The sequence below is a fragment of the Ancylobacter vacuolatus genome (assembly GCF_030813595.1).
In the GTDB taxonomy this organism is placed as follows: domain Bacteria; phylum Pseudomonadota; class Alphaproteobacteria; order Rhizobiales; family Xanthobacteraceae; genus Ancylobacter; species Ancylobacter vacuolatus.
This window is the reverse complement of the sequence record NZ_JAUSUH010000007.1, coordinates 1-53,796: the sequence shown is the minus strand read 5'-3', so window position 1 is coordinate 53,796 and position 53,796 is coordinate 1. Positions and strand designations below refer to the sequence as shown.

The following is a 53,796-nucleotide window of genomic DNA, read 5'->3' as shown; positions in this document are numbered from 1 at the left end:
CGCCAGCACGATCATCGCCCCCAGCCAGACCATGACGGCCACCGGCACTCCGGCCACCCGGTCGCGGCCGAGCCAGACCACGGCCGAATGGGCCGACCCCGGCGGGTTGCCACTGGAGAGGTAGAGGACCATCCCGGTCAGGATCGTGCCCATGGCCAGCGTCACCACCACGGATGATGCCCGCTGGATCGCGATGAAGAAGCCGTTCACCGCACCGATCAGCATCCCGGCCAGAAGCGGCACCGCCACGACCAGCACCGGATTCATCTGCGACAGCAGCGAGCTGGTCGTCAGGTAGTTGGTCAGCAGGAAGACGCCGCCGAGCGACAGATCGATGCTGTTGCAGCGCATCAGCAGCAACTGGGCGCAAATGGCAAAGCCAAGGGGCGCCGCCTGTCGCAGGATCACCCATTGGAAGCCCGGCGAGAGCAGAGTGGGGGCCAGCGCCAGCGACACCGCGACGAGGCCGGCGATCAGCCAGATGGACGGCGGGCAGAGCTGCACGAGGCCAGCTATGCGAAGATGCCGATGCCGCACGCAGGGGGCCGTTTCTGTCATGGCCATCACCGTCTCCGTCACAGGCCGAACTGCCGACGGCGGGTGAAGCTGATCGCGATCAGCAGGAGCACGCCGTTGAGGATGGATTGCAGGAAGGGCGAGACGTTCATCAGGTTCATCCCGTTGGCCAGCATGGCCAGGAGCAGGCTGCCCGTCAGAGTGCCAAGGACACCGCCGATTCCGCCCGTCAGCTGCGTGCCGCCGAGTGCCACCGCCGCAAGCGAACTGACGGTGAGCGGGAGCCCGGCCATCGCATCGCCCGAGGAAATGCGGCCCGCCAGCAGCAGCCCGCCCGCCGCCGCGAAGACGGCGCAGAGCACATAGGCCGCGATCAGCCGCCGCTGGACCGCAATGCCGTTCAGCCGCGCATTCGGCGTCGACCCGCCCAGAGACAGGATGTGGAGCCCGAGACGCGTGCGCGACAGAATCCACCACGCCAGGGCGAGCCCACCCGCGCTCCACACCACCGCCAGCGGCAGCCCCAGAATCCGCTCATTTGCGCTGGCGATCAGGAAGTCCGGCACATTTCCGCCCGGGGTGGGACGCAGGGTCAGGGCGATCCCTGTGACGATGGACGCCGTTGACAGGGTGGCGACGATGGGATGAAGGCGCAAAGGCCCGGCGAGAACGCCGTTCACGGCGCCGACCGCCGCCGCGGCCAGCAGCGCCAGCGGCACGGCGATTTCGGGCGGCAGGGCACTCGCGACGATGGCCGTGGCAAGCCCGACCACCGCCCCGACCGAGACATCGAGCCCGCCGGCCAGCACCACCACCGTCTGACCCAGCGCCACAAGCAGCAGCGGCGCCATCTGGATCAGCAGGTTCGACAGGTTGGCGACGCTGGTGAAGCGTTCGCTGACCACCGAAAGAAACAGGGCAACGATCACCAGAAGCAGGAATGCCAGCCCCTGCGCGCCCCGGCGTGAGCGTGCTTGCCCCCGAAGGGCTCCCTTCAGAACCGAGACGATGGCCACTACGACGCCCTCCGTTCCGGTTCACGGGGCGCGTCGGCGATGGCGGCGTGCAGGATGCTCTCCTCGCTCGCCTCGCGAGCGGCAAAGCCGGCCACGATCCGGCCGTCGCGGATCACCAGGATGCGGTCGCAGAGTCCGATCAGCTCGTTCATCTCGCGCGACATGACGAGGATGGCGCCGCCGTCCTGGGCTACGAATTGGCGCAGGATGGCGTAAATCTCGGCCTTGGCTCCCACATCGACGCCCCGCGTCGGCTCCTCGATCAGCAGAACGCGGGCGTCCGAGATGAGCCAGCGGCCCAACATCACCTTCTGCTGGTTGCCACCCGAGAGCTTTCCCACCGGCTGAGCCGCCGAGGTCGCCTTGATGCGCAGCATCCGCATCATCTCGGTCACGCGTGCGCCATGGCTGCGCGCCACTGCACCAAGGCCCCGCTGCTGGTACAGGCCAAGGGCCATGTTCTCGTCGACGGCGAGCGAGAGGTAGAGCCCCTCCTTCTTGCGATCCTCGGGAATGAAGACGATGCCGTCGGCGACCTGGGCAGCCACCCCGCGCGCAGGATCGTGGCGGCGCACGCCGCCGTCGGCAGCGAAGGTTTCCATCGTCACACCGGCGCAGGGCTCGGCGCCGGCGAGGGCGCGCAGGATCTCGCGCTGGCCCTGGCCCTCCAGGCCCGCGAGGCCGACAATCTCTCCCTTGTTGACCGCCAGCGAGACGGGGGAGGAACAGTTGCGCCGGTGCAGGTCGGTCACCCGCAATGCTGGCTGGGAGGTGGCGGTCCCGGCACCCGGAAAGTAGTCCTCCAGATTGCGGCCCACCATCATCGCCACGAGACGGTCGTGATCGAGACCGGCAACCGGACGGGTGTCGACCAGCCGGCCATCCTTCAACACCGTCACCGTGTCGCAGAGATCGAAGATCTCATCGAGCCGGTGCGAAATGTAGAAGATCAGCCGCCCGGCCGCCTGCAAATCGCGGATCAGGCGCGTCAACTTCACCACGTCTTCCGCCCCGAGAGCGGCTGTCGGCTCGTCGAAGACGAAGACATCGGCATTGGCCGAAACGCCGCGGGCGATCTCAACCATCTGCTGTTCGGCCACGGTCAGCGATGCGATGAAGCGGCGGGGATCAAGATCGAGACCCACCTCGTCAAGCACGCGCCGCGCCGCGCGCAGCATCCGCCCACGGTCCAGCGCCCCGTACCAAGTCGACGGTTCGTGCCCCAGGAACAGGCTTTCGGCGACGGTCAGATTCTCGATCAGCGAGAATTCCTGGAACACGGTCGACACGCCGCCCCTCAGCGCATCCAGCGGCGAGGCAAAGTGAACCTCGGCACCGCGCAGACGGATGCTCCCCTTGTCGGGCCGCACGACACCGCCGATGATCTTCATCAGCGTGGATTTGCCCGCGCCATTCTCCCCCGTCACGGCATGGACCGAGCCCGCCCGACCCCGCAGCGAAACATCGTCGAGGCACATCACCCCGGCATAGGCCTTGGCGAGGCCTGTCACCTCAAGCAGATCCATCATCCCCTCCCCGGTCGGCCATCCGGCACAGGCGGCTGAGACCGCCTGCGCCCGGCGCATCATTTCTTGAAGATTTCCTGCAGCTTCGCTTCGGGCAGGCCGGTGGGGAACCAGAGGTTGTCGTTCAGGTCCGGGCGGTAGAAGCTGTCCCGTCGATCCTGCAGGATCGGGGCAGGACGCCCGACATAGCGGTGGTGGAGCGGCCTGCCCTCCAGCAGCGCCACTGCGGCCCGCACGGCCGCCGCACCCTGTTCGGGCGGGAAGACCGCCGCCATCGAGGTCGCGTTCGCGGCCTTCCAGACGCCGAAGAAGCCGTTATTGCCCTCGCCGGTTATCGGCGGCAGCGGCAGGCCGAGGTCCTGGAACACCTCGATGCAGGCATGGCTCATGGCCGCGCCGGAGGACCAGATGCCATCGGGGGTCGGATCGCTGAGGGCCAGCGCTTCGCAGACCTGCTTGCCCTTGTCATAGGACCAGTCGCCGTGCTGCTCTGACGAGATGGTGATGTCGGTGCCCTTGAGCGCCTCGACCAGGCCGTCATAGCGCAGCTGATCCTCAGACACGCCGGCCTGGCCGCGCAGCACCCAAATTCGGCCCTTGCCGTTCAGTTGCTGAACGAGGAAATCACCCATCACCTTGCCGAAATGAATGGGGTCACCCTGAAGCTCGACCGTGTACTTGTCGGTGTCCACGGCGGTCGAGTGGATGACGACGGGGATGCCGGCCGCGGTCACCTTCTCGATCGCCGGCGAGACGGCGGTGAGGCTGACCGGCGCTATCACCAGCGCATCGATACCCTGGGCGACCAGATCCTCGATATCGGCGATCTGCTTGGTCGGGTTGGAATCGGCGTTGGTGACGAGGAATTTCTGGATCTTGGGGTTCTGGGAAGCGGCGAACTCCGCCTCTTGGGCCATCTGGATCATCCAGGTGTTGCCGAACCCCCAGATGCTGAAGCCAATCTTCCAGGGGGCGGGCTTGGCGTAGGTGCCGGCCGCGACCACCGGGTTCACACCCTCACGCGGCGACATGCCGTCCATCAAGCTAACATCCTGCGCCAGCACAGGCGCAGTTGCGCACAGGGTCGCCAGCACGGCGGCCCGGACAGTTCTGAACATGATTTCCTCCCTTTGGGCGCACGGGCGTCTCCGCGCCCTCTTGCAGAATCAAACTGCCATCTGGTGCACCAGTTGTCAATTCAGACGTTCCCTTGGAAGTGGCTTGTTGATCCGTGTGACGGGATGGAAGGACTGCGATCGAATTGACATCTGGTGCACCAAATATCACTAGATGAGCCTCAAAGGAGGCGTCATGGCCGAACTGGAACGCCCGCCATCGCTGACCGCGCTGGTCACCGAACATGTCCGCAACATGATCGTGCGAGGTCAGGTGCCGCTGGGCGCCTCGATTTCGGAGCGCAGCATTTCGGCGGAACTGAAGGTCTCGAAGACCCCGGTGCGCGAGGCGCTGGCCCAGCTGCGCAATGAAGGGCTGGTGACGATCGTGCCGCAGTCGGGCGTGCGGGTCTTCACCTTGAGTTCACGCGAGGTGCGGGCCATCTGCGCCTTTCGCAGGGTCACCGAGACGGCGGCGCTGCACTTCGCCATGGCCGAGAATGCCGGAGAACTGCTCGCCGATCTGGAGCGGATCGAGCGCGAGATGTTGCGGGCCCTGGGTGACGGCGATGTGCGACGCTATCTCGACCTGGACACCGCCTTTCACCTGGCCTTCTTCGCCCATTGCGGCAATCCCTATCTCCAGAACGCCTACGGTCTTTACGTGGGCAAGATCGCGGCTTTGCGCACCCATCTGGCGGCACGGCCGCAGCACACCGCGCTCTCGCTGGCCGAACATACCCAGATCGTGGCAGCGGTGCGCGATCGCGACATGGCGCGGCTGTCGGCGATTTTGGACGCACATCTGGCACGCACCCAGGAAACCTATGAGATCGGGGTGGAGGACATCTCCAAGAACTGAAGGCCAGGCATGGCGGCTGCCGCGCCAGCGCCCTCACCGGCGTTCCAGCACCTGGTTGAGCAGCAGCGCACCCACGATCAATCCACCGCGCACCACGTATTGCCAGTAGTCCGACACGTTCATCAGTGTCATCCCGTTGCCGATGAAGCCAAGGAACAGCACGCCGATCAGCGTGCCGGTGATGCGCCCGCGCCCGCCGAACAGATCGGTACCGCCGATGATCACCGCCGCGATGACGTCGAGTTCCAGCCCGGCCGCGGTCGACCCCGTACCCGACCCGATCTGCGAGGCGATGAGCAGCCCCGAGATGGCCGTCAGCGCGCCGGTAATGACAAAGGTCATGGTCTTGACCCCGCCCACCCAGATGCCCGACAGACGCGCCGCCTCGGCATTGCCGCCCACCGCATAGACCGCGCGGCCAAATGCCGTGTGCGACATCAGGAAATGCATCCCCGCAAACACCGCCACGAAGACGAAGACCGGAAAGGGAATCCCGTAGACGCTGCCATTGCCGAAGAAGCCGAACCAGCCGGGAAAGCTGGCCAGAGGGAAGCCGTCGGTCAGCAGGTTGGCCGCGCCGCGCAGAGCGGTGAACAGCCCCAGCGTCGTGATGAAGCTCGGGACATTGAACTGCGCCCGCAGCGTACCGGTGAAGAGCCCGCAGGCCATACCGATCGCCACCGCGCCCAGGGCTCCCAGCAACACGGCGGCGACATCGCCCGTCACCGGCGTCAGAAGCTCCACCGCCCAGGCCGCGAAGCAGCCCGCCAGCGCCACACCCGACCCGACCGACAGATCGATCTCGCCGCTGATGATCACCGCCGTCATGCCGAAGGCGATGATGCCCAGCATGGACACGCTGCGGAACACGTTCAGCAGGTTGGCCGAACTGCCGAAGCCCGGTGCCAGCAGGAACAGGGCCAGGATCAGCGCGATCAGGCAGACTTCCATGATGTAGAAACGCAAGGACCAGCCGCGCCGCGCGCGGGCCTGCCCGTGGAAGGTTGCCGCCTCAGACATTGAGGGTTCCTTTCATGCAATAGCTGTACAGGTCGCTGAGGCTGATGTGGCGGGGATCGATGTCGCCCACGATCCGCCCGTGGTGCAGCACGAGGATGCGGTGCGCGATGCTGTGGACTTCTTCCAGCTCGCTGGAGACGAAGACCGAGGCCACGCCGGCCGCCGACTGCGCCGCGACGATGTCGAAGATCTGCTGCTTGGCGGCAAGGTCGATGCCGCGCGTGGGTTCATCGAAGAAGATCACCCGCGGTCCGGTGTTCAGCCAGTTGCCGACCACCACCTTCTGCTGGTTACCGCCTGAAAGAGAGGAGACCGGCAGGCCCGGATCGGCCGCCTTGATCTGCAGATTCGCGATCTGGCGCTCGACCAGACCCTGCTGCAGGCGGGGCCGCAGGATCCCGCCGGGCGCGATGCGCGACAGGTTGGCCATGACGAGATTGTCGGAAATCGACGCGGTCTGCACCAGCGATTGATGCTTGCGATCCTCGGGCGTGTAGGCCAGCCCCAGATCACGCATCCGCCGCGGCGTGGGGTTGCGCACCTCTTGGCCACGCAGCACGATCCGTCCGCGATCGGGACGATCCGCGCCGAAGATCGCCCGCAGCACCTCGGTCCGACCCGACCCGAGCATTCCGGCGAAACCGAGCACCTCGCCGGGGTAGAGCGCGAAGGAGATGTCCGAAAAGACCCCGCCGCGCGCCAATCCCTCCACCGACAGGACGGGCGTCGTCCGCACCAGATCGGACCGGTTGATGCGATGGGTGGCCCGCTCCCCGAACATCATCGAGACGATCTCGGCGGGATTGGACTGAGCCAGTTCGACCGACCCCACGAGCATGCCGTCACGCAACACGGTGCAGGTGTCGCAGATCTCGAACAGTTCGTTCATGCGGTGCGAGATGTAGATGATCGTGACGCCCCGGTCGCGCAGGCGCCGGATCAGCGCGAAGAGCTGACCCACCTCGTGACCGGCAAGTGCCGACGTCGGCTCGTCCAGAAGCAGGATCTTGGGATTGCTCGCCGCCGCCTTGACGATTTCGACCGCCTGCTGCTGGCCGACGGTCAGGCAATCGACGCGCTGATCCGCGTCAAGATCGACCTCCATGTCGGCGAGAAGGACGGCCGCCTCGCGGCGGATGCGCCTCCAATCAACCGCCGTCACGCCAAACCGCCGGCGCCGGGGAAGACGGCCGAGAAAGATGTTCTCGGCGATGGTCAAGGACGGCACCAGCGACAGTTCCTGATGCACCGTCGCGATCCCGGCAGCCAGGGCGTCGCCGGGGCCCATCAGGACCACCTGTCTCCCGCCGACCCACACTTCTCCAAGCGTGGGCGCGATGGATCCGGCGAGGATCTCGATCAGGGTCGATTTGCCCGACCCGTTCTTGCCCATCAGGGCATGAACGCGCCCGGGGGCGAAGCAGAGCGAAACATTGCGCAGTGCAATATTCTCGCCATACGCCTTCGTCACCCCGCGCAACTCTATGGAATTTGCCTCTGTCATGGGCGCCTCGGGCCATCAGTGTCGGGCAGCGGCATCAGTTGGTCTTGGCCAAGGTCGCCGCATAGGCCGCAATGGCTTCGGGGTTGCTGCGCGACAGGGGAACGACCGGCACTTCGATATGGCGCTCGACCGGTTCGCCCTTGACGGCGGCGATGGCGACCTTGGCGGCCTCTGCCCCGATCAGCTTGGGCTGGGCAGCGGTGGTGGCGTAGAGCGCGCCCTTCTCATCCCGCAGGAACCGGACGATCTGCTCTGAACCATCGGTGCCGAAGACGTAGACCTGGCCTTGACGGCCCGCGCGCATCACGGCCTGCACCGCGCCCACTGTCCCGCCTTCGTTGGCGGCATAGACGATCTGGATGTCGGGATTTGCGGTCAGCATGTCCGTCACCACCCGCACGGCCTGTTCGGCGAGCCAGGCGTCTTGCCGGGACACGATGTCCAGTTCTCCGCCTGCCTTGGCCGCATTGAGGAACCCGTCCGTCCGCTCATCGCTGAGCGAGGCAAGCTGCGCGCGGAAGCCGATCAGCGCGACCTTGGCCTTGCCGCCCAGATGATTCTTGATATAGGCCGCGGCCGCCTCGCCCGTGCCCTTGCCCATATTCGTACCGGACGAGCCGACGGTCGCGACCGGCAGATCGGACTTCACGCCCGTGGTCCAGGTCACGACCTTGATGCCGGCATTGACGGCGCGCTGCAGCGCCGGAATCGACGCTTCTTCGCCGAGCGGCGCGATCATGATCGCCTTGATGCCCCGGGCGATATAGGTGTCGATCAGCGCGGCCTCTTTCTCCAGCTTGTTGTCGGAATTAGCGGTCAGAATCTCGACGCCGGCCTGTTTGGCGCCCGCCTTCATGCCGAGCTCGACGCTGCGCATGAACATGTCCTGCTGGAAGATCACGCCCGCGATCGATATCTCGTCGGCCCGCGCAGCGCCGGTCGACAAGGCCAGCGCGACGGCGGCGTATTTCAGAAGCTTCATGGTTTCCTCCTTTTTTGGCTTTGTTCGGGAAGCCATGCGCAGCAAGGGTGCGCGGCCTCCTCCCCTCGCTCACGCCCGGAACAAAATCCGGTACCGCAGCGATCTGCCCTTGCATATCTGACATGTTACCTTTTACATTGCAAGCCAGATGATGGAGCAGATCGGTCATGCGTTCAGGTTGCGCCGTAGCGATAGGGACACCGGCCGGTTATGTTCGGTCGCATACGATCCACGCCGAGCCGGGACACGGGGGACCTTCCGCAATGAGCTTTTCGCGCAAGATCGAGCGCCCCCGGCAGATCAACGAGGTTGTTCTCGAGCGCCTGCGCGATGACATCGTGAACGGCGTCCTGCAGCTGGGGGAGAAGATTTCCGAACAGCAACTCGCCGAGACCTACGAGGTCACCAAGGCGCCGATCCGCGCCGCCTATGGCCGCCTGCAATCGGAGGGCCTCGTCGAGATACGCCCCCAGTCCGGCACCTATGTTTTCCGTCCCACGCATGAAGCGCTGCGCTCCCTGTGCGAATTGCGCATCGCCCTGGAGCTGGAAGCGGCGCGGTTGTCGATGCAACGCGCCCCGCTCCGCCTGCGGCAACTGGTGACGGAAAATTACGCGCAGATGCTGGTCGCGCTCAGCCGGGAGGAGCACAACACCTACCAGCAACTGGACACCGCGCTGCATCTGATCTTCTTCGAACTCGCCGACTCTCCCTTCCTGCACGACACCTACCGCGCACGGGTTTCCTCTGCCTTCGCCGCGCTACGCAACCGGTTCGCCCAGGCCCGGCCGCACAACGAATTCTCGATCCGCGAGCATCAGGAAATCCGCGACCGCGTGGCCGCCGCGGACCTACCCGGCCTGCAGGCGATCCTGCGCCGGCACGTCGAACACACCGAAGCCTATTACGACGCCTTCCTCGCCGGCGTCTGATGCCCGCCACCGGCGGGCCTAACGCTTCTGATACTGACCTGTTACCTATCACATGGCGCAGACAATGACCCTTCAGCACCAAGCCTACGATGCCCGCACCCCCTACCAGCTGCCCTTTCCCAAGGACGCGCTGCAGGAAATCGTCCTGCCTGACGCGGCCAATTGCGACGAGCGGCTCTGGGTGCCGCAGGCGGAAAACGTCTGGTTCCGCCCACTCTGCCTCAACCGTTCGCAGGGCTATTGGATGAACCTGCTCAAGGTGCGCCGGGCGGGTGTCCTGTCGCGCCACCGCCATCCTCAGCCGGTCCATGGCTGGGTGCTGAAAGGGCGCTGGCACTATCTGGAACACGACTGGGTCGCCGAAGAAGGCGGCTATGTCTACGAGCCGCCCGGTGAAACCCATACCCTTGTCGTCCCCGACGACGTCGAGGAGATGATCACCTATTTCCAGGTCAACGGCGTGATGTGCTACGTCGACCCGTGGGGAAAGGTAACTGGATACGAAGACGTCTTCACCAAGATCGACCTGTGCCGGAAGCATTTCGACGAGGTGGGCCTCGGCTCCGACTATGTCGAACGGTTCATCCGTTGAGCCCCGCCAGCGAGAGGTGAACCCATGGCAATCTGGCCGAACGACTGTTTTCGCGACAAGGTTCTGGTCGTGACGGGAGCGACGTCGGGCATCGGCGCCGCCATCGCACAGGGCTTCCTGGGCGAAGGCGCGCGAGTCATCGTCACCGGCGCGACCGAGGCGGAGGTCGCCCGCGCCCGCGACGAGATGCCGGGCCTCGATGCGCGCGTTCTCGATGTGCGCGACGGCGCGGCGGTGCGTGCTCTGTTCGCTGGCCTGCCGCGCCTTGACCACCTGGTGAACTGCGCGGGCATCATCCGGCGGGGCGACGAATGCGAGCCCGAGGTTTTTGCCGATGTCGTCGACATCAACCTGACCGGAACCATGCGCAGCTGCGCCGCGGCCCGCCCGCTGCTGGCGAAGAGCGGCGGCACCATCGTCAACACAGCCTCGATGCTGAGCTTTTTCGGCGGCGGACTGGTGCCGGGCTATTCCGCCTCGAAAGGCGGCGTGGTGCAGCTGACGAAATCGCTGGCCATCGCCTACGCGAAAGAGGGCATCCGCGTGAACGCCATTGCGCCCGGCTGGATCGCCACACCGCTGACCCGCGCACTTCAACAGGACGAAAGCCGCGCGCGCACCATCCTGTCGCGCACGCCGCTGGAGCGCTGGGGCAAGCCCGAGGATCTCACAGGCGGCGTGGCCTATCTCTCCTCCCCGCTTGCCAGCTTCGTCACCGGTGCCGTGCTGGTGATCGACGGCGGCTACCTGATCACCTGACATGCGACGCTACTACCCTGGCCGCGACGTGGAGCGTGCCCGCAGCATCGAGGAACTGCGCCGCATGGCCGTGCGGCGTATCCCCAATTTCTGCCGGGAATATCTGGAAGGCGGCGCCGAGGATGAAATCACCCTGCGGCGCAACCTCGGCGCCTTTGACCGCTGGGCCTTCCTGCCGCGCACCCTGGTTGACGTGACCCGGCGGTCGCAGTCGATCGACCTGTTCGGTCAGGCCATCGCCGCGCCCTTCCTGATCGGTCCGACCGGGTTCAATGGCATGTTGACGAGACAAGGCGATCTGGCGCTGGCCCGTGCCGCCGCCGCCGCCGGGGTGCCCTTCACGCTGTCGAACGTGTCGAACACGCCGCTTGAGGACATTGCGGAGCAGGCCGGCGGACGGCTCTGGATGCAAGTCTATCTCTACCGATCGCGCCGGTTTGTGCACGCCATCGCCGAACGCGCCCGGCACGCGGGCTTCGAGGCACTGATCGTGACCACCGACGTCCCGGTGTATGGCAATCGGGAATGGGATGCGCGCAACTTCCGCGCGGAGGCACGGCTGACTCTGCGCAACCTCTTCGACACCGCCTGTCATCCGCGCTGGTTGTGCGACGTCTTCCTGCCCGACGGAATGCCGCGCTTCCGCAATCTCGGCGAGTTGCTGCCGCCCGGCAAGGATCACGCGGCCGGCGCCTCGGCCGTGTTGGCGCAGGAACTCGACCCCTCGCTGAACTGGCAGGACATTGCCTGGCTGCGCGATCTTTGGCCCGGCAAGCTGATCGTGAAAGGCATTCTCGATCCGCGCGATGCCGAACAGGCCAGGCGTATCGGCGCCGATGGCGTGATCCTCAGCAATCATGGCGGGCGGCAGCTGGACGGAGCGGTCTCACCGCTGGGCGTTCTGCCCGAGGTCGCCGCCCTTTTGAAAGGCCACCTGACCATCCTGATTGACGGCGGCTTCCGCCGCGGCAGCGACATCGTCAAGGCGCGGGCCCTTGGGGCGGACGCCATCCTGCTCGGGCGCGCAACGCTTTACGGCCTGGCCGCTGGCGGCGAGAGGGGCGCGGCACGCGCCATCCGCCTGCTGGCGCTGGAGGTGGACCGCATCCTTGCCCTCCTCGGCTGTACCGACATCCGCAACCTCGGGCCCGACATACTTCGCCCCGTCTCCACCTCGCCAGCCGGAGGGCAGGCATGACCCACGTCCACAAGATGCCCCGCCATGTTCTGATCACGGGGGCGGGCGGCAATCTCGGAGCCAAGTCGGTCGAGATCCTGTCGCGCCTTCCCTGGTGTCACCGGATCACCGCCCTCCACTCGCCGCGCCGGCCTGCTCCACCGCCTTCGGGCAAGGTGACATCTCATGGCGCCGATCTGGCCGATGCCGCAGGCGACTGGCGGCGTCATCTGGAAGGCGTCGATGCGGTGCTGCATTTGGCTGCCGTCAATCCTGTGCCCGAAAGCGATTGGGCCGATGCCATGGCCTCGGCCGACATGACGTTCAACCTTGGCCTCGTCGCCCTGGCGACCGGCGTGAGACGCTTCGTCAATTGCTCGTCCAACCACGCGATCGGCGGCTACAAGGACCCGCCGCTGGCCGCCACCGTTTCGGGCGGCCGAATGAGCGAGGACCTGCCGCCCGCCCCCGGCACGCGCTGGAACAATGGCCGTATCGACATCGACTCGACGCCCTATGGCGCCTCGAAAGCCTTTGCCGAGCGCTTTCTCGTGATGCTGGCCGCGCAGTCGGGCGGGCGCATGACCACGCTGTCGCTACGGATCGGCTGGGCGCTGCCTGGCGCGAACGACCCGCGCGACATCAGCGTGTCGGGCTCTCCCACTGGACAGGGAGCGACGGAAGCCGCCGCCCCTGACGAGGCGCGGGCCTTGCGCTGGTTCCGCAACATGTGGATTTCCAACGGCGATTTCGAACGGCTGGCGATCGCGGCGCTGACGGCCGATGCCACGGGCTGGCCCGCGCCGGGACTGATCATCAATGGTGTCTCCGACAATGCCGGCACCGACTGGAGCCTGGCCGCCGCGCGGCGCTATCTCGGCTATGCGCCACAGGATGACATCTATCGTCACCTCGCCAAGGGACCTGCCTGACCATGACGCAGACTCTTCGCCTCATCATCGGTTCCTACACCCATTCGCTGCCCCATGTGGAGGCGCGCGGCGAAGGCATCTCCTTCGTCGATCTCGATACGGCGACGGGCCGCTTCAGCCTCGTGGCCACGCATGCGGCCATCCGCAATCCCAGCTATCTGGCGCTGGACCGCGGGCTTCTCTACGCGGTCGAGGAACTTGGAGCCGACGAGGCGACATTGACCGTCTTCGCCTGCGACACGTCAGCCGCGCGGCTGACGCAGCGGGCGAAGGTGCCCGCACATGGCGCCTGGCCGTGTCACATCGGCTTTGACCCCGGCCGCGCGCGGCTGTTCCTCTCCAACTATCTGGACGGCTCTTTCGTCACCTGGCCGCTGGATGGACAGGGCCTGCCCCACGGCACGCCCACCGTCCTGCGCCGCACCGGCCATGGCCCCAACCCCGACCGGCAGGACGGCCCGCATACGCATTTCGCGCTTGCCATGCCGGATGGAGCGCATGTGTGGATCTGCGACGCCGGCACGGACGAGATTGCGCGCTATGGGCTCACAGGGCCGAACGCAGTCGCGGCGACACCGGATCTCGTGCTGCAGGCTCCTCCGGGCTCGCTGCCACGACATATGGCGTTGTCACATGATGGCATGCGTCTTTTCGTGGTCAGCGAGTTGGGCAACCTGGTCTCGACCTGGCAGATCGGGCCATCAGGTGCAGAACTTCTCGGCCATGTACCGACGCTGGCCCCGGGACACGCCGTGCCCAGCAGCTCCGCCGCGATCCGGCTGCATCCGAACGGGCGCTTCCTCTGCTCCTCGAACCGGGGCGATGACAGCATCGCTGTCTTCGACACGGCCACGGCGACGGGCCTGCCGGCTTTCCTTGGCACCTTTGCAACCCGGGGCCGGACCCCGCGCGAGTTCGCCATCTCGGACGATGGCGGGACGATGGTGATCGCCAATCAGGACAGCCATGCACTGACCGCCCTGCGGATAGCCCCGCAGACCGGCGCTCTTTACCCCTTGGGCGAACCTTTCGCCATTGGAAGCCCGGTATGCGTGGCCATCGCGTGCACATCTCGGCCGACGGCATCCATTTGCTGAAGGCGATCTCCGAAGGTGTCGAGCCGAAGGTCGCGCTGAGGAACGCAAGGTCGCCACCTTCTCCGCCTCTGGCGCCGAGATCGACGGCCAGTGCGATGATCAAGCGCAGAGGTGGGAGCAGGACGAGCCCGCCTCCCGGCGCGGGAGGCACGACGGGATAGCCACGTCCGACACTTGCCATGCTCCCGTCGCGGGGCGGAGCGTCGCTATTGGTCCACCGAGCTGCCCGCGCTATCGTCTGCCCATGGGCCCCATCCGCATTCTACTGGTCGACGATCATCCAATCGTGCGCGAAGGCTACCGCCGCCTGCTCGGACGTCAGCCTGGCCTTTCTGTGGTGGCCGAAGCCGGAGACGGTGAAGCCGCCCTGGCTGCCTTCGCCGAGCACCGGCCCGATATTGTGCTCATGGACCTCTCCATGCCAGGCGGTGGAGGCTTTTCGGCGGTCGAGGCGATCCTCGCCGGTGATCCCCAGGCCCGAATCCTTATCGTGTCGATGCATCAGGGCGCCGTCTTCGCGCAAAAGGCGATGGCCGCCGGGGCACGTGGCTTCGTCTCGAAATCCAGCCCGCCGGACGAACTTGTCCGCGCCATCGGAACGGTGATGGGCGGGCGGCGCGCGCTGTCCACGGATGTGGCTCAGGAATTCGCCCGCACCATGGTCGAAGAAGACCCGACCACCGGCCTCACGCCGCGCGAGCGCGATATTCTGCTGCGGCTGATGCGCGGCATGAACGGGCGCGCCATTGCCCTCGACCTCAACCTCTCGTCCAAGACGGTCCAGAACAACCTGTCGCAGATCCGGGCCAAGCTGGGCGCGTCGGGCGATGCCGACCTCGTGCTCAAGGCGCAGCGCGCCGGCCTCGTGCCTGCCCTGTGATGCGCGGTCTCCTCCCGCAGCTCGTCATGCGGGTGCTGGCCGCCGGGCTGCTCACCGTCATCGTCGCCGCCGGCTGGGTGCTGTGGGACACGGCGAACGCCGCGCGCCGCGACGCACAGACGACGGCCGCTCTCGTCGCCGACGCCGTCGCTGCCCGCCCCAGCTTCGAGGGGCTGGCGTTCGGCGGCGTCGCACCGACGCCGGTTTTCCGCGACTGGCAGCAATTTCCGGCCTGGAGCCTGATCGCGCCGGGGATCTGCGTCGAGCTCGGCCCCCGCGATCAACCGATTCAGCGGCGCTGCGGGCCCTATCTGGCGGCAGCCACGCCGCCGGATTGGTTCGTCTGGCTGGCGGAGCGTCTCGGCCTGGTGCCCGAGCCGGTCGCCGTGCCGGTCCGCACGCGCTACGTCTCGGACGTCTATGTGACGGCCATCGCCGATCCCGGCGTCATCGTCACCCGCGCATGGTCTCGCACCGGCGACCTGATGCGGGTCGCCGTGGGGATGGCGATCGGCGGCGCGCTGCTCACCGGCCTTCTCATGATCCGCCTGCTCGCGCCGTTCGGCATCCTGTTGCGTGGCATCGAGCGGCTGCAGCGCGGCGATTTCGCCTCCCGCCTGCCGCCCCTGCGGGTTGCGGAGTTCGACCGGCTGAGCACGGCGGTGAACGACACGGCGGCCACGTTGCAGGAGGCGCAGGCCATGCGGGCCGAGCTCACGCGTCGCCTGTTCACGGTTCAGGAGAGTGAGCGGCGGGCGCTGGCGCGTGAACTGCATGACGAGTTCGGCCAATGCCTGACGGCAACCCGCGCCATGGCGGCCGCGATCGCGCAGTCCGGCGAGACGACCGCGCGGGACGGCGCGCGCATCGCCGAGATCACCGGCCAGATGATGGACAGCCTGCGGGCCGAGCTGGCCCGGCTGCGCCCGCCCGATCTCGACGATCTGGGCCTGCGCCCGGCGCTGGAGAGGATGGTGGCCGATTGGCGCGCACGCGTGCCGGCAGTACGCTTCGAGCTGGAGCTCGTCGGCCCCGTCGACGCCGTGCCCGACGATCTCGCGCTCAGCCTCTACCGCATCGCGCAGGAATGCCTGACCAATGCGATCCGGCACGGCGCCCCCACCAACGTCGCCCTGCGCATCGAGGTCGGCGGCGAGATCACGCTGGCCGCGACCGATAATGGCTCGCCCCGGCACGACGGCGCGATCGGCGACGGCTACGGCCTGCTTGGCATACGCGAGCGGGTCGATGCTCTCGGCGGCAGCTTCGCGTTGACGCCGGTCGAGGGCGGCATGCGGGCCCTTGCCCGCCTGCCGCTCTGACCCGGGCGATCTTCCCGGGTCAGCCGGGAAGGCCTCTCTGGCGCCCTCCTCCGTCCACCCACATCCTTGGAAGGGCCGGAGAATCGGGCAGGGAAGGTCGCCGCATGAACGATATGAGCCGTCCCATTGCGCAACTCGGCACGGCGGTCGCGGCTGGCCTGATCGGCCATGAGGAATTGGTCGAACGGCTGCTGATCGCCCTTCTCGCCGGTGGCCATGTGCTGATCGAAGGCCCGCCGGGCATCGCCAAGACGCGTGCGGTCAAGCGGCTTGCCGCCCATCTTCCCGGCAGCCATGCGCGGATCCAATGCACGCCGGACCTGCTGCCCTCGGACCTCACCGGCACGCAGGTGTTCCGCCCCGAGAGCGGCGTTTTCGATTTCGTGCCTGGCCCGCTGTTCCACGCGCTGGTGCTGGTGGACGAGATCAATCGCGCCCCGCCCAAGGTGCAGTCGGCGCTACTGGAGGCCATGGCCGAGGGACAGGTGACGAGCGCGGGCATCAGTCGCCCGCTACCCGATCCCTTCATGGTCGTGGCGACGCAGAACCCGATCGAGCATGAAGGGACCTTTCCGCTGCCGGAAGCACAGATGGACCGTTTCCTGCTGCATCTCTCGCTTGGCCTTCCGCAGGCGGAGCAGGAGCGCGCCATTCTCGATCTCGTCTCCGCCGAGCGGATTGAGGCCCCCGCCTTCCTCGCCAGCCCGCTTTCGGCCGAAGCGCTGCATGCGGCGAAGGCCGAGGTGGCACGGGTGCATCTGGCGCCGGCGCTGAAGGACTTCATCGTCCGTCTGGTCATGGCCTCGCGCCCTGGCGGGGTGATCGCGCAATGGGTGGAGCATCCCGTCTCGCCGCGCGGCACGCTGGCGCTGGCGATCGCCGCGCAGGCGCGGGCCTGGCTGAAGGCGCGCGACTATGTCTTGCCGGAGGACGTGATCGCCCTCGCGCCCGACGCGCTCGCCCACCGGCTGATACCGAGTTGGTCCGCCATCGGCGAAGGGCGCAGCGGGCGCACTCTCGTCGGCGACATATTGCGCCTAGTCGAGCCATGGTGAGCGCCGCGCTGGATGGGCCCGGAATCCGGCTTCACGCCGGCGAGTTGCTGGCGCTTCGCGAGGGTGCTCTCAGAACGAAGCGATTACAGCCCGCCTCGCGCCGTCCGGGCGCCGTTCCCGCCAAGCCGCCAGGGGCGGGAATGGATCTGCGCGAGATCCGCGCCTTTGCCGAGGGCGACGACGCCCGCCGCATCGACCCTTCCGCCACCGCCCGCACCGGCGCCCCGCATATCCGCACCTTTCATGAGGATCGCGACGACACGCTGCTGCTGATTGCGGATTTCCGCCCGCCCATGTTGTGGGGCACCGGCGCCGCGCTGCGCTCGGTGCGCGCGGCACGGCTGGCGGCGCGGCAGGGGTGGCAGGCGGTGGCGCGGGGCGCCTCCCTGGCTGTCATCAGCGTCACCGCCCACGGCATCGCGGTGGTTCCCCTGGGCGGCGGCACGCCGCAAATGATCCGCATCAGCCACATGCTCGCCAGCCGCCACGACCAGGCGCTCGGCTCCGGGAGAGAAGGGCCCTCGCTGGAGGAGGCGCTTATCCACGCCGCGCGCCTCTCGCCGCCCGGCGGCGAGGTGATACTCGCCACCGGCCCGGAGGGCCTAGCGCCCGGGGATGAGCCAGCGCTGGCCCGGCTGGCCCGCCGGCGCCGGGTACGGGTTCTGCTGCCGCTCGATCCGCTCGAGACCTCCCCGCCGCCATGGCCGCTTCCCATCCGGGCCGGCGCGCTCACCCGCCTCGCGCGGTTGGCCCCTTTCGACCACGCGGCGCTGGCGCGGCAGCTGCGGGCACTGAATGTGACCCTGGAGGTGGTGGACGATGACGCCTGCTGAACTCATCGCTGCCCTGCCGGAGGGGCGCCTGCCGCCGGCGCTGACGCAGATGAACGCCGCCGACCTGCTGCTGCTGTTCGGCGCTGGCCTGCTGGTGGCGGCGGTGCTGTCGCTGCTGGCAGCGCCCTTCTTCGCCTACCGCCCGTCGCGGCGGGCGCTTGTTCGCGCCACGCGTGGGATGCCGCCGCAGGAGCGGGTGCTGGCGATCGGCCGCCTTCTCGGGCATTTGCCGGCACGGTTGCGTGCCATGGCGTATGGCAGCGCGCCGCCGCTTGCACCGGCAGAGATCGAGCGCATCGCGCTGAAGGCAAGGCGGCCGCGGCGATGACGCTTGCGTTTCCCTTGGCCCTGCTGCTGCTTCCGCTCCCCCTGCTGGCGCGTCTCCTTCTCGCCGGTCGGGCGCCGGCGGAGGCCGGGCTGCGCGTCGCGCCCGGTGCCTTCGCCGCGGCGCTGACGGCTCGCGGCGGGGGGGATCGGGTGGCAGGCGCGGTTCTCCTCGCCGCCTGGGTCGCGCTGGTGGTGGCGCTCGCCGGCCCGCAGGTGGCGGCGACGCGTGAGCTGGTGACCGCCTCCGGCCGCGAGATCCTGCTGGCTCTCGACCTCTCCGGCAGCATGCTCAAGGAGGACTTCATGCTCGACGGCAAGCCGCTCTCGCGGCTCGATGCCGTGAAGCGCGTCGCGGCGCGCTTCGTTGCCGCGCGTCGCGGCGACCGGATCGGGCTCGTGATCTTCGGCGACCGGGCCTATGTGGCGCAGCCGCCGACGTTCGACGTCGCCTCGGTGGCCCGCGCCATCGACATCGCCCAGATCGGCATTTCGGGCCGCTCCACCGCCATATCGGACGGGCTGGGGCTGGCGACGCGGCGCATCATGGCAAGTGACGCCACGACCAAGGTGGTCGTCCTGCTGTCGGACGGCATGGATACGTCGGGCAAGGTTCAGGCAGCGGATGTGGCGCGGCTCGCGGCCAGCCATGGGGTGCGGGTGCACACCATCGCGCTGGGCCCGGAGGATCTTGAGGGCCAGCCGGCCTCGCGCGACGCGGTGGACGCCGTCGCCTTGCGGGAGATTGCCGAGGTCGGCGGCGGCACCAGCTTCCGGGTGCGCGGCATGGAGGACCTGGAGGCGATGGCGGCAACGCTGGACAAGCTCGAGCCCAACCCGATGAAGCGCCCGCCATTGCGCTACTGGCGCCCGCTCTGGATGTGGCCCGGCGGCGCGGCACTGGTGCTGCTGCTGCTCGCCGCGTGGAGGCGGACATGAACGAACTCGTCCTGCTGCGTCCATGGTGGCTCGCAGTGCTGCCGCTCCTCCTTGTTCTGGCGCTGTGGCAATGGCGGCGCGGCCCTGCTGCCGGGGGCTGGGAGCGGGTGATGCCGCCGGCCATGTTCGCGGCGATGCGGGCGCTGGGGCATCTGCAGGCGAGAGCCGCGCGCCAGGGTGTGGCCGTGCTCGCCTCTGCCGCCCTGCTGTGCCTCGGCCTCTGCGGCCCCGCGATGCCGCGCGCGGACGCGCCTCTCCTCGCGGGAAGTGGGGCGGTGCTGATCGCCCTCGACATGTCGCCGTCGGTGACGGAGAGCCCCGCGCTCGCCGACGCGCAGGCCGCCGCCGCCACTCTATTGACGGCGGCGTCCGGGCGGCCGGTCGGAATGCTGCTCTATTCCGGCGAGGCCTATGAAGTGGCGGCGCCCACGGCCGATCCGGCGACGCTGGAGAGCCAGATCGCCGTGCTCGGCGCCGACACCCTGCCGGGCAGCGGCAGCCGCCCCGCCAGTGCGCTGGCGCTGGCGCGGCAGATGCTGCAGGGCGGTCGGGATGCCGATCTCGTTCTGGTGTCCGACGGCGGCGGCGTCGATGACGCCACGCGCGCGGAAGCCGAGCGTCTTGCCGCCGACGGCGTGCGGCTTTCCGTGCTCACCCTGGCCGGCCCGGCGGGCGGCACAGCCGATGCCACTGCGCTCGAAGCACTCGCAAGCCTCGCGGCTCCCGCCCGTGCCCCCTCCCCGGTGCTCCGCCGGCTGTCGCGGCAGGGGACGCTGGAGCGGGATCCGGCGCTCGCGACCCTGGCGTTCCTCGATCTCGGCCCTTACCTCGCCGGCCTGGCTGGACTGCCGCTGCTCGGCCTTTTCCGGAGGCGTGCATGACGCCTGTCCTGCGCCCGCGCCTCGCTCTCGTCGCCGTGGCCGGGCTCGCTTGCGTCCTCATTGCCGGCCCCGCCGCCTGGGGACGCCTGCTATTGCAGAGCGGGGCGCCCGGCGCGGCCGCGCGGCTGCTGGACGACGCGGCGGCACGCGGGCTCGCCCTGTACCGCGCGGGCGATTACGCCGCGGCCGACGCCGCCTTCGCCGAGGCGGGGCGCAGCCAGACCTTCAACCGCGCGCTGACGCTCGCCGCCACTGGCCGGTACGCCCTGTCGGTCGCCTATTTCGACGCCGTGCTCTTCGCCAGTCCCTCGGACGAGGAGGCGCGCCGGCTGCGCGATCTGGTCGATGCCATGGCGCCGAAGACCACCGGCGAGACCACGGTGCCGGGGCGGCTGCCCGGCGAGGGCGGTCTCGGCCCCTCGGCGCAGGTGGACGGCCCCACCCTGGCGGGCACGCCCGACCCCGCCTGGAAAAAGCCGATCGAGGCGCGCGGGTTCGCCGCGTCCGATGCGTGGCTGGAAACGCTCGCCGACGATCCCGGCGAATTCCTGCGCCTGCGCCTACGCAAGGAATATGAGCGGCGGGCGGGCCTCGGCCTGCTGCGGCCGGAAGAGGGCGAGAAATGGTGAGATGGATCGGCCTGCTTCTTCTCCTGATCGCGAGTGACGCACGTGCCGACAGCCTGCGGCTGCTGCTGCCGGACGGCGCGCCGCCGGTGGTCGGCGAGATGATCCCGGTAACGCTGAGGGGCGAATACACCAGCCGCATCGCGCTGGAGACGCTGAGCTTCCCTGGCTCGCAGGATTACGACTGGATGCAACTCGCGCGCGACCAGTGGCGGGACGAGGAGATCGACGGGCGCACCGTCCGGGTGTTCGAGCGGCGCCTCGCCGTCTTCCCCCGGCGAGCCGGGACCTTATCCCTCGGCCCGGTGACGCATCACCTCACCGTAGTCGATGAGAAGAACCTGCGCGCCCCGCTCGATGTGACGGCGCCGCCGGTCAGCCTTGCCGTCGCGCCCTATCCCGGCGAGGGCACGCCTCTTTCCGCCGCAAGCCTCACGGTCGAGGATACGCTGTCAGCCGCGCCCGGCGCGCTGCGCGACGGCGACACGCTGGTGCGCCGTGTCACGCTGAAGGCGGAGGGCACACTGCCACACATGCTGCCGGCGCGCCCGGCCATGCGCGAGCCCTGGCTCATTAGCTTCGCCGCACCGGAGCAGCGCGAAATGGTCCCGACGCCCGCTGGCCCGGTGACGACGCTGGTGTGGGAATGGCATCTGCGTCCCAAGACCGGAGAACCCGGCGTGCTGCCGCCTGTCTCCATCGCGTGGTTCGACACGGTGGCCCGCGCGATGCGGACAGCGGAAATCCCCGCCCTTCCCTTCGGCTATGCCAGCTTCAACGACAATCGCAGCGGCACCGCCCGGCTGTCGGCCGGGCACGTGGGGGCGGGTCTGGCGGCCCTGATGGTGGGGACATTGACCGGGCTCGGCCTGTGCATCACCGGGCTGGCGCCGCGCCGAAGGGCGCATCTTCTGCGCACCCTACGGCGGCTCTCCCCTGTCGATCCAACGCGCCGCCGGCTGAAGCGCGCCGCCCGCTCCGGAGACCTTTTCGCGCTCCGCCGCGCAGCTGACGCCTACCTTCGCCGAAGGCGTGAGCTGGGACTGCCGGTGAGCGGGCGCGAGACCGCCGAACTCGACGCTGTCCTCTATGACCGGCCCGTCGAGGCAGGAAAAATCAACCTGGAAGCCAGCGTCATGGCCGTTCTGAGCCACCCGCCGCCCCCCCACCCGCGCCGGGCGGGGACACGCACTCGGGGGCTCATGAGGCTTCGGCGTCGTGCCGCCTGCCGAGCGTGGCTTTCCCGGTTCCGGTCCGGCGGGAGCGGCCGTTTCCAAGCGTGATCGCCCGGCCGGCCTCCGGGAAAGGCTGCGGACTGCCGTTCGCCGCAGCGTCAGGACGCGCATCACCGCCGGCCGGTCCGCGTTTTCAAGCCAGACCGCGTCTCAGCACGGCGAGCCAATCCGCCTCCGTTACCACCCCAACAGGGCGACGTGCGGCGTCCACGATGAAGACGGCATGGACACGGTCGAGGGCGAAGCGGTCGAGGAGGCTGATGGCGGGCGTATCCGGCGCGGCGGTGGTGGCCGGGGTCATCGCTTCTGCCAGCAAGGCGCCGGAAGCCGCGAGTTCCCGAAGCCCGATCGCGCCGACGATCCGGCCGTCCTCGTCGAGGATGGGCAATCGGCGGACGTCGTGCTGGACCAGCAGCGCGCGCACCTCATCCACCGGCATCGTCACGCGGCCGGCCACGACGCCCGGATGCATGATATCCGCGCAGGCAAGGTCTCGGTAGGAGCGCGCCAGCGCCCTCTGCTCGATCTCGCGCAGCAGCCGCTCGAGATCGTTCACGTCAATGTCGAAGGTCTCGCCCGTCCGTTCCAGAGCGGCAGCCAGATCCGACTTGCTGAAGGTCCAGGGCAGTTCCGTCGCCGGCTTGGCGGGCGGTGCTGGCACATGCGGATAGGTATGCCCGGAGAAGCGGTGATAGACCCAGGCGGAGGCCACGAGCACCACGGCATTCGCCCCGACGGGAAGAAACGGGAAAGCGTAGCTGGAGGACGCGCCGGCAAACAGCCCCACCAGCGCCGCGGCGCCGCCCGGCGGGTGCAGGCAGCGCAGCAACGACATGACGGCGATCGCGCCGCCGACGGCGATCCCGGCGGAGAGCGGCGACAGCGGCAGGCTGTGCGCCACCAGCACGCCGACGAGCGCGGAGAGCGTGTTGCCACCGATCGCCGGCCAGGGCTGCGCCATAGGGCTGGCAGGCACCGCGAAGAGCAGCACCGCCGAAGCCCCCATCGGCGGGACCAGCCACAGCAGGTGCTGCGGCTCGGTCGCGGCGAAAGCGCAGATCAGCCCAGTCAGCGCAATGCCGGCTAAGGCTCCTATGCACGCCAGCATTCGGTCACGCAAATTGGCGCCGGCCAGAATGGGCCGAAATAGTTTCAGGCGGGAGCTTGCGGACACGACGACCTCCGGAATGTCATTAAGGCGCAAAGATTTCGCAGCCGTAGCTGTGCGAAACAGATCAGCAGCGGTCCGGCTGAACTCCAGATAGCCAAGCGCTGTCGGCTGGGCGCGAGATCACGGAATGGAAAATGACCGCACGCGGCGGCAACCAGCGCGCCCCCAACGAGCATGCTGTGCCATTGAATGGCGAAGGCGACACTTGAGCAGAGGACGGCGACACCGACGGTGGCGTCGATTGGCCGGCGAGCCCCGTCAGTCCGTGCGCGTGCTTCCATCACAAGCGATATGCTTGTACCGACAGCAGGGTCGCGCCCAGCAGAATAGCGATCAACGACCACGAAACGTCTACGCTCATGCCATCCTCTCCCTCGGAGCGCCGGCGCCGAGAGAGAGGATCAAGTGCTGGAAGCCGTGTTTGCGCTCCACAACACTGGCGAGGGTGTAATTGTCCAGGACGGCGAAAAAAGCCCCCATCGCTTCGTCCAGAACGGGCGACACGCCGCAGCCGCCCGACAACGCGCAACCGGCGCAGTCGACCAGATCGAAATCGTCCTCGGTGTGGCGCAGCAACGCGCCGACGCGAATCTCGCTGGCGGGCCGCGCCAGCCGGTAGCCGCCGGTCCGGCCGCGCACGCTCGCGACATAGCCGGCTCTTCCGAGGTCGTGCAGCACCTTCACCAGATGGTTCTGCGAAATGGAGTAAGCGGCCGCGATTTCAGAAATCGCGCAGAGCCTGTCGTTACGTGCCGCGAGGTACAGCAGCGCGCGCAGGGCGTAGTCGGAATAGCGTGTCAGTTGCATGGTCGACTGTCTGGACAGTTTCCAGTCCGCGAATACATGTATAGCATATACATGATTAAAGTGGAGGCAAGGCATGACCGAAAGTGGCGCGAAAACAGACGACCAAGGGTACGCAGGCCAGGCGGCGCGCCCCTTTGCGGTCGAGAGCCGCCACAGGGAGAGCGACGTCATCACCTCGTTCGTGCTGCGCCCGCTCGACGGCCGCCCGCCCGCCCCACACCTTGCCGGCCAGCATCTGACGCTGTTCGCCGATATCGGCGGCGCAGGTCGGCAGAAGCGCAACTACACCATCTCGGCGGCGCCGAATGGCGAAAGCTACCGCATCTCCGTGAAACGCGAGCCCGAGGGGACGGTGTCGAAATGGCTGCACGACGAAGCGATCGAAGGCACGCTCCTGGACATCGCGCCACCGTCCGGCACCTTCGTGCTTCCCATCGGCGATGGGCGCCCCCTCGTCATGCTGAGCGCCGGCGTTGGGCTGACACCGATGGTGGCGATGCTGGAGGCACTTGCCGCCGCGCCACGTAATGTCGCCGTGCAGTTCATTCATTGCACGCAGAGCAACGCCACCCACGCATTCCGGGAGCATGTGCGCTCGCTTGCCGCCGCTGTGGGAGCTGAGACAACTTTCTTCCATACGAGGGCGGGAAAAGAGGAGGTTGCCGGGCGAGACTTCGACCTTGCCGGACACCTGACGCTGGACTGGCTGGAAACCCATTCCCCGATCACCGAAGCAGATTACTTCCTCTGCGGTCCACTGGCCTTCCTCAGGAGCTTCGTGCCTGCCCTCGCCACATCAGGCGTTCCTGCCGAACGGCTCCATTACGAATTCTTCGGAACCGTGGAAGACCTGTTCGACCATTCCCCGTCGGCCTCGCCCTCCCCGCCCGCCCCAAGCACTACCGTGGCGGCCCGCCGCTCGCGCAGTGCGGGCATCGCGCGCCAGGCGATCGGGGACGCCTTGATCGATAGCCCGGCCGATGCCGTCGTCGGCAGCGACGCCGAGGGGGCCATCGTGCTGTGGAACCCAGGCGCTGAGCGCATATTCGGCTTTACCGAGGAGGAAGCGCTTGGAAGCTCGCTCGACATCATCATTCCCGAGCCGTTCCGCGCTCGTCACTGGGAGGGATACCGCGAGACCATCGCCTCCGGCCAAAGCCGCTATGGCGCTGGCGACATGCTCGCCGTACCCGGCCTCACGCGGGACGGGCGGCGAATCTCGCTAGAGTTCACCATCGCCCTGATCAAGGACGCGGCCGGCAAGGTGACCGGCATGGTGGCCGTGCTGCGGGACATCACGCCTCGCTTCGAGGAAATGAAGGCGCTGAAGAAAAAGATAGCAGAGCTCCAGATGCGCCCGGTCAGTTGATTGCAACAACGCGGAATCTTCACTGGCGCGACCCGGCCATTCATGCGCGCGCCCGCCCCAGCATCGAAAACGATCGCAGCGACGAAGACCTGCGGAGCGGCGAACACATCGCCCCAGCGCACCAAGGCACCGTTCGTCCCAAGATGAACTCCGCCTGGGCGCCGGTCGTAGCGGTTGGCAAGGCCCGGCACCTGCTCGATCCTGTTGAAGAAGCGCTCGACTGGTGCAACCCGATCCCTCCTGACCTGAGCCCCTTTTCAGCTCCGGCTTAGGAGAGATGGCCTGCTGCCGATTTCGTGGACGCCGAGATAAGGCCGCTTCAGGCGGCAGCGCGCAGGCGGCCAGCACCCCGCGCCCGTGCACCCAAAGGAGTGCTGGCCTCTCTTCTCAGAAAAGAGAGGGCGCTTCAGCGCCCGAAGTCAGCCGTCCCGGTTCGGCGTGCCGAGCACATGCGTATCGGGCGGCAGCATCACCTGGTCGAAGGTCTGGGTGAACATGGCCGCCGCGAAGAAGGCCACCGCATGCAGCGTCTCGCTGCCCGTATTGACGATGTCGTGCCGCACGTTCGGCGGCAAGGCGAAGACGCTGCCCGCACCGATGGTGCGGCTGCCGTCCTCCATCAGGAGTTCGCCGGTCCCGGCGAGGATGTATTGGGTCTCTTCCGTGGCATCGGTGTGCCACCCCAGGCGCCCGCCGGACGGAATCTCATAGACGATGGTGGAGGACTGGCTCGCGCCATGCCCGCCGCAGGTGGCGAAGGCTCCGAGCCAGTTGACGGACGGGTCCGTCGCGCCGTGCACATGGATCCGCGCGAGCGTGTCGGCGGCAACAATGGGTACCATGACATCCCTCCGATACTGATGCTCCAATCGCCACGGGGCGCTGCTGGCCACCTGATGAGCCGCGCGCCACGTCCCGACGCACCGACACTAAAGGCACCACCGTAGGGGCGTTACGGAACTTTTCGCCTGCATCGGCAAAGGGAAGCAAAAGTCGACGCTGCAGGTTATTTTATACCGTCAACTGGCTTCAACGGTCGCGATTGGGACCGCTGCGGCGTCTTCGCCAGGGGCCATGCGTGCTTTCGCCATGCGATAAATGAGATCATGGCCAGCCATGGTGTCGGCCAGGAATCGGTCAAAGCTGGCGCGACACGTGGGCGTGACGTCGACGCTGTTGCCCGACAGCCGCACGAAGCCGAGCTCCGCCGCTCCCTGCAGCAACTTGCGCACATGGGTGCGGGACACGCCGAAGCTGTCGCCGATCTTGAGAAAGGAGACCTGCGGCGCCGCCTGATCGTCCTGGTGGGCGCACACATGCATGAGCTTGGTCAGGATCATGTGGCCGGCCTGCCGGGGCAGGAAGAAGGCGATCACCGGATTGGCCAGGATGAATTGCTGCGCATGGGCCAGGAACGCGGCGCATATATCGCGCGCCACGCGATGAAAGGCCGGGTCGTGGTTGACCGGTTCGGGATATCCGGGGTCCGGAAAGAGGACGTGCAGCGGGTGATAATAGACGCGGAGCGCGCGGCGATCATGGATTAGCATCTTGTCCGTGGGCGCCAGCAATGTGACGCGGCGATCATCCGGCGCCCGGTAGGCGGAGATGTATCCCGTATCGGCAAGACGGCGGACGATATCGTGAGTGCGGCGCCAGCTCGCGATGCCATGTGCCTCCATCTGCCCTTTGAGCAGTTGCATGGTCGGCCATGTGGCGCGGTCGTGGGGTCGATGTCCGGCGTCCATGATGATGACGCTCATGAAGATCGTCGCTGTGCCACCATCGATCAGCAGCCGGTTCTCGGCCGGCTGGTTCTCGTGCAGTTCGAGCATGTCGCGGACATAAATCTCGCGCGCCAGCCCGAAGCGCGGTTGCGCCAGGATGTCGTTCGCCGACAGCAGAGGCTGGATCTCCATCAGAGGGATCTCATTCGACGCAGCGCCGTGCCAATCGTCGGCACAGTCTTACTCAAACGGAACGGAATTGGGAGGTGTCATGCACAGAGCTGGTTGGGAGCGGCCAGCGCTTGGGGAGAAGAGCCTGGTGACGCTCCACTGCGCAGAGCAGCAGAGCTTCCAGCAGATCGCCTTGTTCCAGCGCGGGCTGGCCCGCCTCTCCTAACATCGGCGAATTGTTAATTCGCCCGACCAACTCGCCTCGGTGTGCCTATCCGAGTTGCACCTACCTCCTGACGCCCCCCCAGTCCGCTCAATGTGGGCGCGGCGACGCGATGACCGGCGACCTCCAGTAACGGCGCGACGCGATCCCAGCACCAACCACCATGCCATGCGCCATGAATGAGGACGAAGGTCGTCATGTCGGTCTCTCCCTCACGAACCCGGCCGATGTTCGCGGAAGGCGGCGGCGAGCGTGCGCAGGGCTTCACGGGATCTGGCGTCGGTGAGGGTCGAGAACATCACGATTTCGGTGGAGGGCAGAGGCGGCAGGCCAAAGCGATGGCTGACCTCGACCGTGCCGGGAGGGGCCAGGCGACAGGAGAAGGCAGAGATGGCGAGGCCAGCGGAGACTGCGGCCGTCACCATTGATGAGGTGCCGCCAAGAAACACTTCCGTCCATGCCATGGCAGCAGAGTCCAATGCGCGGGTGGCGATGTCGCGTACGCCGCAGGTGGGCGAGAGCGCAGCCAGCCGCAAAGGCTCGCCCTGACGATGTTCGAATTGGGGAGCGGCGAACCAGCCGAAATGCTCTGGTCCCAGTACCTCGCCGTCGCGCCGGTCGTCCTCGCGCCGGATGATGGCAGCGTCGAGTTCGCCACGATCGAAGGCGTCGAGCAGCACCCGCGAATTCTCCATGCGCACTTCGATGGTCAGGCCGGGGTCGTGAGCGTTAAGCCGCGCCAGAAGCGTCGGGACCTCCGGCCCCGCGACATGGGCGGCGATGCCAAGGCCGAAGCGGCGACGCGTGGACGTGAGACCAGCAATGGCGCGTTCATGGGCTGCCAGGAATTCGCGGGCCCCGGTGAGAAACACCGCGCCTTGCGCCGAAAGCCGCACCGAGCGCGGCGTCCGCTCGATCAGCCGCTGACCGAGCCGGTCTTCAAGCCGCTTGAGCTTGACGCTGATGGCGCCCTGCGTCGTCCCGAGCGCTTCGGCGGCGCGGGTGAAGCTCTGAAGGTCGGCGATGGTGACGAACGCCTGGACGGCGTCCACGTCCAGCGTGGTCATGTCAATAATCGGAAATTGTTGTCTCTGAAATATTCAACCATCCAATTCAGTTATGGTCAAGGTTTCGCTAGCTTGCCGCAACTCCTTAACCCGCGGACCGAAGCATATGCGCCCTTCCGTCACGACCGGATTTGCCGCTGCGGTCCCGACGCCGAAAGGCCGAACCATGACCCTTGCCGCATCTGCCTCAACCGGCAGTAGAAGCGCCATCGCGCTCGCCGCCGTTTGTCTGTCGGCCCTGATGTTCGGGCTGGAGATCTCCAGCGTGCCGGCGATACTTCCGACTCTGGAACAGGTGCTGCACGCGGATTTCCGGCAGCTTCAATGGATCATGAACGCCTATACGATCGGCGTGACGATGGTGCTGATGGCGACGGGTGCACTGGCTGACCGATTCGGGCGCAAACGCGTGTTCATCGCCAGCATCGTCGCCTTCGGCGCGGCTTCGCTGGCGTGCGGGTTGACGACAAGTGTCCCCGTGCTGATCGGCGCCCGCTTTCTTCAGGGCCTGAGCGGCGGGGCGATGCTGGTATGCCAGATCGCCATCCTGTCGCACCAGTTCCGCACGGCGCGCGAGCGTGGCATGGCCTTCGGCTGGTGGGGCATTGTCTCGGGTGTGGGTCTGGGATTTGGTCCGATCATCGGCGGCACCATCGTAGCACTCTGGAGCTGGGAATGGGTGTTCCTCGTCCACGTGGCGCTCAGCATCGTGACCTTTCTGCTGGCGGCCAGCGGCGTGCGGGAATCGCGCGATCCGGAGGCGATCCGTCTCGACCTCATCGGCATCGTCACTCTGTCGGCAGCGGTGTTCTGCCTCGCGTTCTTCATCACCCAGGGGCCGGAACTTGGATTCGCCTGCACGGGGGGACTTGCGATCCTTGGCTTGTCAGTGGCGAGTTTCAGCGCCTTCGTCGCTGTGGAGAAACTCTCCCCAAGGCCGATGTTCGACTTCTCCGTGTTCCGCATCCGACCTTTTTCCGGCGCGATCATCGGCTCGGCGGCGATGAACATGAGCTTCTGGCCGTTCATGATCTATCTGCCGATCTGGTTCCAGGCGGGCCTCGGCTATCACAGCGTCGCTGCCGGGCTGGGCCTGCTCGCCTACACGCTGCCCGCACTGGTCGTGCCGCCGTTTGCCGAGCGCCTGTCGCTGCGCCACCAGCCCCGCCTCGTCATTCCGGCCGGCCTGTTCACCATCGGCCTCGGCTTCATGCTGATGAAGCTCGGCAGCAGCGCCGGGAATTCGAACTGGCTGACCATGCTGCCGGGATGCATCCTGGCGGGCGTCGGACTCGGCCTGACCAACACGCCGGTCACCAATACGACTACGGGCGCGGTCCCCGCTGCGCGTTCCGGCATGGCCTCGGGCATCGACATGAGCGCGCGTATGATCTCGCTGGCCATCAACATTCCCATCATGGGGTTCATTCTGGTCGAGGGGGTGCTGTCGTCGCTCAGGAAGAGCCTGCCAATTGACACGGACGCACCCAGCCTGCGTTCGCTCGCGGAGACAATCGCCGCCGGAACCGCCGCTTCATCGGAGCAAGGCGTGTCTGACGCTATCGTTCATCAGGCCCTCGCAGACGGTTTCGGCGAGGTCATGCTCTATGGCGGCGTCAGTGTCTGGTTGCTCGCAGCGGCCAGCTTCATGGTGTTCGGCGGCGGACGGAAGTGATGACTTGTCGATGGCCGCGGCGCGTTAAAGGCGCAGGGCACCTCTGAGCACGACGACCCCTGTCCCTGACAGTTCGGGCTTAGGCGTCAGGCGGATACGCAGAATGCTGCGACGACCCATTTTCGTGCCTTGCTCTATCGCCAGTTCATGGGTCTTCAGAATTCCCGTGGCTACGAGATAGGCGGCAAGCGGGCCGGCGGCTGTTCCCGTCGCCGCATCCTCCCACAGGCCGACGGTCGGATTGAAGAACCGAGCGTAGGCCGTCTCCGGTATATCGGGATCGAAGGCGTAGATGTAGCAGCCTTCGGCCGATGTCCCCTTCAGAACGGCGAGCAATTCCCCGGCGTCCGGCTTGGCTTTGTCCACCGTGTCGGCATTGCGAACGCGCACCATCAGATGAGCGGCTCCTGTGTCGGCGGGACGCGGTTGCGGTTCGGAGAGGATGTCACCGTGATCGAGGCCGAGGGCTGCGGCCAGAGGAGTGACATCTTCCAAGGAGTCCAACAAACGCAACGTCGCCTGGCGCATCCGCCCGTGGACGCGGCCATCGATCGACTCAAGGACGATCGGCAGAACGTCGGAACCGATCTCCTGCTGGAACGTCCGTGCGGTAACCAGCGAACCAAGATCGCCATGCTCACCGAGCCAAAGCCACGCGCCGAGAGCATTGTGTCCTGCACCGAACACTTCCGCGCCGCTGGCCGTGAACGAGCGCAGCTTCCAGTCAGCCCGCGTACTGCGCATTAGGAAGGTGGTCTCGGCCTGATTGAACTCACCGGCGATCCGCCGCATCTGCTCATCGGTCAGATCGTCTGCGCCTTGCACAACGGCAAGCGGGTTGCCCGTTAATGGCGAGTCCGCGAAGACATCAATCAAGCCAGCAACCAGTTCGACCATTGCTATACGTCTATCCTTAGATGAATTTCTCTATTTAGATGATCTCGTTTGAAGGCCATAAATTAATTTCTGTAAAGAATAAAAATAGAAATTCTCAGCTTGAAGATGAACTGAATTCAGCATGCTCCGCCAACGCCTGCCGCCATTGTCTTCGCGGCGTGCCTTTGAAGCGGCGGCACGCCGGGCAAGCTTCAAGGCGGCAGCCGAAGAGCTTCTGGTCACGCCTACGGCTATCAGCCATCAGATCAGGCAACTCGAAGCTTATCTGGGCTTTCGCGTTCTTGATCGAACGCCCAGAGCCGTGACGCTGACCTCACCGGGCAAGGCGCTCTACGAGGCAACCGCCTCCGGCTTCGGCGAAATCGAAAGGATCGTCGAGCGCTTGCTCGCCGATACGGGGCTGACCACTATAACCCTCTCGTCCACGACGGCATTTCTGAGTCACTGGCTGGTGCCGCGGATGGACGCGCTGCGCGAGGCCGTTCCGACGGTCGATCTGCGGCTGCAGACGTCGAATGCCGTGGAGGAGTTGCAGCCGGCGGTATCGACGCCGCGATCCGCTACGGAAGCGGCCCGTTTCCCGGCGTGGTCAGCGTGGTCCTTTGCGCTGACCTGCTAACGCCTCTGTGCAGTCCTGCCCTCGGTATATCCAATTTGGACGATTTGCGGCATTCGACCTTGATCCATATCGACGGGCGAAGCCGTCCGACGCCGAAACCGGACTGGTTCCGTTGGTGCGCGCAGGCGGGCGTCACTGGGGTGAATCCGGAAGCCGGTCCCCGATTTCCAGACAGTATGTTGGCCGTCCAGGCCGCCATCGCCGGACAAGGCGTGGTCATAGTCAGTCGGGTCCTAGTCGCTGATGCCCTTGCCGCGGGCGTGCTGGAAGAGCCGTTCTCGCAATCGCTTGCCGGAGATGCCTATCATTTCGCTTGCGCCACAGGATTGGAACAGCGTGCCGATATCATCGCGCTCCGGACGTGGCTTCAGACTTTCGTCTCGGCTCTATAGCCGGCCACACGACATATCGTGCGGCAAACGGCGGTCTTTGCGTAGCCATCGCGCGGAATATCGCGTCATGGCGTAGAATCGGCGGGGTTGGCGGATCGAGCGGGATTCGAACTGCTTCGTAGAGACGGTATCAATACCGGTCGATTGAGTATCCATGGAAGTCCTTTTACCCGCCCGGTGACATCAGTCCGGCGCCTCTGACAGCGGATCGAGCTCGCTATCGTCCATCTCGCGGACATCCTCGTCCCCGTCCCCCTCCATGAACGCCAGCGGAAACTCCCCCGCCAGCAGCCGGTCCTTGCTGAGCAGGCCCGCATCCTCGAGCGCTTCCATATCCGGCAGGTCGCGCAGGGTATCGAGCCCGAAATGGCTGAGAAACTCCCGGGTGGTCACATAGGTATAGGGCGCGCCGGGCTGGGGCGAGCGCGGGCCGGTGGCGATGAAGCCGAGCCCACGGAGATGGCCGATAACGTCGCGGCTGATCTCCTTGCCGAAGAATTTTCCCAGTTCGCCGCGGGTGATCGGCTGGAAGTAGCCGATGCACAGCAGGACCAGCGCCTCGGCTTGCGACAGCGGCTTGGGATCGGAGGTGCCCAGCCCGGTCGCCAGCTGGATCGCATCCGTGAAGCTCCTGCGGGTGCGGTGCTGCCAGCCGCCGGCAACCGCCACCAGCTCATAGGGCCGGCCGGCGAGCTCGGCGCGGATGTCGTCGATGATGAGGTCGAGATTACAGTCGCGGCCGACCACACGCGCCAGCGCCTCGCGAGTCACCGGTGTGGGGGAGGCGAAGATCACCGCCTCGACCCGGCCCATCCATTCGCGCCAGCGCAGCTCGGGCGGAAGCTGTGCGAGCTCGGCATCGAAGCTCGCCGGAGTTTTCGCGCGCCGGGCCATGTCAGAGACCGTAGAGTTTGAAACTGGCGCGGCCGGTCAGCTCCCGCACCGCACCAAGCGCTTCCAGGCGCTCGAACAGGCGCCGCGCGCCCCAGCGCGAGAGGGTCGGTGTCGTCAGCGTGCCCGGCACCGCGTCATCGTCGAGCAGAAGGGCGATCGCCTCCCCGGCCCCCTTGGCACGCAGCTTGGGCATTACCGCCTGCAGCCGGGCCGCACGGGGGGCAAGATCCGTCGCGCAGCGCAGGGCCCGCGTGGCGCCTTGGGCCACGGCGAGACAGACGGCCGTGTCGAAGCCATCGTCCCCGGGACGCAACCGCCCTCCCCTGCCAGCGCGGCGAAAAACGGCGCTGCGCGCCTCGCCCATCAGCAGCGGCACCGGCACGGCCCAGCGCAGGCGCAGCGCCAGGAGCTGGTCGGCCAACCACCATCCGAGCAGCTCGGCGTCGGGTCGCAGTGCCTGCACCTCTCGGGCAATCGCGGCAGCCGCAAAAGGCGCGGGACCTCCCGCGCGGGTCAGGGCCTCGACGCGCTCCGGCAGCGTCGCCAGCTCCTCGCTCCAGCGAAGCCCGAGCAGCCCGGTGACCGATCGCAGGGTTTCCACATCGACGCCCGGCGAGCGGCCGGCCAGCCGCTTCCAGGCGGCGAGAATAGTGCCGGCCGGGCCCGGATCGTCGCCCGGCTGGCGCAGATACCACGCATCGCGCAGGGCGGCTTCGTCCTCGGCCCGGCCGGCGACGGGCATGGCGGCGGCGGCACATGCCAGGGCGAGGCGCTGGCGCCAGGAACCGGCCCAGGGCGGATCCGCCCGCACCAGATTATCAAGGGAATTCAACGCCGCACCGGCCAGAAAGGCCGCTTCAGCGGGAGCCGTCACCGACCCGCGCGACAGCGCCCAGCCGGGGAGGATGGGCACGGCGAAGGGGAGCGGAGAGAGCGGAATCAGCGCGGCGTCCATGGCCAAAGCCTATCGGGTGCGTGCGCTTCCGTCTATCATAAGCGCAACTAACCGCACCTACCTTCTGCGAATAACAATATCCGATAATGTTGCATTATCGGGCGTTTCTCTCTTTATATAGAGACAGTCGAGTATCGCGCCAGAATCGCCCCTCCTGGATGGGAATGCGTGGCGTTGACGGTGGTGAACCGCCCCTTATATAGCTAGACAGTCTAGCTAGGAGCTTGCGCCGATGGAATGGCCGCTGCAGGATGCCAAGAACCAATTCTCTCGCGTGGTGCAGAAGGCACGCTCCGAGGGACCGCAAATCGTCACCCTGCGCGGCGAGCGCGCGGCGGTCGTGCTCTCCGCCGCCGATTACGACGCGCTGCGTGCCGGCCGGCCGAGTCTGGTCGATGATCTATTGTCTGGACCGGCCTGGGACGCGGACCTCGCCGAGGCTGTTGATCGGCGCGCCAGCGCTCCGAGCCGCGACGTCGCGTTCTGATGTATCTGGTCGATACCAACGTCATCTCGGAAGCGCGGCGCGGCTCACTGCCGGCGATAGCTTGGCTGCGCAGCGTCGATCCGCTCAGTGTCCATCTCAGCACCCTGACCCTTGGCGAGATCATGCGCGGCATCGCTCTGAAGCAGAAGACCGATCCCAAAACCGCGGGACACCTCGCCGAGTGGCTGCGCAAGCTCCGCCACGATCATGCCGACCGCATTCTTCCCGTCTCCGCTTCGATTTCGGTCGAGTGGGGGCGGATCGCCGCCCTCCGGCCGCGCGGCGACATTGACGGGCTGATCGCCGCGACCGCCATTGTCCACGACCTCATCCTCGTCACCCGCAATGCCAGGGATTTCGACGATACCGGCGCCTCCTTCATCAACCCGTGGGACGCCGATTGATGAGTGGAGCGGAGCCACCCTTCATCGAGGCACAGGATCCCTTGCTGGACCGCCCCCTCCCCTCGCCTGTTGTGCAGCCGTCATCGGCCCTGCCCGCCCATCTCGAACAACTTACCGATCGTGCGCGGGACTATGTCGAGGCGGCGAGCTCGGCAAACACGCGCCGCGCCTATGCCAGCGACTGGGCGCATTTCGCCTCCTGGTGCCGGCGGCAGGGCCTCGACCCGCTGCCCCCCTCCCCTCAGCTGGTCGGGCTCTACATCACTGCCTGCGCCTCGGGCACGGCGCTTCCCGGCGGCAAGGCGAATTCGGTGGCGACCATCGAGCGGCGGCTCTCGGCCATTGGCTGGAACTACGCCCAGCGCGGCACGCCGCTCGACCGGAAGGACCGGCACGTCGCCACCGTGCTGGCCGGCATCCGCAACACCCACGCCGCCCCTCCCCGGCAGAAGGAGGCCGTGCTGCCGGAAGACCTGCGCGCCATGCTGGAAACGCTTGACCGCGGGTCCCTCCGCGGCCTGCGCGACCGGGCCATGCTGCTCATCGGTTTCGCCGGCGGCCTGCGCCGCTCCGAAATCGTCGGGCTGGATCTCGGGCGTGAACAGACGCCGGACGGGCGCGGCTGGGTGGAAATCCTCGACAAGGGCATGGTCGTCACGTTGCGCGGCAAAACCGGCTGGCGCGAGGTGGAGATCGGGCGCGGCTCGTCGGATGCCACCTGCCCTGTGGTGGCGCTCAAGACCTGGTTGCAACTGGCCCGTATCGGCCATGGCCCGCTGTTCCGGCGGGTGACCGGCGGCGGCACGAATGTCGGCGCCGAGCGCCTGAACGACCGCGAGATCGCCCGCCTGGTCAAGCGCGCCGCGCTGGCCGCTGGCGTGCGCGGTGATCTCTCCGAGGGCGAGCGCGAGGGGAAATTCGCCGGCCATTCGCTGCGCGCCGGCCTCGCCTCCTCGGCCGAGGTGGATGAACGCTATGTGCAGAAACAGCTCGGCCACGCCTCCGCCGAAATGACCCGCCGCTACCAGCGCCGGCGCGACCGTTTTCGCGTCAACCTGACCAAAGCGGCGGGATTGTAACGCGAAAGCCCATGCACTGCTCTAGCCGCCGGCTTCCGGCGAGATCAGCGACAGCGAGGGAAAATAGCGCCCATAGCGGCCACTATCGCGCGTGAGCAACGGCAGCTCGCTCACCGCCGCATGCGCGCCGATGAAAAAATCCGGCAGCACGCCGCTGCGCGTCCCTCCCGCCTTGCGGTAGGAGGCAAAGACCTTGCCCGCCAGAAACAGCGCCGCGCGCGGCATCGGCGCAACGGCTATCCCCGTTTCGCTCAGAACCGCCTCGATAGCCTCGATCCGTTCATAGCGAACCGAGAGCTCGGCATAGACGACATCGTTGATGAGCAACGGACCGCGCAGGGATGCCGCCTCCAGCTGGTCGATCGACCATTGCGCCCAGCGCGGGTCGTCGGTGACGAGATCCAGCAGGACATTCGTATCGATCAGCGTCACGCATCACCGCGCGTCAGCGCCATGATGGCATCCGTCGTCAACCCCTTGCCGGCATGCCCCCGCAGTTTGGCGAAACGACTGGGCGCGCGCTTTTCGTCCACCCGCGTCAAGACCACACTGCCATCCGGTGCGCGCCGAAAATCGACCCGGCTCCCCGCCACGATGCCCAGAAGATCGCGCACCGGCTTGGGAATCGTCACCTGGCCCTTGGACGTCACAGTCGTGCTCATCATGCCAATCCCGGTAAGGACATTTGACGGACAAGTATTACACGCCCCCCGGCCTTTCAAGCCGCGCAGCCCCTCCTCATGCCCGTTTCTTCTCGCCTTTCCGCTTGCCGATCAGCGCCATAAGCATCGGTCCAATCGAGAAGGCGCCGGCTTCCGCCTTTCGCGTCAGATCGCGCATATAGCCGCCGGCACTGTTGATCGCCGTGCCGCGCTGGAGAATGGCGGCAACGACCACGGCCGCCTGCACCTCGCCCATCGCCGCTTGCGCCTCCTCCCAGGCGCTGGGACTGATCCCCAGCATTGGCCGGACAATGGCGACGGTTGCCATGAAGTCCCGCCAGTTGGAAATGCCACCCCGGGCATAGTCAACGATATCGGGGCAGGCATCGAGGATCATCCCGAGAGGGTAGGCCCCTTCTGGCTGGCGCGGCGGTTCCGTCTTCAGCTCAGTCCCCGCCCCCCTGCTTTCTCGAAAGCGAGGTTCAAGATCAATAGGGGAGTCTGGATTTGAATTCTGTTTGTGGCGCTCAGTTTGAGACTCATTGGCGCTCAAAACAGACGTTTTCACGTGTGCTTCCAGCAGGGTAAGGATCTCGTCGGCGAGTAGCGCCAGGTCCTCGGCGATTGGCTCCAGCGCCAGTCTGATGGCATTGCGCGGAATCCGCTCGACAATGGTCCGGAAAAGGCCGTGGATCTCCATCCAGTCGGCCGGACCCGGCCCTCGTCCACGTGTGGGAACGCCCTCCGCAATGCCGGTGGCGATCATCTTGGCGATGTCGCGCCGGCACAGGGTAATGCGCTCGCGCACCAGCTTGAGCGCCCGTTCTTCCGCCCTCACCTCCTCGGCCCAGGCTTCGAACTCATCGGCGCGCGCCACCAGCGGCGACAGATCGAAGCCGAAGGCCCGCTCGATCTCGCCGCCCCGGTCCTTGCGGGCATAGCGCTTGCCGTTCGGGCTGTCGCGCCGCACGATCAGCCCGGCATCGACCAGCACCGCAAGATGCCGGCGCAGCGTCGCCGGCGCCATGCCGTGGGCGCGCAGCGACAATTGCTGGTTCGAGGGGAAGACGATGAGGTCCTCGCCGGTCAGCGCGGTCTCCGGGTGGAAGGACAGCAGCGCATCGAGCACCGCCAGCGCCCGCTCGGAGACACCGATGCGCGCTTTCGCCGTGCAGATCGCCCGGAACACGTTCCATTTGTGCACCGCTTTGTCGAGCGGGCGTGCCTTTGCCACGGCCTGGCTTGCCACATGGGCGAGCGACAGCGACCGCCGCCCAAAGGGCGTCGTCGTGATATGCGTCTGCATTTTCCTTCACCTTGATCTGGGCAAAGAAAAACGCTCGCCGAAACGGCGCTAAGCCTCACGAGAGGCTTGACGGTGATTCTAGGAAGTGCGATTCTCAAACTCGCCAAAGATCGAGAAGGGCTTCCGGAATTCGTTTCGGGGGCCTTTTTCTTTGCGGCTACAGCCTGTGGGCCTTTACCGGCTAATCGTCACTCATCAACGCTCCTTTCCTGCGTGTACAGGTCGTAAAGATCGGGCAGCTTGCGCAGCACAAAGTCTGCAAAAGCCTCGTTCCGTTCCCGATCGATCTGTAGGCGCACGATCCTTTTCGATCGCACCAATGTGGCGAGCTCGGTTCCATCCCGGCTGCGGACAGTCTGTTCCTGCGCTGCGGGCGCCAGCGGCGCCGGCGCCTTGCGCAGGCCGAATATCGTATCAAACCGTTCGCCGGTCGATTGCGTCCGAAAATCCGGCTGCGCGATAAGCCCCCGCGCCTTTTCCACCAGCGCCGCGTCCTGGAGAATCTCCGCCAGAGACTGCCAGCGGCCGCGGCCGACCTTAGGTGCCCGCCCGATCGCTGCGACCAGATCGGCCGGTATCGCCTTCGCCACAGCGATGAGCTTGGAGGCCTCGGCCCGATCGATCGTCAAGGCGGACTGCACCACTGTCCGCTGGAAACCGGCATCTTCCAGCTTGAGCGCGAACAGCGCCCGCTCGATGAAGCTGAGATCTTCGCGCGCCGAGTTCTCAATGCCCTGCGAAACGACCAGGTCCTCATCGGTCAGCGGCCGGACATAGGCTTTGACCTGCCCTCCGAGATCGCCAACGGCGCGCACCCGGCGATGTCCATAGGCGCTCTGGTAGCGTCCCGGTGACGAGGGATGGGGGCGAACCAGAATGGGGATTTCCTGCCCGCGCTCCGCAATGGAACGCTTCAGCTCATCGAAAGAGGATTCGTCCTGATCATGGATGCGATCGGCAAAAGGCGAGGGGTCCACGAGTGTGGGATCGAGCTCCACCACGATCGCGCCATTTGACAGCTGCTCGCGCAGCGCCTGGTAATCGCGCTCGACATCGGTGAAGGTTTCCTTCAGCGAACGAACCGCCCCGGCGGTCACGCGGGGCAGGGAGGGCTTGTTGTCAGCTGACAACTCACCTTCGCCGCGCCCGGCGAACATCGAGCGAATGGATTGGGTGCGCTTGCTCATCTCGCCTCTCTCATCGGCACGTGGCCCCGGCCCGCTGTGCGAGAACGGTCCGACTGCGGGCACGCGTCTGGCAACCAATCAGGCCGCATAAGCGCTCGATTGCATACGAAGCCCGGGTTGTCCGCAGACAACAAGGGCTGGCGAAAAAGCGGCCCGGTCGAGGGCAGGGGAGCTCGCTCCGTCACGGCACCCGTCCCCAGACACGCGCAATCTGCTCGATGACCTCTCGGTTCACCGCATTGACCGATTCCATCGCCCGATCATAGACCGAGCGCCCCACCGAGCCACGCGACAGCTCGTAGAGCGACTGCTTGGTCAATCCGGCATTGGCGATGGCCGTCGACTTCCAGGCCGTCGCCGCCAGCACGTCAGCACCGAAAATATCGCGCAGCAGCCCGACAATCTCCTGTTCCGGCACATCCCTCGGGTCATGCCGGGTGATCAGGAACTTCATGAAGTCGAACTCGAGTGCCCCACCCGCCTCCTCGATGACCGTCAGCAAATCCGAGGTCATGAGCAGGAACTGGCTCATGGAGGCGACGTCGACCATCTGCGGGTGAACCGTGACGATCATTCCGGTCGCCGCATTCAACGCTCCCATGGTGAGGAAGCCGAGCTGGGGCGGGCAGTCGATCACCACCACGTCGAAATCCGCCTCGACCTGCTCGATGGCCGCCGCCACCCGGCGGAAGAACAGATCCTCGGCAGCACCGCGATTATTCAGCATGTGACGCGGCGTCTGGTGTTCGAACTCCATGAGTTCAAGATTGCCAGGCACGATGCTGATTCCGGAAAAATAGGACGGGCGCACAACGTCCTTCATCGGCACGCGCCGCTCGTCGTAGCGGATCGCACCGTAAAGCGTCGCGTTCTCCGGAATGTCGAATTCGGGCTGATAGCCGAACATGGAGGATAGCGAGGCCTGCGGATCGAGATCAATCGCCAGCACCCGAAAGCCCTGCAGGGCGAGCCCCTGCGCGAGATAAAGCGAGGTCGTTGTCTTGGCCGAACCGCCCTTGAAATTTGCGACCGTGAGCACTTGAAGCTTGTCACCGGGCCGCCGACGCGGCCAAAACTTCAGCCCCTCTTTCGGTCGGGTGGAGGCCAGAAAGGCCCGAAGTTCATTGATCTGGGTAAGTGTGTAGGAACGCCGGCCACTGGCGCCAATATCGGGAGCAGGTCCCAGCCCGTCCAGCGACAATTGTCGGAGATAGCCATCCGACACGCCGACAATCTCCGCCACCTCTCCCGAGGTAAACGAACGCAGCGACTTCTCAGCTGACGGCGGAAAGGCAAGCTCTCCGACGGCACGCAGACGGGCCGACAAAGCCTCCGCGCGCTGGGAAATCCAAGCGGCGGTAGACCCATTCTGAAACCCGAGCCTTACAGGAGTAGCCATATCTTCGTGCTCAAGACGGTTTTAGAGCGTCAGACGCGCTCTTTCCGTCTCAAGATAGCGCATGATTCTGACGCTTCGGCAAGGAGATATGGGTTAATGAATGGTTAATCACCGGCACCCGCACGCGAAAGCCGCCATGCGTGAGATCAGCGCATTTTCCTTTCATTATAACGTCTTGCTGGATTCGCCGATCACGGCGGTCTCACCGATGACGGCGTCAGTACCGTGGTCTATGAAGAAGCGGCCACCGACTGTCGCGCCGGGATAGATATCGATCCTCGCCAACCCGGCCGAGGCCATCGCCAATCGCGTCGCGGTGGAAACCCAGGCGAAGGCCAAGGGCCAGTGACGGATCTGTCGGAAACCAATGCGCGCGAGGGGAGGGCGGTCCCGCTCCCCGGGCGCACCAGCCCGACCCGGCTCAACCTGTGGGGCCTGTTGGTGCCCGCGCTGGCGCTGGCCGGGCTGGAGGCCTCGGTTGCGCTCAAACTGGTGCCGGCGCGGCTGATGCCCCACCCAGTGCGATCATCGAGACCTTCCGAGAACTCTACCAGCAAGGCCTCGTCACCCATCTCGCGGTCAGCACGGCGCGGATGCTGGCAGGCTATGCGCTAGGTGTCGCGCTCGCTTTGCCGATCGGCGCGCGTGTCGGGCTGAACCGGCGGACGGAATCGATTCTCGCCCCCACCTTCCAGGCTCTGCGCGCCATACCCGGCCTTGCCTGGGTGCCGCTGCGCATCATCGCGCGCCTCGACCGCGACTATGAGGGCGAGGTGGTGTTCGCCGGCACGCGCCAGAGCGGGCTCAACCGTGAGATCGGCTTCGTCTGCCCGGAGCCGCGCCTGTTCCCCTGGCTCAACGTCGCGCCAATGTCGCCTTCGGCGTCGGCGAGGGGAACGCGCCGCGCGTGTCGGCGCTGCTGGTCGAGGTCGGGCTTGGGGCGCGCGACCGGCGCGACCCGGAACTCGCCCGGATGAAATCGGGCGTGCTTACCGAGCTCTATGCCGCTCACGCCATCTGAACGTCGCCGGCGCGCGATCACGCATGGGCGGCCCAGCCGACCAACGCGCGCTCCAACAGGCGGATTGCCAGTTCCAGCACGAAGGCCACGCCGGCGATCACGAAGATGCCGGCCACGACCACATCGGTGGCGAGGAAATTGGCGGCGGACTGGATCATGAAGCCGACGCCGCGCGTCGCTGCCACAAGCTCCGCCGCCACCAGAGTCGACCAGCCGGCGCCGAGGGCGATGCGGGTGCCGGTGAGAATGGACGGTGAGGCCGAGGGCAGCACCACCAGCCGCAGCAGTTGCGCCCGTGTCGCGCCCAGCGCCCGCGCGACATTGAGCCGATTGCCGTCCACGCCCCGTGTTCCGGCGGCGGTGGCGATGATGATCGGCGGCAGCATGGCGAGGGCGATCACGAGCACTTTCGCGCTCTCGCCGATACCGGCCCAGATGATGACGAGGGGCAGATAGGCCAGCGGGGGAATCGGCCGCAGGAACTCGACGATGGGATCGAGAATGCCGCGCCCGACCGTCGACAGCCCGATGGCGAAGCCCGCCGGCACGCCGAGCAGCAGCGCCGCCGCCAGCGCGGCGAAGACGCGGAACAGGCTGGCGGCCAGATGCTGCGCCAGCGTGGCGTCGACAAACCCTTCTGTGACAAGGCGCGAGAGGCGGGTGGCCACGGCCTGCGGCGAGGGCAGGAACAACGCCGGCACGGCGCCAAAGGCCGTTACCGCCCACCACAGAGCGAGGAAGCCGGCGAGGGTGGCGAGCGGGATCCAGATGCGTGCTGGAACGCCGGTGCGCCGGCGGGCCTTTCGCGCCGGGGGCGCCGGCGTGCGCGGGCGCAGCTGATCGTCGAAGGGGAAGCCTTCCGCCGGCACGATCAGCGGCAGGGAGATGTCGGCGACCGGCAAGGGGGACAGGAAGCTCATGTCGGGGCTCCGGCAAAGATCACCTCGCGCAGCCGCTCTCGGGCGGTGGCGAAGGCGGGCAAGGACTTGACCTTGCTACCGATTTCAAGGGCGCGGCGGCCGAAGGCGAGCGGCTCGTCATGCACGATCCGGCCCGGCTTTCCCGCCAGCACCACCAGCCGCGTGCCGAGATAGAGCGCCTCGTCGAGGCCGTGGGTGACGAAGAGGATGGTCTTGCCGGTGCGCTGCCACACTTCGAGCACGAGGTCCTGCATCTGCTCCCGCGTCATCGCGTCGAGCGCGCCAAGCGGTTCATCCATCAAGAGGATTTCCGGATCGGCAATGAGCGCGCGGGCGAGGCTGACGCGCTGGCGCTGGCCGCCGGAAAGCTGCCAGGTCGCGTGGTCGCCCTTGCCGGCGAGTCCGACGAGATCCAGCGCCTCCTCAGCGCGATTATTTCGTTCTTTCAATGGGATAGAGCGCAGTCGCAGGCCGAATGCGACATTGTCGCGGGCGTTCAGCCAGGGGAAAAGCGCATCGGTCTGCAGCACCACGCCGCGATCGATTCCCGGCCCCGTGACCCGCCGCTGCTCGACCCAGATCTCGCCTTCGGTGGGCGGCAAGAAGCCGGCTATCGCATTGAGAAGCGTCGACTTTCCGCAACCGGAGGCGCCGAGAAGCACCACGAGTTCGCCGGCCGGGATCGCGAGATCAATGCCGTCGAGCACCGGGGCCTCGCCGCCGTCCGGTTGCGGAAATTGGACGCCGAGATGGTGGATGGTCAGTTTCATGAGGTGAACAGTCAGGCCGATCAGACCAATTTGAGTCGGGGAAAAGGGGCCCGACCTCGGCACCTTGGGGGAGCGGAGGCCGGGCCTTAGGTTCGTCGAGGAACTCACACACCACGACGCTCGGGAACGGAAGGATCAGCGGGAGGAGGAGGGCCGGTCAGTTCAGCTTGGCGGCCTGCTCGGCCGGGGCGCGGCTGACATAGGGGCCGTAGTCCTTCAGCACCGCCTCGATGCGGCCCTGCTCCTTGAGGAAGGTCGCGGTGGCGACGATGGCCTCCACCGAGCCGCCGCCCAGCAGCCCTTCGGAAAGCTGGTCGGCCAGCAGCGGGAACTTGTTGCCCTTCAGCAGTTCGGGAATCTCTTCCGGCTTGGCGCCGGTGAGCTTGGCGATGGCGAGCACCTGCGGCGAGGCGGCGGTCCAGGAGGCACCGTTCTTGGCGTAGTCGGCATAGGCGTCCGCCGTCACCTTGACGAATTCGGCGACGATCTCAGGATGCGCCTTGGCGAAATCCTTGCGCACGATCCAGGCATCGAAGGTCGGCGCGCCCCATTTGGCGACATCGGCGGAGGAGGCGAAGACCGTGCCGCTTTCCTTGATCTTGCCCAGCGCCGGATCCCAGACATAGGCGGCGTCGATGTCGCCACGGGTGAAGGCGGCGGCGATTTCCGGCGGGCGCAGGTTGAGGATTTCGACCGTCTTCGGATCGACGCCCCAGTGCTTCAGCGCCGCCAGCAGCGAGTAATGCGTGGTGGAGACGAAGGGCACGGCCACCTTCTTGCCCTTGAAGTCCTCGGGCTTGGCGATGCCGGCGCCGTTGCGCACCACCAGCGCCTCGGCCTCGCCGAGCAGGGCGGCGACATAGATGGTCTCGATCGGCACCTCGCGGCTGGCGGCGGCGGCGAGCGGGGAGGAGCCGACATAGCCGATCTGGATCGCGCCGGAGGCGATGGCGGCGATCACATCGGCGCCTGAGTCGAATTTGCGCCAGTCGATGCTGGCCTTGGTCGCCTTCTCATAGGTGCCATCAGCCTGCGCCACCTTCGCCGGGTCAGCCCCGGTCTGGTAGCCGATGGTGACATCGGTTGCGAAGGCGGGACTGGCGATCAAAAGGCCGAGCGCGGCCGTGGCGGCGAGAAGGCCGCGGCGGGAAAGAGTGGTCATCGGTCAAATCCATAGACAGGCCGTCGGGGCGCGCGGCGCCCGCGTGTCGGCCGTTAAAATCTCGGGTGAAGCTGGAAGGCCGCGATCAGCGGCGTCGACAGGTCCAGGTCATGAGGTGCCCCCGTAGCGGGACGTTGGCGGGCTGGGCGGAAGGCGCAGCGGCAACGTCGGCAGATTCATCTGAGCAAACCGTGCGCCGCCGGTCAATAGAAATCTATGCAATGAGTATATTATTATCCGGCAGCTCACGCGGAGGCGTAAAGCCTTGCCGCCCCGACCAAACCCTCGTCGGCGCCCAGCCGCGCGGCGACCTCGCCGGCGATGCGGATGGCGTAATTGGTGACGTCAGGCAGGCCCATCAGCTCGCCGACCGTGCCGCGCGCCAGCGGGCCGGCGACATAGAGCCCGGGTGTCGGCACGCCCGCCGCGCCGATGCAGCGCCCGTCGGGCGCCACCTCGATGCCGAGACGCAGCGTGTCCGGCCGGGCGAGGCCGGCGCGCTCCAGCGACGCCAGCACCGGATTGTCGGCGAAGACGCGCCCATGCGCCGGGCCGGTGGCAGTGATGACGGCGTCGAACGCTTCCCGCGTCACCTCACCGGTGTGGCGCGCGCGCAGGGTGACGAGAATGGTCTCCCCCTGCACCGTCACCTCGCGCAGCGAGGCCGCGCGCAGATCGAGTGTGCCCAGCGCGATCCGCCGGTCCAGCACCTCTTCCACCTGCGGGGCGATGCGGAAGCGGTGCACGTCCCAGAACGGGCGTAGATGCCGCAGCAGCCGGGCGCGCTCAGGCGGCGGCAGCGCGTTCCAGATGAGGCTGCCCTGCAGCCGCACCTGGTCGAGTACGCAGTGCCAGCTCTGGCCCGCCTCGCCCGCCTGCGCCACCGCCGCGCGAATGCGCGTCACGAGGGCGCCGGCGGTGCGGGCCGGGTCGGTGGCGAAGTCGCCGAACGGGTCGTGCGCCTGCGCCGGATGGCCGCGCGAGCGCAGGCCCCGGCGCGAGAGGGCGACGATCTCCCCGCGATGGCCGAGCCGCTCCAGGCTGGCGACGATATCGGCCATGGTCAGCCCGGTGCCGACGATCAGCACCCGGTCGTCCGGCCGCACGGCTTCGAGCGCCCCGGCCTGCCAGGGGTCGGGCACGAAGCGCGGATGGGTGGCCAGCGCGCGGGCGAGGGCGGAGGGCGGGCTTGGCGGCGCATGCGCCACCGCCAGCACGACGAGGCCGGCCTCGATGATCGCGCCGTCGCCGGTGCGGATGCGGTAGCCGTCGCCGCGTGCTTCCACCGTCTCGGCCGCGGCGACGACATGCGTCACGCGCGGGCCGAGCGCGGCCAGATGCTCGGCGACATAAGTGCCGAACACCGCACGGGCGGGGAAATTGCGCCCTTCGCTCCGCCGCGCCGCCGGGTCGGCGTCGAGGGCGCCTGTCGATTCCAGCCAGTCGTTGAAATGGGTCGGCTGGTCGGGGATCAGCGACATCCGCGTCGCCGGCACGTTGATGCGGTGGCTGGGATCAGCGGCGGAATAGGCGAGACCGCGCCCGAGTTCCGCGCGCGGCTCGATGAGGACGACCTGCTCAAGCTGCGGCCGCAGGCGCAGCAGGTGCCAGGCGACAGCGGCGCCGGAAAAGCCGCCGCCGATGATCGCCACCGGCACGTGAAGGTCTGGCACGCGGCTCGGCTCCACCGGTGCCTGCGCCGGACTCATGAGGCGGACGCGCGCGCGGCCGGCCGGTAGTCATTGGCGATGGTCTCGCCGAACGGGCCGGTGTTGACGCTGGTGGGCCCCTGCGCCAGGCCATGGTTCAGCTTGAGGCGCGGCAGCACCAGTTCGGCCACCCGGTACGCCTCTTCAAGGTGCGGGTAGCCGGAGAGGATGAAGCTGTCGATGCCGAGATCGGCATATTCCTGCATGCGTGCCGCCACCGTTTCGCCCGAGCCGACCAGCGCGGTGCCGGCCCCGCCGCGCACCAGCCCGACGCCGGCCCACAGATTCGGGCTCACTTCCAGCTTATCACGCCGCCCGCCATGCAGCGCCTGCATCCGCGACTGGCCGACGGAATCGAGGCGGGAGAACACTTTCTGCGCTGCCGCGATGGTGGCGTCGTCGAGATGGCCGATCAGTTCCTCCGCCGCTTCCCACGCCTTGGCGTCGGTTTCGCGGGCGATGACATGCAGCCGGATGCCGAAGGAGACCGTGCGGCCCTCGGCCTCGGCGAGCGCGCGCACCTGCTTGATCTTCGCCTCCACCGCCGCCGGCGGCTCGCCCCAGGTGAGGTATTTGTCGACATGCTCGGCGGCGACCTTGTTCGCCGCCTCCGACGAGCCGCCGAAATACAGCGCCGGGCCATTCTCCTGCTGCGGCGGGAACAGGAGGTGCGCGTCGTCGACCTTGATGTGCTTGCCGAAATAGGTGACGCGCTCGCCGGCCAGCAGGCGGCGATAGACGGTGAGGAATTCGTCCGTCACCTCGTAGCGCTCGTCATGATTGAGGAAGATGCCGTCGCCGGCATTCTCCACCGGGTCGCCACCGGTGACGATGTTGATGAGCAGGCGCCCGTCGGAGATGCGGTCGAGCGTCGCCGTCATCCGGGCATAGAGGGTGGGGGAGGCGAGGCCCGGCCGCACCGCCACGAGATAGCGCAGGCGCTTGGTGACGGGGGCCAGCGCCGAGGCGACCAGCCAGCTATCCTCGCAGCTCTTTCCCGTCGGGATCAGCACGCCGTAATAGCCCAGCCGGTCGGCGGCCTGCGCCACCTGGCGGAGATAGTCGATATCGGTCTCCCGGGCGCCGACCGAGGTGCCGAGATAGCGCCCGTCGCCATGGGTGGGCAGGAACCAGAGCACGTTGAGGCCGTCGCTGGCGGCGGGTGCGGAGCTGGGGTGAGACATGGTGCGTCCTGTTGGTTCACATCGGGCGGCGTCGATCGCCCCGCAGCGGGGGCAGGACCGTGCCGTCAAAGAAGTTTATCGCTAAAATTTATAGACTAATGCGCAACGCGGACGCAATCCGTTTTCACACGGATGTCCGGAGGTTTGAAAAAAGAACGAAACCTAAATGTGATACATGAGGTCGGGATGCCGGGTCCGCCCGAAGCTGACCATTTCCTCCAGCGTCATCCGGTCGAGAATGTCGGAGAGGGCGTCCCGCACCCGCGTCATCACGATCCGCACCTCGCAGAAGGCAAGGTTTTCGCAGTCCTGGCAGGGCACATAGGCGCTCTGGCTGGCACAGCCGATCGGCGCCAGCGGGCCGTCGAGGGTGCGGATGATGTGGCCGACGCGGATTTCCTTCGGCGCCCGCGCGAGGCAATAGCCGCCGCCGGGCCCCTTCTTGCTGCGCACGATGCCGGCATTGCGCAGGTCCAGCAGGATGGCGTCGAGGAACTTCTTCGGAATGTTCTCCGCCCGCGCGATCTCCGCGCCCATCGTCGTCTTGCCGGCTTCCAGCGAGGCGAGATGCACCATCGCCTTCAACCCGTATTTGCCCTTGTTGGTCAGCATCCGCCCGCCTCGTCGCCGAAACTAATAATCTATATTCAATGTAGACAATAGGGGTCGATTATGCCACGCATTGCCTTCCCGGCCAAAGAGGCACGCGCCCATGAACCAGTTTACCATCGTCGGATTGAGCGGAGGCCTGTCCTCCCCCTCGCGCACGCTGTCGCTTGTCGAGCTTGCCGTGGACGCGGTGACGCGGGCCAGCGGCAGGGCGGGGCTCGTGCCCCGGTCCCGCATCATCGATGTCGCCGCGCTGCCTGATATCGGCCAGCTGCGTTCGCGCGCCGCCGCCGGCGCACCGGAAGAGGAGGCCTTGCAGGCCGTGGAGCAGGCGGACCTGCTGATCGTCGGATCGCCGGTCTACAAGGGTTCCTATTCCGGCCTGTTCAAGCATTTCATCGATCTGGTGGACTATCGCAGCCTGATCGGCACGCCGGTGGCTCTGCTGGCGACGGGCGGCAGCGAGCGCCACGCGCTGGCGATCGAGCACCAGCTGCGCCCGCTCTTCGCCTTCTTCCAGGCGCAGCCGCTTGGCACCGGGCTTTTCCTCACCGAGCGCGAGCTGGTCGATGGCCGCATCGTCGCCGAGCCGGCCCAGCAGCGGCTGGAGCGGCTGGTGGAAGAAGCCGTGCATGCCGCCGAAGGGCGGGTGCGGGCCCGCCACCGCGCGGCGGGGGCGGCCGCCTGATGTCGCTCGCCGAGACCCGTTCGCCCCCCGCCGCGCGGAAAACCGTGCCGCTGCGTCGCCGTCTGGCGGGGCTGGAGGGCCGGCTCGCCGGCTGGGTGCTGCCGCTGCTGCTGGTGGTGCTGTGGGAGGCGCTCTCCCGCGCCGGGGTGATCGCGCCGAACGTGCTGCCGGCCCCATCTGCGGTGGCGCTGGCCGGCTGGCAGGCGCTGAAATCCGGCGAGCTGCTGCACAATATGGGCGTCAGCACGCTGCGCGCACTGGCCGGTCTCGCCGTCGGTGGCCTCATCGGCTTCGTCCTTGGCATCGCCAATGGGCTGTGGGACATCACCTTCCGCTACACCGACACCACGCTGCAGATGATCCGCAACGTGCCGCATCTCGCGCTGATCCCGCTTGTCATCCTGTGGTTCGGCATCGATGAGGAGGCCAAGCTCTTCCTCGTCTCGCTCGGCGTGTTCTTCCCCGTCTACATCAACACGCTGCACGGCGTGCGCAGCGTCGACCCGCAGCTGATCGAGATGGGCCGTGTCTACGGCATGAGCCCGTTCACCCTGTTCCGCCGCATCATCCTGCCGGGCGCGCTGCCGTCGATCTTTGTCGGGCTGCGCTTCGCCCTCGGCATCATGTGGCTGACGCTGATCGTCGCGGAGACCATCGCCGCCTCCTCGGGCCTCGGCTACATGGCGATGCAGGCGCGCGAGTTCCTGCTGGTCGACATCGTCGTGCTGGCGATCCTGATCTATGCGCTGCTCGGCAAGCTCGCCGACGTGCTCACCCGCCAGCTGGAACGCGCCTGCCTGCAATGGCATCCCGCCTTCCAGACCCCCGGGAGCGCGCCATGAACGCGCCCGCCGCCTTTTCCGGTGTGTCGGCCCCGACCACGGGCGGTCTTGGCGTGTCGATCCGGCGCCTGTCGCGGCATTTCGGCGCCAAGCGGGTGCTGGAAAGCGTCGATCTCGACATTCCGGCCGGCCAGTTCGTCGCCGTGATCGGCAAGAGCGGCTGCGGCAAGAGCACCCTGCTGCGCCTGCTCGCCGGCCTCGACACCCCCACCAGCGGCACGATCGGGTTCACAGGCGCCCGCGACGATGCCGCGGTGCGGATCATGTTTCAGGAGCCCCGGCTGCTGCCCTGGCAGCGCGTGCTGGCCAATGTCGAGGTCGGCGCCCCCGCGCGGCTGCAGGGCGAGGACCGCCATGCCCGCGCCCGCGCGCTTCTCGCCGAGGTCGGGCTGGCCCAGCGCGCCGGCGAGTGGCCGGCGGTGCTCTCGGGCGGCCAGCGCCAGCGCGTGGCCCTCGCCCGCGCCCTGGCCAGCGGGCCGCGCGTGCTGGCGCTCGACGAGCCGCTCGGCGCGCTCGACGCGCTCACCCGGATCGAGATGCAGGCGCTGGTCGAGCGGATCTGGCGCGAGCAGGGGTTCACCGCCGTGCTCGTGACCCATGACGTGGCCGAGGCGCTGGCGCTCGCCGACCGGGTGATCCTGATCGACCATGGCCGGATCGCGCTCGATCTCGACGTGCCGCTGCCCCGCCCGCGCCGGCGCGGCTCACCCGAGCTTGCCGCGCTCGAAGGCCAGATTTTGAGCCGCCTGCTCGGCGGCTGACCGCCTTAATCCTTATCCCGCGCCGGAGGCCTAGATGACAGCCGCGTTCCGCTCTTTCGCCCGCCGCGCCGCCCTGGCCGCGCTCCTCGGTGCCGCCGCCATCGTGCCGGCCTCGGCGGAGGGATTGATCCGCATTTCCCAGCAATTCGGCACGCTCTACATTCCCTTTCACATCCTGCGCGACCAGAACCTGATCGAGAAGCACGGCAAGGAACTGGGGCTCGACATCACCGTCGAGTGGGCCAAGCTTTCGGGCGGCAATGCCGTCAACGATGCCCTGCTTTCCGGCTCGGTCGACATCGCTTCCGCCGGCATCGGCCCGTTCTTCACGCTGTGGGACCGCACCAAGGGCGCGGTAAAGATCATCGGCGCCTTCGGCGCCACGCCGAACTACCTGCTCACCAACAGGCCCGATATCAAATCGCTGAAGGATTTCGGGCCGAATGACCGCATTGCCACGCCGGCGGCGGGCGTCTCGGTGCAGGCGCGCGAATTGCAGATCGCGGCCGAGAAGGAGTTCGGCCCCGGCAACCATGGCAAGCTCGATTCCCTCCAGGTCTCGCTGCCGCATCCCGACGCCACGGCGGCGCTGCTGTCCGGCTCCACCGAGATCACCGGCCACGTCTCCAATTCGCCGTTCCAGGAACAGGCGCTGAAAAACCCGAAGATCCACAAGGTCTGGTCGTCCTACGACATTCTCGGCGGGCCGTTCACCCCGACGGTTGCCTACACCACGCTGAAATGGCGCGACGAGAACCCGAAGACCTATCTCGCCTTCTTCCGCGCCTTCGAGGAGGCGACCGCGATTGCCGCGAAGGACCGCAAGCTCGGCGCGGCGACCTATATCAAGATCGAACAGTCCAAGCTCGATCCCGCCTTCGTCGAGGAAGTGATCTCGAACCCCGAGGTCGACTTCACGCTGGTGCCCAGCAAGACCGAAGTGTTCGGCGATTTTCTCTACCGGACCGGCGCCATCAAGACCAAGCCCGGAAGCTGGAAGGACTACACTTTCCCCGAGCTTCACGGTCAGTCGGGAAGCTGAGCCGATGCTGGCGCCCACGCCTCACTCTTCGGCGGCGCGGGCCGCGCTTTGCCCGGTGCTGGAGGCCCGTCGCCTCACCCTCGATTATCAGGGTGAGCGCGGCCCCGTGCGGGCGGTCGAGGGCGTGGACTTCACGCTTGAGGAAGGCGAGCGGCTGGTGCTGCTTGGGCCGTCCGGGTGCGGCAAGTCTTCGATATTGAAGGCGGCCGCCGGCTTTCTGAAGCCGTCATCCGGCGCGGTGCTGCTGAACGGCAAGCCGGTCCATGGTCCGGGCCCGGACCGGATCGTGGTGTTTCAGGAGTTCGACCAGTTGCTCCCCTGGAAGAGCGTGCTGGACAATGTCGCCTTTCCGCTGCGCGTGGCCGGCAAGCTCTCCGCGGCGGCGGCCCGCGAAAAGGCCGCGACGGCGCTGGCGCGGGTGGGGCTGACGCGCGCGCTCGACCAGTTTCCGCACACACTGTCCGGCGGCATGAAACAGCGCGCGGCCATCGCCCGGGCGCTGGCGATGGAGCCGGCGGTGCTGCTGATGGACGAGCCCTTCGCCGCGCTCGACGCGCTCACCCGCCTGCAGATGCAGCGCGACCTGCTCGACATCGCGCAGGAGCGGGCGCTCACCCTGCTTTTCGTCACCCACGCCATCGACGAGGCGGTGCTGCTCGGCACAAGGCTGCACCTGCTCAGCGCCCATCCCGGTCGCACGCTGGCGCGGTTCGAGACGGCGGGGTTCGACGCCGCCGACATCGGCACGCTGCGCTTCGAGAAGGCGGTGCAGGACGTCCACGCCACGCTTTTCGGCGCCACGGAGGGCGGGCGATGAGCGAGGTTCTGCACCGGCTGCCGGATGAAGGCCTCGCGCACGCCCCGGCCGCGCTCCCGCCGCGCCGCCATCGCCTGGCGCGCCTGTTCCGCTCGCTGGCGTTCCGGCGCCCCATCGTGCTGGCGCTGCTGGCGCTCGGCTGGGAGATCGCCGCCCGCTGGCAGGCCAACCCGCTGATGCTGCCGAGTTTCGGCGAGACGTTCCAGGCGTTCGTGGATGCGAGCCTCAATGACGGGCTGCTCCTTGCCGCCGCCGGGTCGCTGGCCGTGCTGCTCAAGGGATATCTTATCGCCGTGCTGATCGGCTTCGCGCTGGTGTCGCTGGCCGTGTCGAACAGCTTCGTGCGCGATGGCGTGCAGACGGTGGCGGCGATGTTCAACCCGCTGCCGGCCATCGCCCTGCTGCCGCTCGCGCTGCTCTGGTTCGGCCTCGGCGAGAAGAGCCTGCTGTTCGTGCTCATCAACGCCGTCATCTGGCCCTTCGCCCTCGCCGCCCTGCAGGGCTTCGAGGCGGTGCCCGAGACGCTGCGGCTTGTCGGCCGCAATTACGGGCTCTCGGGCCCCGCCTATATCCGCCACATCCTCGTGCCGGCCGCCTTGCCCTCGCTGATTTCCGGCCTGCGCGTCGGCTGGGCCTTTGCCTGGCGCACGCTGATCGCGGCCGAGCTGGTGTTCGGCGTCAGCTCGTCTTCCGGCGGGCTCGGCTGGTTCATCTTCCGCGCCCGCAACGAACTCTTCACCGATCGCGTCTTCGCCGGCCTCGCCACAGTGATCCTCATCGGCCTGCTGGTCGAGGCGGTCGCCTTTCGCGGGCTGGAGAGCGCAACAGTCCGCCGCTGGGGCGCCCTGCGCTGACCTTCCTTTTCATCGCTCAAGGATTTTTGCCATGACCCGCCTGACCCGTCGTTCGATCCTGGCCGGCGCCGCCGGCCTCACCGCCGCGCTGGCGGCCCCCGGCCTGCGCCCCGCCTTCGCCGCCGCCACGGAGGTGCGCGTCGGCTTCCAGAAATATGGAACGCTGGTGCTGCTGAAGGGGCGCGGCATTCTGGAGAAGAAGCTGGAGCCGCTGGGCGTGTCGGTGAAATGGGCGGAGTTCGCCGCCGGCCCGCAGATGCTGGAGGCGCTGAACGCCGGCGCCATCGATATCGGCCAGACCGGCGAGACCCCGCCGATCTTCGCCCAGGCGGCGAGCGACAATCTTGTCTACTTCGCCAATGAGCCGCCGGCGCCGAAGGGCGAGGCGATCCTGGTGCCGCAGAACAGCCCGATCCAGACGGTGAAGGACCTGAAGGGCAAGACGGTCGGCCTCAACAAGGGATCGAACGTGCATTTCCTGCTGGTGAAGGCGCTGGAGCAGGCCGGCCTCGCCTTTTCCGACATCACCGTGAAGTTCCTGCCGCCCGCCGATGGACGCGCCGCCTTCGAGAAGGGCGCGATCGATGCGTGGGTGATCTGGGACCCGTTCCAGGCCTCGGCCGAGGTGGCGAGCAAGGCCCGTGTTTTGACCACGGCCGAGGGCATCGTGCCAAATTACCAGTTCTATCTCGGCTCGCGCTCCTTCGCCGAAGCCAACCCCAAGGTGATCGCGGCGCTGATCGGCGCCATCGATGAGACCAATGCGTGGATCCAGAAGGACCCCGCCGCCGCCGTCGCCGA

59 protein-coding genes (1 of these 59 only partly in view) are annotated in these 53,796 nt (G+C 67.2%); 32 read left to right on the top strand and 27 right to left on the bottom strand.

What is annotated here, in order from left to right; translation table 11 throughout:
* The 4 genes in view from J2S76_RS15470 to J2S76_RS15455 are tightly spaced (at most 56 nt apart) and all read right to left on the bottom strand, a layout consistent with a single transcriptional unit that may run on beyond the window.
* On the bottom strand, positions 1 to 564 hold the 5' portion of the coding sequence (locus tag J2S76_RS15470) for an ABC transporter permease (protein ID WP_307061698.1). Its footprint begins 417 nt before the window's first position; the window shows 564 of its 981 coding nt (coding positions 1–564); it begins with the start codon at positions 562 to 564; the stop codon falls past the left edge of the window.
* An 11-nt stretch (positions 565 to 575) separates the two neighbouring features.
* Positions 576 to 1,532 (bottom strand): ABC transporter permease, encoded by a 957-nt coding sequence (locus J2S76_RS15465; protein WP_307061696.1) that lies wholly within the window; start codon positions 1,530 to 1,532, stop codon positions 576 to 578.
* Complete coding sequence (locus J2S76_RS15460) at positions 1,532 to 3,061, bottom strand: sugar ABC transporter ATP-binding protein (RefSeq protein WP_307061694.1); 1,530 nt, start codon at positions 3,059 to 3,061, stop codon at positions 1,532 to 1,534. The genes J2S76_RS15465 and J2S76_RS15460 overlap by 1 nt, the downstream gene beginning before the upstream one ends.
* A gap of 56 nt (positions 3,062 to 3,117) precedes the next feature.
* Entirely contained in the window at positions 3,118 to 4,152 is a 1,035-nt protein-coding gene (locus J2S76_RS15455; protein ID WP_307061692.1) for an ABC transporter substrate-binding protein, read from the bottom strand.
* Between the two features lie 217 nt (positions 4,153 to 4,369).
* Here J2S76_RS15455 and J2S76_RS15450 point away from each other — a divergent pair, with 217 nt between their 5' ends.
* Entirely contained in the window at positions 4,370 to 5,035 is a 666-nt protein-coding gene (locus J2S76_RS15450) for a GntR family transcriptional regulator (protein WP_307061690.1), read from the top strand.
* A 33-nt stretch (positions 5,036 to 5,068) separates the two neighbouring features.
* Here the strand turns inward: J2S76_RS15450 and J2S76_RS15445 are convergent, their stop codons facing one another.
* The 3 genes from J2S76_RS15445 to J2S76_RS15435 are packed head-to-tail and all read right to left on the bottom strand — an operon-like array spanning position 5,069 to position 8,541.
* Positions 5,069 to 6,055: an ABC transporter permease gene (locus J2S76_RS15445; protein WP_307061688.1), complete on the bottom strand. Its 987-nt coding sequence runs from the start codon at positions 6,053 to 6,055 to the stop codon at positions 5,069 to 5,071.
* On the bottom strand, positions 6,048 to 7,559 hold the full coding sequence (locus J2S76_RS15440) for a sugar ABC transporter ATP-binding protein (protein ID WP_307061686.1): 1,512 nt from the start codon (positions 7,557 to 7,559) through the stop codon (positions 6,048 to 6,050). Before J2S76_RS15440 ends, J2S76_RS15445 begins: the two co-directional genes overlap by 8 nt.
* Positions 7,560 to 7,593: 34 nt before the next feature.
* Positions 7,594 to 8,541, bottom strand: a complete 948-nt coding sequence (locus J2S76_RS15435; RefSeq protein ID WP_307061684.1) for a substrate-binding domain-containing protein — start codon at positions 8,539 to 8,541, stop codon at positions 7,594 to 7,596.
* 263 nt (positions 8,542 to 8,804) lie between these two features.
* Here J2S76_RS15435 and J2S76_RS15430 point away from each other — a divergent pair, with 263 nt between their 5' ends.
* The 15 genes from J2S76_RS15430 (at position 8,805) to J2S76_RS15360 (ending at position 22,173) form a co-directional block, all read left to right on the top strand.
* Positions 8,805 to 9,473, top strand: a complete 669-nt coding sequence (locus J2S76_RS15430; RefSeq protein WP_307061682.1) for a GntR family transcriptional regulator — start codon at positions 8,805 to 8,807, stop codon at positions 9,471 to 9,473.
* Positions 9,474 to 9,537: 64 nt separating this feature from the next.
* Positions 9,538 to 10,065 (top strand): 2,4'-dihydroxyacetophenone dioxygenase family protein, encoded by a 528-nt coding sequence (locus tag J2S76_RS15425; protein WP_307061680.1) that lies wholly within the window; start codon positions 9,538 to 9,540, stop codon positions 10,063 to 10,065.
* 24 nt (positions 10,066 to 10,089) lie between these two features.
* The gene (locus tag J2S76_RS15420) at positions 10,090 to 10,824 is read left to right on the top strand and encodes an SDR family NAD(P)-dependent oxidoreductase (protein WP_307061678.1); all 735 of its coding nucleotides are present in this window, start codon (positions 10,090 to 10,092) and stop codon (positions 10,822 to 10,824) included.
* Between the two features lies 1 nt (position 10,825).
* On the top strand, positions 10,826 to 12,022 hold the full coding sequence (locus tag J2S76_RS15415) for an alpha-hydroxy acid oxidase (protein WP_307061676.1): 1,197 nt from the start codon (positions 10,826 to 10,828) through the stop codon (positions 12,020 to 12,022).
* Positions 12,019 to 12,933: an NAD-dependent epimerase/dehydratase family protein gene (locus J2S76_RS15410; protein ID WP_307061675.1), complete on the top strand. Its 915-nt coding sequence runs from the start codon at positions 12,019 to 12,021 to the stop codon at positions 12,931 to 12,933. Before J2S76_RS15415 ends, J2S76_RS15410 begins: the two co-directional genes overlap by 4 nt.
* Before the next feature lie 2 nt (positions 12,934 to 12,935).
* A complete protein-coding gene (locus J2S76_RS15405; RefSeq protein WP_307061673.1) occupies positions 12,936 to 14,030 on the top strand; it encodes a lactonase family protein in 1,095 nt (364 codons plus the stop codon).
* Positions 14,031 to 14,274: 244 nt separating this feature from the next.
* Positions 14,275 to 14,910 carry a response regulator gene (locus tag J2S76_RS15400; protein ID WP_307061671.1) on the top strand — a complete coding sequence of 212 codons (636 nt, stop codon included), beginning with the start codon at positions 14,275 to 14,277 and terminating at the stop codon, positions 14,908 to 14,910.
* On the top strand, positions 14,910 to 16,232 hold the full coding sequence (locus tag J2S76_RS15395; protein ID WP_307061669.1) for a histidine kinase: 1,323 nt from the start codon (positions 14,910 to 14,912) through the stop codon (positions 16,230 to 16,232). Before J2S76_RS15400 ends, J2S76_RS15395 begins: the two co-directional genes overlap by 1 nt.
* A 104-nt stretch (positions 16,233 to 16,336) precedes the next feature.
* Positions 16,337 to 17,287 (top strand): AAA family ATPase, encoded by a 951-nt coding sequence (locus J2S76_RS15390; protein WP_307061667.1) that lies wholly within the window; start codon positions 16,337 to 16,339, stop codon positions 17,285 to 17,287.
* Positions 17,288 to 17,427: 140 nt separating this feature from the next.
* Positions 17,428 to 18,120, top strand: coding sequence for a DUF58 domain-containing protein (locus tag J2S76_RS15385; RefSeq protein WP_307061665.1), 693 nt, complete (start codon positions 17,428 to 17,430; stop codon positions 18,118 to 18,120).
* On the top strand, positions 18,107 to 18,448 hold the full coding sequence (locus tag J2S76_RS15380; RefSeq protein WP_307061663.1) for a hypothetical protein: 342 nt from the start codon (positions 18,107 to 18,109) through the stop codon (positions 18,446 to 18,448). Before J2S76_RS15385 ends, J2S76_RS15380 begins: the two co-directional genes overlap by 14 nt.
* A complete protein-coding gene (locus J2S76_RS15375) occupies positions 18,445 to 19,383 on the top strand; it encodes a VWA domain-containing protein (protein ID WP_307061662.1) in 939 nt (312 codons plus the stop codon). The genes J2S76_RS15380 and J2S76_RS15375 overlap by 4 nt, the downstream gene beginning before the upstream one ends.
* Positions 19,380 to 20,264 (top strand): vWA domain-containing protein, encoded by an 885-nt coding sequence (locus J2S76_RS15370; RefSeq protein WP_307061660.1) that lies wholly within the window; start codon positions 19,380 to 19,382, stop codon positions 20,262 to 20,264. The genes J2S76_RS15375 and J2S76_RS15370 overlap by 4 nt, the downstream gene beginning before the upstream one ends.
* Complete coding sequence (locus J2S76_RS15365; RefSeq protein ID WP_307061658.1) at positions 20,261 to 20,893, top strand: hypothetical protein; 633 nt, start codon at positions 20,261 to 20,263, stop codon at positions 20,891 to 20,893. Before J2S76_RS15370 ends, J2S76_RS15365 begins: the two co-directional genes overlap by 4 nt.
* The gene (locus tag J2S76_RS15360) at positions 20,887 to 22,173 is read left to right on the top strand and encodes a hypothetical protein (RefSeq protein ID WP_307061656.1); all 1,287 of its coding nucleotides are present in this window, start codon (positions 20,887 to 20,889) and stop codon (positions 22,171 to 22,173) included. Before J2S76_RS15365 ends, J2S76_RS15360 begins: the two co-directional genes overlap by 7 nt.
* 85 nt (positions 22,174 to 22,258) lie before the next feature.
* Here the strand turns inward: J2S76_RS15360 and J2S76_RS15355 are convergent, their stop codons facing one another.
* Together J2S76_RS15355 and J2S76_RS15350 are read right to left on the bottom strand one after the other, a co-directional pair.
* Positions 22,259 to 23,299, bottom strand: a complete 1,041-nt coding sequence (locus J2S76_RS15355) for an HPP family protein (RefSeq protein WP_307061654.1) — start codon at positions 23,297 to 23,299, stop codon at positions 22,259 to 22,261.
* A 354-nt stretch (positions 23,300 to 23,653) separates the two neighbouring features.
* Positions 23,654 to 24,103 (bottom strand): RrF2 family transcriptional regulator, encoded by a 450-nt coding sequence (locus J2S76_RS15350; RefSeq protein WP_307061652.1) that lies wholly within the window; start codon positions 24,101 to 24,103, stop codon positions 23,654 to 23,656.
* A 73-nt stretch (positions 24,104 to 24,176) separates the two neighbouring features.
* Here J2S76_RS15350 and J2S76_RS15345 point away from each other — a divergent pair, with 73 nt between their 5' ends.
* A complete protein-coding gene (locus tag J2S76_RS15345; protein ID WP_307061651.1) occupies positions 24,177 to 25,472 on the top strand; it encodes a PAS domain S-box protein in 1,296 nt (431 codons plus the stop codon).
* A gap of 419 nt (positions 25,473 to 25,891) precedes the next feature.
* Here J2S76_RS15345 and J2S76_RS15340 read toward each other — a convergent pair whose 3' ends face one another.
* Both J2S76_RS15340 and J2S76_RS15335 read right to left on the bottom strand, forming a co-directional pair.
* Complete coding sequence (locus tag J2S76_RS15340) at positions 25,892 to 26,314, bottom strand: cupin domain-containing protein (RefSeq protein WP_307061648.1); 423 nt, start codon at positions 26,312 to 26,314, stop codon at positions 25,892 to 25,894.
* 177 nt (positions 26,315 to 26,491) lie between these two features.
* On the bottom strand, positions 26,492 to 27,391 hold the full coding sequence (locus J2S76_RS15335; RefSeq protein ID WP_307061646.1) for a helix-turn-helix domain-containing protein: 900 nt from the start codon (positions 27,389 to 27,391) through the stop codon (positions 26,492 to 26,494).
* A 79-nt stretch (positions 27,392 to 27,470) separates the two neighbouring features.
* Between J2S76_RS15335 and J2S76_RS15330 the strand changes: the two genes are divergently transcribed.
* Positions 27,471 to 27,596 carry a hypothetical protein gene (locus J2S76_RS15330; protein WP_307061644.1) on the top strand — a complete coding sequence of 42 codons (126 nt, stop codon included), beginning with the start codon at positions 27,471 to 27,473 and terminating at the stop codon, positions 27,594 to 27,596.
* Positions 27,597 to 27,609: 13 nt separating this feature from the next.
* Here the strand turns inward: J2S76_RS15330 and J2S76_RS15325 are convergent, their stop codons facing one another.
* Positions 27,610 to 27,792 (bottom strand): alpha/beta fold hydrolase, encoded by a 183-nt coding sequence (locus J2S76_RS15325; RefSeq protein ID WP_370874764.1) that lies wholly within the window; start codon positions 27,790 to 27,792, stop codon positions 27,610 to 27,612.
* 13 nt (positions 27,793 to 27,805) lie between these two features.
* Complete coding sequence (locus J2S76_RS15320; protein WP_307061642.1) at positions 27,806 to 28,660, bottom strand: LysR family transcriptional regulator; 855 nt, start codon at positions 28,658 to 28,660, stop codon at positions 27,806 to 27,808.
* A gap of 166 nt (positions 28,661 to 28,826) precedes the next feature.
* On the opposite strand from J2S76_RS15320, the gene J2S76_RS15315 reads away from it, so the two are divergent.
* The gene (locus J2S76_RS15315) at positions 28,827 to 30,335 is read left to right on the top strand and encodes an MFS transporter (RefSeq protein WP_307061640.1); all 1,509 of its coding nucleotides are present in this window, start codon (positions 28,827 to 28,829) and stop codon (positions 30,333 to 30,335) included.
* 24 nt (positions 30,336 to 30,359) lie between these two features.
* Here the strand turns inward: J2S76_RS15315 and J2S76_RS15310 are convergent, their stop codons facing one another.
* Complete coding sequence (locus tag J2S76_RS15310; protein ID WP_307061639.1) at positions 30,360 to 31,232, bottom strand: PhzF family phenazine biosynthesis protein; 873 nt, start codon at positions 31,230 to 31,232, stop codon at positions 30,360 to 30,362.
* A 121-nt stretch (positions 31,233 to 31,353) separates the two neighbouring features.
* Between J2S76_RS15310 and J2S76_RS15305 the strand changes: the two genes are divergently transcribed.
* Complete coding sequence (locus J2S76_RS15305; protein ID WP_307061637.1) at positions 31,354 to 31,851, top strand: LysR family transcriptional regulator; 498 nt, start codon at positions 31,354 to 31,356, stop codon at positions 31,849 to 31,851.
* Entirely contained in the window at positions 31,776 to 32,243 is a 468-nt protein-coding gene (locus tag J2S76_RS15300) for a LysR substrate-binding domain-containing protein (protein WP_307061998.1), read from the top strand. The genes J2S76_RS15305 and J2S76_RS15300 overlap by 76 nt, the downstream gene beginning before the upstream one ends.
* A 183-nt stretch (positions 32,244 to 32,426) precedes the next feature.
* On the opposite strand, the gene scpB is transcribed toward J2S76_RS15300, so the two are convergent.
* Complete coding sequence (scpB, locus tag J2S76_RS15295; RefSeq protein WP_307061635.1) at positions 32,427 to 33,137, bottom strand: SMC-Scp complex subunit ScpB; 711 nt, start codon at positions 33,135 to 33,137, stop codon at positions 32,427 to 32,429.
* Position 33,138: 1 nt separating this feature from the next.
* Positions 33,139 to 34,092: a DUF1403 family protein gene (locus J2S76_RS15290; protein ID WP_307061634.1), complete on the bottom strand. Its 954-nt coding sequence runs from the start codon at positions 34,090 to 34,092 to the stop codon at positions 33,139 to 33,141.
* Positions 34,093 to 34,324: 232 nt separating this feature from the next.
* Between J2S76_RS15290 and J2S76_RS15285 the strand changes: the two genes are divergently transcribed.
* The 3 genes from J2S76_RS15285 to J2S76_RS15275 are packed head-to-tail and all read left to right on the top strand — an operon-like array spanning position 34,325 to position 36,062.
* The gene (locus J2S76_RS15285; RefSeq protein ID WP_307061633.1) at positions 34,325 to 34,579 is read left to right on the top strand and encodes a type II toxin-antitoxin system Phd/YefM family antitoxin; all 255 of its coding nucleotides are present in this window, start codon (positions 34,325 to 34,327) and stop codon (positions 34,577 to 34,579) included.
* Positions 34,579 to 34,983: a type II toxin-antitoxin system VapC family toxin gene (locus J2S76_RS15280; protein WP_307061631.1), complete on the top strand. Its 405-nt coding sequence runs from the start codon at positions 34,579 to 34,581 to the stop codon at positions 34,981 to 34,983. Before J2S76_RS15285 ends, J2S76_RS15280 begins: the two co-directional genes overlap by 1 nt.
* The gene (locus J2S76_RS15275) at positions 34,983 to 36,062 is read left to right on the top strand and encodes a site-specific integrase (RefSeq protein WP_307061629.1); all 1,080 of its coding nucleotides are present in this window, start codon (positions 34,983 to 34,985) and stop codon (positions 36,060 to 36,062) included. Before J2S76_RS15280 ends, J2S76_RS15275 begins: the two co-directional genes overlap by 1 nt.
* Before the next feature lie 21 nt (positions 36,063 to 36,083).
* On the opposite strand, the gene J2S76_RS15270 is transcribed toward J2S76_RS15275, so the two are convergent.
* From J2S76_RS15270 to repA, 5 genes are all read right to left on the bottom strand, one after another.
* Positions 36,084 to 36,494 carry a type II toxin-antitoxin system VapC family toxin gene (locus J2S76_RS15270; protein ID WP_307061627.1) on the bottom strand — a complete coding sequence of 137 codons (411 nt, stop codon included), beginning with the start codon at positions 36,492 to 36,494 and terminating at the stop codon, positions 36,084 to 36,086.
* A complete protein-coding gene (locus J2S76_RS15265) occupies positions 36,491 to 36,724 on the bottom strand; it encodes an AbrB/MazE/SpoVT family DNA-binding domain-containing protein (RefSeq protein ID WP_307061625.1) in 234 nt (77 codons plus the stop codon). The genes J2S76_RS15270 and J2S76_RS15265 overlap by 4 nt, the downstream gene beginning before the upstream one ends.
* Before the next feature lie 76 nt (positions 36,725 to 36,800).
* Complete coding sequence (gene repC / locus J2S76_RS15260; protein WP_307061623.1) at positions 36,801 to 38,030, bottom strand: plasmid replication protein RepC; 1,230 nt, start codon at positions 38,028 to 38,030, stop codon at positions 36,801 to 36,803.
* A gap of 188 nt (positions 38,031 to 38,218) precedes the next feature.
* Positions 38,219 to 39,217 carry a plasmid partitioning protein RepB gene (repB, locus tag J2S76_RS15255; RefSeq protein WP_307061621.1) on the bottom strand — a complete coding sequence of 333 codons (999 nt, stop codon included), beginning with the start codon at positions 39,215 to 39,217 and terminating at the stop codon, positions 38,219 to 38,221.
* A gap of 181 nt (positions 39,218 to 39,398) precedes the next feature.
* Positions 39,399 to 40,616 carry a plasmid partitioning protein RepA gene (repA, locus tag J2S76_RS15250; RefSeq protein WP_307061619.1) on the bottom strand — a complete coding sequence of 406 codons (1,218 nt, stop codon included), beginning with the start codon at positions 40,614 to 40,616 and terminating at the stop codon, positions 39,399 to 39,401.
* A 593-nt stretch (positions 40,617 to 41,209) separates the two neighbouring features.
* Between repA and J2S76_RS15240 the strand changes: the two genes are divergently transcribed.
* Positions 41,210 to 41,593: a hypothetical protein gene (locus tag J2S76_RS15240; RefSeq protein WP_307061617.1), complete on the top strand. Its 384-nt coding sequence runs from the start codon at positions 41,210 to 41,212 to the stop codon at positions 41,591 to 41,593.
* Between the two features lie 61 nt (positions 41,594 to 41,654).
* Here the strand turns inward: J2S76_RS15240 and J2S76_RS15235 are convergent, their stop codons facing one another.
* From J2S76_RS15235 to J2S76_RS15210, 6 genes are all read right to left on the bottom strand, one after another.
* Positions 41,655 to 42,557, bottom strand: a complete 903-nt coding sequence (locus J2S76_RS15235) for an ABC transporter permease subunit (protein ID WP_307061615.1) — start codon at positions 42,555 to 42,557, stop codon at positions 41,655 to 41,657.
* Entirely contained in the window at positions 42,554 to 43,327 is a 774-nt protein-coding gene (locus J2S76_RS15230; RefSeq protein ID WP_307061613.1) for a taurine ABC transporter ATP-binding protein, read from the bottom strand. The genes J2S76_RS15235 and J2S76_RS15230 overlap by 4 nt, the downstream gene beginning before the upstream one ends.
* 157 nt (positions 43,328 to 43,484) lie before the next feature.
* Complete coding sequence (gene tauA / locus J2S76_RS15225; protein ID WP_307061610.1) at positions 43,485 to 44,489, bottom strand: taurine ABC transporter substrate-binding protein; 1,005 nt, start codon at positions 44,487 to 44,489, stop codon at positions 43,485 to 43,487.
* 245 nt (positions 44,490 to 44,734) lie between these two features.
* Complete coding sequence (locus J2S76_RS15220; protein WP_370874763.1) at positions 44,735 to 46,198, bottom strand: FAD/NAD(P)-binding protein; 1,464 nt, start codon at positions 46,196 to 46,198, stop codon at positions 44,735 to 44,737.
* Positions 46,195 to 47,382, bottom strand: coding sequence for an FMNH2-dependent alkanesulfonate monooxygenase (gene ssuD / locus J2S76_RS15215; RefSeq protein ID WP_307061606.1), 1,188 nt, complete (start codon positions 47,380 to 47,382; stop codon positions 46,195 to 46,197). The genes J2S76_RS15220 and ssuD overlap by 4 nt, the downstream gene beginning before the upstream one ends.
* A gap of 162 nt (positions 47,383 to 47,544) precedes the next feature.
* On the bottom strand, positions 47,545 to 47,994 hold the full coding sequence (locus J2S76_RS15210; RefSeq protein WP_307061604.1) for an RrF2 family transcriptional regulator: 450 nt from the start codon (positions 47,992 to 47,994) through the stop codon (positions 47,545 to 47,547).
* A gap of 100 nt (positions 47,995 to 48,094) precedes the next feature.
* Between J2S76_RS15210 and J2S76_RS15205 the strand changes: the two genes are divergently transcribed.
* The 7 genes from J2S76_RS15205 to J2S76_RS15175 all read left to right on the top strand — a co-directional run.
* Positions 48,095 to 48,679, top strand: coding sequence for an NAD(P)H-dependent oxidoreductase (locus J2S76_RS15205; protein ID WP_307061602.1), 585 nt, complete (start codon positions 48,095 to 48,097; stop codon positions 48,677 to 48,679).
* Positions 48,679 to 49,521: an ABC transporter permease subunit gene (locus J2S76_RS15200; RefSeq protein ID WP_307061600.1), complete on the top strand. Its 843-nt coding sequence runs from the start codon at positions 48,679 to 48,681 to the stop codon at positions 49,519 to 49,521. The genes J2S76_RS15205 and J2S76_RS15200 overlap by 1 nt, the downstream gene beginning before the upstream one ends.
* Complete coding sequence (locus J2S76_RS15195; RefSeq protein WP_307061599.1) at positions 49,518 to 50,282, top strand: ATP-binding cassette domain-containing protein; 765 nt, start codon at positions 49,518 to 49,520, stop codon at positions 50,280 to 50,282. Before J2S76_RS15200 ends, J2S76_RS15195 begins: the two co-directional genes overlap by 4 nt.
* A gap of 34 nt (positions 50,283 to 50,316) precedes the next feature.
* Entirely contained in the window at positions 50,317 to 51,324 is a 1,008-nt protein-coding gene (locus J2S76_RS15190; RefSeq protein ID WP_307061596.1) for an ABC transporter substrate-binding protein, read from the top strand.
* Positions 51,325 to 51,328: 4 nt separating this feature from the next.
* Positions 51,329 to 52,141 carry an ABC transporter ATP-binding protein gene (locus tag J2S76_RS15185; RefSeq protein WP_307061594.1) on the top strand — a complete coding sequence of 271 codons (813 nt, stop codon included), beginning with the start codon at positions 51,329 to 51,331 and terminating at the stop codon, positions 52,139 to 52,141.
* Entirely contained in the window at positions 52,138 to 52,995 is an 858-nt protein-coding gene (locus J2S76_RS15180) for an ABC transporter permease (protein WP_307061592.1), read from the top strand. The genes J2S76_RS15185 and J2S76_RS15180 overlap by 4 nt, the downstream gene beginning before the upstream one ends.
* A 31-nt stretch (positions 52,996 to 53,026) precedes the next feature.
* A partial coding sequence (locus J2S76_RS15175; protein WP_307061590.1) for an aliphatic sulfonate ABC transporter substrate-binding protein occupies positions 53,027 to 53,796 on the top strand: 770 nt, incomplete at its 3' end.

Excerpts from the sequence above, each read along its gene's own strand:
- J2S76_RS15460 (WP_307061694.1), bottom strand. The coding sequence starts at position 3,061 with ATGATGGATCTGCTTGAGGTGACAGGCCTCGCCAAGGCCTATGCCGGG.
- J2S76_RS15450 (WP_307061690.1), top strand. The coding sequence starts at position 4,370 with ATGGCCGAACTGGAACGCCCGCCATCGCTGACCGCGCTGGTCACCGAA.
- J2S76_RS15445 (WP_307061688.1), bottom strand. The coding sequence starts at position 6,055 with ATGTCTGAGGCGGCAACCTTCCACGGGCAGGCCCGCGCGCGGCGCGGC.
- J2S76_RS15440 (WP_307061686.1), bottom strand. The coding sequence starts at position 7,559 with ATGACAGAGGCAAATTCCATAGAGTTGCGCGGGGTGACGAAGGCGTAT.
- J2S76_RS15435 (WP_307061684.1), bottom strand. The coding sequence starts at position 8,541 with ATGAAGCTTCTGAAATACGCCGCCGTCGCGCTGGCCTTGTCGACCGGC.
- J2S76_RS15430 (WP_307061682.1), top strand. The coding sequence starts at position 8,805 with ATGAGCTTTTCGCGCAAGATCGAGCGCCCCCGGCAGATCAACGAGGTT.
- J2S76_RS15425 (WP_307061680.1), top strand. The coding sequence starts at position 9,538 with ATGACCCTTCAGCACCAAGCCTACGATGCCCGCACCCCCTACCAGCTG.
- J2S76_RS15420 (WP_307061678.1), top strand. The coding sequence starts at position 10,090 with ATGGCAATCTGGCCGAACGACTGTTTTCGCGACAAGGTTCTGGTCGTG.
- J2S76_RS15415 (WP_307061676.1), top strand. The coding sequence starts at position 10,826 with ATGCGACGCTACTACCCTGGCCGCGACGTGGAGCGTGCCCGCAGCATC.
- J2S76_RS15410 (WP_307061675.1), top strand. The coding sequence starts at position 12,019 with ATGACCCACGTCCACAAGATGCCCCGCCATGTTCTGATCACGGGGGCG.
- J2S76_RS15405 (WP_307061673.1), top strand. The coding sequence starts at position 12,936 with ATGACGCAGACTCTTCGCCTCATCATCGGTTCCTACACCCATTCGCTG.
- J2S76_RS15400 (WP_307061671.1), top strand. The coding sequence starts at position 14,275 with ATGGGCCCCATCCGCATTCTACTGGTCGACGATCATCCAATCGTGCGC.
- J2S76_RS15395 (WP_307061669.1), top strand. The coding sequence starts at position 14,910 with ATGCGCGGTCTCCTCCCGCAGCTCGTCATGCGGGTGCTGGCCGCCGGG.
- J2S76_RS15390 (WP_307061667.1), top strand. The coding sequence starts at position 16,337 with ATGAACGATATGAGCCGTCCCATTGCGCAACTCGGCACGGCGGTCGCG.
- J2S76_RS15385 (WP_307061665.1), top strand. The coding sequence starts at position 17,428 with ATGGATCTGCGCGAGATCCGCGCCTTTGCCGAGGGCGACGACGCCCGC.
- J2S76_RS15380 (WP_307061663.1), top strand. The coding sequence starts at position 18,107 with ATGACGCCTGCTGAACTCATCGCTGCCCTGCCGGAGGGGCGCCTGCCG.
- J2S76_RS15375 (WP_307061662.1), top strand. The coding sequence starts at position 18,445 with ATGACGCTTGCGTTTCCCTTGGCCCTGCTGCTGCTTCCGCTCCCCCTG.
- J2S76_RS15370 (WP_307061660.1), top strand. The coding sequence starts at position 19,380 with ATGAACGAACTCGTCCTGCTGCGTCCATGGTGGCTCGCAGTGCTGCCG.
- J2S76_RS15365 (WP_307061658.1), top strand. The coding sequence starts at position 20,261 with ATGACGCCTGTCCTGCGCCCGCGCCTCGCTCTCGTCGCCGTGGCCGGG.
- J2S76_RS15360 (WP_307061656.1), top strand. The coding sequence starts at position 20,887 with ATGGTGAGATGGATCGGCCTGCTTCTTCTCCTGATCGCGAGTGACGCA.
- J2S76_RS15350 (WP_307061652.1), bottom strand. The coding sequence starts at position 24,103 with ATGCAACTGACACGCTATTCCGACTACGCCCTGCGCGCGCTGCTGTAC.
- J2S76_RS15345 (WP_307061651.1), top strand. The coding sequence starts at position 24,177 with ATGACCGAAAGTGGCGCGAAAACAGACGACCAAGGGTACGCAGGCCAG.
- J2S76_RS15340 (WP_307061648.1), bottom strand. The coding sequence starts at position 26,314 with ATGGTACCCATTGTTGCCGCCGACACGCTCGCGCGGATCCATGTGCAC.
- J2S76_RS15335 (WP_307061646.1), bottom strand. The coding sequence starts at position 27,391 with ATGGAGATCCAGCCTCTGCTGTCGGCGAACGACATCCTGGCGCAACCG.
- J2S76_RS15330 (WP_307061644.1), top strand. The coding sequence starts at position 27,471 with ATGCACAGAGCTGGTTGGGAGCGGCCAGCGCTTGGGGAGAAGAGCCTG.
- J2S76_RS15325 (WP_370874764.1), bottom strand. The coding sequence starts at position 27,792 with ATGACGACCTTCGTCCTCATTCATGGCGCATGGCATGGTGGTTGGTGC.
- J2S76_RS15320 (WP_307061642.1), bottom strand. The coding sequence starts at position 28,660 with ATGACCACGCTGGACGTGGACGCCGTCCAGGCGTTCGTCACCATCGCC.
- J2S76_RS15315 (WP_307061640.1), top strand. The coding sequence starts at position 28,827 with ATGACCCTTGCCGCATCTGCCTCAACCGGCAGTAGAAGCGCCATCGCG.
- J2S76_RS15310 (WP_307061639.1), bottom strand. The coding sequence starts at position 31,232 with ATGGTCGAACTGGTTGCTGGCTTGATTGATGTCTTCGCGGACTCGCCA.
- J2S76_RS15305 (WP_307061637.1), top strand. The coding sequence starts at position 31,354 with ATGCTCCGCCAACGCCTGCCGCCATTGTCTTCGCGGCGTGCCTTTGAA.
- scpB (WP_307061635.1), bottom strand. The coding sequence starts at position 33,137 with ATGGCCCGGCGCGCGAAAACTCCGGCGAGCTTCGATGCCGAGCTCGCA.
- J2S76_RS15290 (WP_307061634.1), bottom strand. The coding sequence starts at position 34,092 with ATGGACGCCGCGCTGATTCCGCTCTCTCCGCTCCCCTTCGCCGTGCCC.
- J2S76_RS15285 (WP_307061633.1), top strand. The coding sequence starts at position 34,325 with ATGGAATGGCCGCTGCAGGATGCCAAGAACCAATTCTCTCGCGTGGTG.
- J2S76_RS15280 (WP_307061631.1), top strand. The coding sequence starts at position 34,579 with ATGTATCTGGTCGATACCAACGTCATCTCGGAAGCGCGGCGCGGCTCA.
- J2S76_RS15275 (WP_307061629.1), top strand. The coding sequence starts at position 34,983 with ATGAGTGGAGCGGAGCCACCCTTCATCGAGGCACAGGATCCCTTGCTG.
- J2S76_RS15265 (WP_307061625.1), bottom strand. The coding sequence starts at position 36,724 with ATGAGCACGACTGTGACGTCCAAGGGCCAGGTGACGATTCCCAAGCCG.
- repC (WP_307061623.1), bottom strand. The coding sequence starts at position 38,030 with ATGCAGACGCATATCACGACGACGCCCTTTGGGCGGCGGTCGCTGTCG.
- repB (WP_307061621.1), bottom strand. The coding sequence starts at position 39,217 with ATGAGCAAGCGCACCCAATCCATTCGCTCGATGTTCGCCGGGCGCGGC.
- repA (WP_307061619.1), bottom strand. The coding sequence starts at position 40,616 with ATGGCTACTCCTGTAAGGCTCGGGTTTCAGAATGGGTCTACCGCCGCT.
- J2S76_RS15240 (WP_307061617.1), top strand. The coding sequence starts at position 41,210 with ATGCTGGCAGGCTATGCGCTAGGTGTCGCGCTCGCTTTGCCGATCGGC.
- J2S76_RS15235 (WP_307061615.1), bottom strand. The coding sequence starts at position 42,557 with ATGAGCTTCCTGTCCCCCTTGCCGGTCGCCGACATCTCCCTGCCGCTG.
- J2S76_RS15230 (WP_307061613.1), bottom strand. The coding sequence starts at position 43,327 with ATGAAACTGACCATCCACCATCTCGGCGTCCAATTTCCGCAACCGGAC.
- tauA (WP_307061610.1), bottom strand. The coding sequence starts at position 44,489 with ATGACCACTCTTTCCCGCCGCGGCCTTCTCGCCGCCACGGCCGCGCTC.
- J2S76_RS15220 (WP_370874763.1), bottom strand. The coding sequence starts at position 46,198 with ATGAGTCCGGCGCAGGCACCGGTGGAGCCGAGCCGCGTGCCAGACCTT.
- ssuD (WP_307061606.1), bottom strand. The coding sequence starts at position 47,382 with ATGTCTCACCCCAGCTCCGCACCCGCCGCCAGCGACGGCCTCAACGTG.
- J2S76_RS15210 (WP_307061604.1), bottom strand. The coding sequence starts at position 47,994 with ATGCTGACCAACAAGGGCAAATACGGGTTGAAGGCGATGGTGCATCTC.
- J2S76_RS15205 (WP_307061602.1), top strand. The coding sequence starts at position 48,095 with ATGAACCAGTTTACCATCGTCGGATTGAGCGGAGGCCTGTCCTCCCCC.
- J2S76_RS15200 (WP_307061600.1), top strand. The coding sequence starts at position 48,679 with ATGTCGCTCGCCGAGACCCGTTCGCCCCCCGCCGCGCGGAAAACCGTG.
- J2S76_RS15195 (WP_307061599.1), top strand. The coding sequence starts at position 49,518 with ATGAACGCGCCCGCCGCCTTTTCCGGTGTGTCGGCCCCGACCACGGGC.
- J2S76_RS15190 (WP_307061596.1), top strand. The coding sequence starts at position 50,317 with ATGACAGCCGCGTTCCGCTCTTTCGCCCGCCGCGCCGCCCTGGCCGCG.
- J2S76_RS15185 (WP_307061594.1), top strand. The coding sequence starts at position 51,329 with ATGCTGGCGCCCACGCCTCACTCTTCGGCGGCGCGGGCCGCGCTTTGC.
- J2S76_RS15180 (WP_307061592.1), top strand. The coding sequence starts at position 52,138 with ATGAGCGAGGTTCTGCACCGGCTGCCGGATGAAGGCCTCGCGCACGCC.